Annotated in this window: 52 protein-coding genes and 1 riboswitch (1 of these 53 only partly in view); of the genes, 32 read left to right on the top strand and 20 right to left on the bottom strand. The window is 61.5% G+C overall.

Annotated elements, in window-relative coordinates:
* Positions 1-443: the start of a carnitine 3-dehydrogenase gene (locus tag FB009_RS13350; protein ID WP_102045363.1), read on the bottom strand. 1,048 nt of this gene lie to the left of the window's left edge; the window shows 443 of its 1,491 coding nt (coding positions 1-443); it begins with the start codon at positions 441-443; its stop codon lies off the left edge, out of view.
* 191 nt (positions 444-634) lie between these two features.
* Entirely contained in the window at positions 635-1,537 is a 903-nt protein-coding gene (locus tag FB009_RS13355) for a BKACE family enzyme (RefSeq protein ID WP_011976303.1), read from the bottom strand.
* A gap of 109 nt (positions 1,538-1,646) precedes the next feature.
* Between FB009_RS13355 and FB009_RS13360 the strand changes: the two genes are divergently transcribed.
* Positions 1,647-2,618, top strand: coding sequence for a GlxA family transcriptional regulator (locus FB009_RS13360; protein ID WP_024310825.1), 972 nt, complete (start codon positions 1,647-1,649; stop codon positions 2,616-2,618).
* Positions 2,619-2,731: 113 nt separating this feature from the next.
* Here FB009_RS13360 and FB009_RS13365 read toward each other — a convergent pair whose 3' ends face one another.
* From FB009_RS13365 to FB009_RS13385, 5 genes are all read right to left on the bottom strand, one after another.
* Positions 2,732-3,493 (bottom strand): SDR family NAD(P)-dependent oxidoreductase, encoded by a 762-nt coding sequence (locus FB009_RS13365; RefSeq protein ID WP_011976301.1) that lies wholly within the window; start codon positions 3,491-3,493, stop codon positions 2,732-2,734.
* Between the two features lie 4 nt (positions 3,494-3,497).
* Positions 3,498-4,316 (bottom strand): ABC transporter permease, encoded by an 819-nt coding sequence (locus tag FB009_RS13370; protein WP_011976300.1) that lies wholly within the window; start codon positions 4,314-4,316, stop codon positions 3,498-3,500.
* Positions 4,316-5,182: an ABC transporter permease gene (locus FB009_RS13375; RefSeq protein WP_024310826.1), complete on the bottom strand. Its 867-nt coding sequence runs from the start codon at positions 5,180-5,182 to the stop codon at positions 4,316-4,318. The genes FB009_RS13370 and FB009_RS13375 overlap by 1 nt, the downstream gene beginning before the upstream one ends.
* A gap of 110 nt (positions 5,183-5,292) precedes the next feature.
* Complete coding sequence (locus tag FB009_RS13380; RefSeq protein WP_011976298.1) at positions 5,293-6,453, bottom strand: polyamine ABC transporter substrate-binding protein; 1,161 nt, start codon at positions 6,451-6,453, stop codon at positions 5,293-5,295.
* Between the two features lie 49 nt (positions 6,454-6,502).
* A complete protein-coding gene (locus FB009_RS13385) occupies positions 6,503-7,582 on the bottom strand; it encodes an ABC transporter ATP-binding protein (protein WP_011976297.1) in 1,080 nt (359 codons plus the stop codon).
* A gap of 183 nt (positions 7,583-7,765) precedes the next feature.
* Here FB009_RS13385 and FB009_RS13390 point away from each other — a divergent pair, with 183 nt between their 5' ends.
* The 18 genes from FB009_RS13390 to derI all read left to right on the top strand — a co-directional run bounded on the left by FB009_RS13390 (position 7,766) and on the right by derI (position 26,598).
* Positions 7,766-8,569, top strand: a complete 804-nt coding sequence (locus FB009_RS13390) for a helix-turn-helix transcriptional regulator (protein ID WP_024310827.1) — start codon at positions 7,766-7,768, stop codon at positions 8,567-8,569.
* Between the two features lie 177 nt (positions 8,570-8,746).
* The gene (locus FB009_RS13395) at positions 8,747-9,706 is read left to right on the top strand and encodes a sugar-binding transcriptional regulator (RefSeq protein WP_024310828.1); all 960 of its coding nucleotides are present in this window, start codon (positions 8,747-8,749) and stop codon (positions 9,704-9,706) included.
* A 114-nt stretch (positions 9,707-9,820) separates the two neighbouring features.
* Complete coding sequence (locus tag FB009_RS13400) at positions 9,821-11,266, top strand: ABC transporter substrate-binding protein (RefSeq protein WP_011976294.1); 1,446 nt, start codon at positions 9,821-9,823, stop codon at positions 11,264-11,266.
* 182 nt (positions 11,267-11,448) lie between these two features.
* Positions 11,449-12,372 (top strand): carbohydrate ABC transporter permease, encoded by a 924-nt coding sequence (locus FB009_RS13405; RefSeq protein WP_011976293.1) that lies wholly within the window; start codon positions 11,449-11,451, stop codon positions 12,370-12,372.
* Between the two features lie 11 nt (positions 12,373-12,383).
* Positions 12,384-13,241, top strand: coding sequence for a carbohydrate ABC transporter permease (locus tag FB009_RS13410; RefSeq protein WP_011976292.1), 858 nt, complete (start codon positions 12,384-12,386; stop codon positions 13,239-13,241).
* 4 nt (positions 13,242-13,245) lie between these two features.
* Positions 13,246-14,364, top strand: coding sequence for an ABC transporter ATP-binding protein (locus tag FB009_RS13415; RefSeq protein WP_011976291.1), 1,119 nt, complete (start codon positions 13,246-13,248; stop codon positions 14,362-14,364).
* The gene (locus tag FB009_RS13420) at positions 14,361-15,485 is read left to right on the top strand and encodes an ABC transporter ATP-binding protein (protein ID WP_011976290.1); all 1,125 of its coding nucleotides are present in this window, start codon (positions 14,361-14,363) and stop codon (positions 15,483-15,485) included. Before FB009_RS13415 ends, FB009_RS13420 begins: the two co-directional genes overlap by 4 nt.
* Positions 15,485-17,062, top strand: coding sequence for an FGGY-family carbohydrate kinase (locus FB009_RS13425; protein ID WP_011976289.1), 1,578 nt, complete (start codon positions 15,485-15,487; stop codon positions 17,060-17,062). Before FB009_RS13420 ends, FB009_RS13425 begins: the two co-directional genes overlap by 1 nt.
* The gene (locus FB009_RS13430; protein WP_011976288.1) at positions 17,059-18,096 is read left to right on the top strand and encodes a 2-hydroxyacid dehydrogenase; all 1,038 of its coding nucleotides are present in this window, start codon (positions 17,059-17,061) and stop codon (positions 18,094-18,096) included. The genes FB009_RS13425 and FB009_RS13430 overlap by 4 nt, the downstream gene beginning before the upstream one ends.
* Before the next feature lie 9 nt (positions 18,097-18,105).
* The gene (locus FB009_RS13435; RefSeq protein ID WP_011976287.1) at positions 18,106-18,774 is read left to right on the top strand and encodes a class II aldolase/adducin family protein; all 669 of its coding nucleotides are present in this window, start codon (positions 18,106-18,108) and stop codon (positions 18,772-18,774) included.
* 4 nt (positions 18,775-18,778) lie between these two features.
* Positions 18,779-20,332: a glycerol-3-phosphate dehydrogenase gene (locus FB009_RS13440; RefSeq protein WP_011976286.1), complete on the top strand. Its 1,554-nt coding sequence runs from the start codon at positions 18,779-18,781 to the stop codon at positions 20,330-20,332.
* 13 nt (positions 20,333-20,345) lie between these two features.
* Positions 20,346-21,401 carry a class II aldolase/adducin family protein gene (locus FB009_RS13445; RefSeq protein ID WP_011976285.1) on the top strand — a complete coding sequence of 352 codons (1,056 nt, stop codon included), beginning with the start codon at positions 20,346-20,348 and terminating at the stop codon, positions 21,399-21,401.
* A complete protein-coding gene (locus FB009_RS13450; RefSeq protein ID WP_011976284.1) occupies positions 21,398-22,681 on the top strand; it encodes an FGGY-family carbohydrate kinase in 1,284 nt (427 codons plus the stop codon). Before FB009_RS13445 ends, FB009_RS13450 begins: the two co-directional genes overlap by 4 nt.
* A complete protein-coding gene (locus FB009_RS13455) occupies positions 22,678-23,523 on the top strand; it encodes a TIGR01459 family HAD-type hydrolase (protein WP_102045362.1) in 846 nt (281 codons plus the stop codon). Before FB009_RS13450 ends, FB009_RS13455 begins: the two co-directional genes overlap by 4 nt.
* 13 nt (positions 23,524-23,536) lie before the next feature.
* A complete protein-coding gene (locus FB009_RS13460; protein ID WP_011976282.1) occupies positions 23,537-24,466 on the top strand; it encodes a sugar phosphate isomerase/epimerase family protein in 930 nt (309 codons plus the stop codon).
* Positions 24,467-24,570: 104 nt separating this feature from the next.
* A complete protein-coding gene (locus tag FB009_RS13465) occupies positions 24,571-25,356 on the top strand; it encodes a DeoR/GlpR family DNA-binding transcription regulator (RefSeq protein WP_011976281.1) in 786 nt (261 codons plus the stop codon).
* Positions 25,353-26,120 carry a triose-phosphate isomerase gene (locus FB009_RS13470; RefSeq protein ID WP_011976280.1) on the top strand — a complete coding sequence of 256 codons (768 nt, stop codon included), beginning with the start codon at positions 25,353-25,355 and terminating at the stop codon, positions 26,118-26,120. Before FB009_RS13465 ends, FB009_RS13470 begins: the two co-directional genes overlap by 4 nt.
* 40 nt (positions 26,121-26,160) lie before the next feature.
* Entirely contained in the window at positions 26,161-26,598 is a 438-nt protein-coding gene (derI, locus tag FB009_RS13475) for a D-erythrulose-4-phosphate isomerase (protein ID WP_011976279.1), read from the top strand.
* 136 nt (positions 26,599-26,734) lie between these two features.
* Here the strand turns inward: derI and FB009_RS13480 are convergent, their stop codons facing one another.
* Positions 26,735-27,247 carry a DUF6438 domain-containing protein gene (locus tag FB009_RS13480; protein WP_234705055.1) on the bottom strand — a complete coding sequence of 171 codons (513 nt, stop codon included), beginning with the start codon at positions 27,245-27,247 and terminating at the stop codon, positions 26,735-26,737.
* 165 nt (positions 27,248-27,412) lie between these two features.
* Positions 27,413-28,435, bottom strand: coding sequence for a LacI family DNA-binding transcriptional regulator (locus FB009_RS13485; protein WP_011976277.1), 1,023 nt, complete (start codon positions 28,433-28,435; stop codon positions 27,413-27,415).
* A 170-nt stretch (positions 28,436-28,605) separates the two neighbouring features.
* Between FB009_RS13485 and FB009_RS13490 the strand changes: the two genes are divergently transcribed.
* The 5 genes from FB009_RS13490 to FB009_RS13510 are packed head-to-tail and all read left to right on the top strand — an operon-like array spanning position 28,606 to position 34,845.
* Positions 28,606-29,850, top strand: a complete 1,245-nt coding sequence (locus FB009_RS13490; protein ID WP_011976276.1) for an ABC transporter substrate-binding protein — start codon at positions 28,606-28,608, stop codon at positions 29,848-29,850.
* Positions 29,813-30,901, top strand: a complete 1,089-nt coding sequence (locus FB009_RS13495; protein WP_018012632.1) for a carbohydrate ABC transporter permease — start codon at positions 29,813-29,815, stop codon at positions 30,899-30,901. The genes FB009_RS13490 and FB009_RS13495 overlap by 38 nt, the downstream gene beginning before the upstream one ends.
* Entirely contained in the window at positions 30,898-31,764 is an 867-nt protein-coding gene (locus tag FB009_RS13500) for a carbohydrate ABC transporter permease (RefSeq protein WP_011976274.1), read from the top strand. Before FB009_RS13495 ends, FB009_RS13500 begins: the two co-directional genes overlap by 4 nt.
* A 27-nt stretch (positions 31,765-31,791) precedes the next feature.
* The gene (locus tag FB009_RS13505) at positions 31,792-33,738 is read left to right on the top strand and encodes a glycoside hydrolase family 127 protein (RefSeq protein WP_127581259.1); all 1,947 of its coding nucleotides are present in this window, start codon (positions 31,792-31,794) and stop codon (positions 33,736-33,738) included.
* Between the two features lie 9 nt (positions 33,739-33,747).
* The gene (locus FB009_RS13510; RefSeq protein ID WP_011976272.1) at positions 33,748-34,845 is read left to right on the top strand and encodes an ABC transporter ATP-binding protein; all 1,098 of its coding nucleotides are present in this window, start codon (positions 33,748-33,750) and stop codon (positions 34,843-34,845) included.
* Positions 34,846-34,870: 25 nt separating this feature from the next.
* On the opposite strand, the gene FB009_RS13515 is transcribed toward FB009_RS13510, so the two are convergent.
* From FB009_RS13515 to FB009_RS13555, 9 genes are all read right to left on the bottom strand, one after another.
* Positions 34,871-36,004: a M24 family metallopeptidase gene (locus FB009_RS13515; protein WP_011976271.1), complete on the bottom strand. Its 1,134-nt coding sequence runs from the start codon at positions 36,002-36,004 to the stop codon at positions 34,871-34,873.
* Positions 36,005-36,125: 121 nt separating this feature from the next.
* Positions 36,126-38,348, bottom strand: coding sequence for a TonB-dependent siderophore receptor (locus FB009_RS13520; RefSeq protein WP_028054203.1), 2,223 nt, complete (start codon positions 38,346-38,348; stop codon positions 36,126-36,128).
* Between the two features lie 161 nt (positions 38,349-38,509).
* Positions 38,510-39,394, bottom strand: a complete 885-nt coding sequence (locus tag FB009_RS13525) for an AraC family transcriptional regulator (protein ID WP_011976269.1) — start codon at positions 39,392-39,394, stop codon at positions 38,510-38,512.
* Between the two features lie 164 nt (positions 39,395-39,558).
* Positions 39,559-40,032, bottom strand: coding sequence for a 6,7-dimethyl-8-ribityllumazine synthase (locus FB009_RS13530; RefSeq protein ID WP_024310837.1), 474 nt, complete (start codon positions 40,030-40,032; stop codon positions 39,559-39,561).
* Between the two features lie 90 nt (positions 40,033-40,122).
* A riboswitch (FMN riboswitch) is annotated at positions 40,123-40,288 on the bottom strand.
* A gap of 113 nt (positions 40,289-40,401) precedes the next feature.
* Entirely contained in the window at positions 40,402-41,463 is a 1,062-nt protein-coding gene (locus tag FB009_RS13535; protein WP_011976267.1) for an ABC transporter ATP-binding protein, read from the bottom strand.
* A gap of 4 nt (positions 41,464-41,467) precedes the next feature.
* Complete coding sequence (locus tag FB009_RS13540; protein WP_011976266.1) at positions 41,468-42,256, bottom strand: ABC transporter permease; 789 nt, start codon at positions 42,254-42,256, stop codon at positions 41,468-41,470.
* The gene (locus FB009_RS13545) at positions 42,253-43,134 is read right to left on the bottom strand and encodes an ABC transporter permease (protein ID WP_011976265.1); all 882 of its coding nucleotides are present in this window, start codon (positions 43,132-43,134) and stop codon (positions 42,253-42,255) included. The genes FB009_RS13540 and FB009_RS13545 overlap by 4 nt, the downstream gene beginning before the upstream one ends.
* A gap of 75 nt (positions 43,135-43,209) precedes the next feature.
* Positions 43,210-44,313 (bottom strand): ABC transporter substrate-binding protein, encoded by a 1,104-nt coding sequence (locus FB009_RS13550; RefSeq protein WP_024310838.1) that lies wholly within the window; start codon positions 44,311-44,313, stop codon positions 43,210-43,212.
* A gap of 181 nt (positions 44,314-44,494) precedes the next feature.
* Positions 44,495-45,373, bottom strand: coding sequence for a MurR/RpiR family transcriptional regulator (locus tag FB009_RS13555; protein ID WP_011976263.1), 879 nt, complete (start codon positions 45,371-45,373; stop codon positions 44,495-44,497).
* A gap of 207 nt (positions 45,374-45,580) precedes the next feature.
* Here FB009_RS13555 and FB009_RS13560 point away from each other — a divergent pair, with 207 nt between their 5' ends.
* The 6 genes from FB009_RS13560 to FB009_RS13585 all read left to right on the top strand — a co-directional run bounded on the left by FB009_RS13560 (position 45,581) and on the right by FB009_RS13585 (position 52,994).
* On the top strand, positions 45,581-46,354 hold the full coding sequence (locus tag FB009_RS13560) for an N-formylglutamate amidohydrolase (protein ID WP_011976262.1): 774 nt from the start codon (positions 45,581-45,583) through the stop codon (positions 46,352-46,354).
* A gap of 106 nt (positions 46,355-46,460) precedes the next feature.
* On the top strand, positions 46,461-48,008 hold the full coding sequence (locus FB009_RS13565; protein ID WP_011976261.1) for an amino acid permease: 1,548 nt from the start codon (positions 46,461-46,463) through the stop codon (positions 48,006-48,008).
* A gap of 88 nt (positions 48,009-48,096) precedes the next feature.
* Positions 48,097-49,461, top strand: coding sequence for a glutamine synthetase family protein (locus FB009_RS13570; RefSeq protein ID WP_018012621.1), 1,365 nt, complete (start codon positions 48,097-48,099; stop codon positions 49,459-49,461).
* Between the two features lie 80 nt (positions 49,462-49,541).
* Complete coding sequence (locus tag FB009_RS13575; protein ID WP_011976259.1) at positions 49,542-50,927, top strand: aldehyde dehydrogenase family protein; 1,386 nt, start codon at positions 49,542-49,544, stop codon at positions 50,925-50,927.
* Positions 50,924-52,069 carry an iron-containing alcohol dehydrogenase gene (locus FB009_RS13580; protein WP_011976258.1) on the top strand — a complete coding sequence of 382 codons (1,146 nt, stop codon included), beginning with the start codon at positions 50,924-50,926 and terminating at the stop codon, positions 52,067-52,069. Before FB009_RS13575 ends, FB009_RS13580 begins: the two co-directional genes overlap by 4 nt.
* A gap of 208 nt (positions 52,070-52,277) precedes the next feature.
* The gene (locus FB009_RS13585) at positions 52,278-52,994 is read left to right on the top strand and encodes a ParA family protein (protein ID WP_011976257.1); all 717 of its coding nucleotides are present in this window, start codon (positions 52,278-52,280) and stop codon (positions 52,992-52,994) included.
* 24 nt (positions 52,995-53,018) lie between these two features.
* On the opposite strand, the gene FB009_RS13590 is transcribed toward FB009_RS13585, so the two are convergent.
* Together FB009_RS13590 and FB009_RS13595 are read right to left on the bottom strand one after the other, a co-directional pair.
* On the bottom strand, positions 53,019-54,308 hold the full coding sequence (locus tag FB009_RS13590) for an NAD(P)/FAD-dependent oxidoreductase (protein WP_024324053.1): 1,290 nt from the start codon (positions 54,306-54,308) through the stop codon (positions 53,019-53,021).
* Positions 54,309-54,461: 153 nt separating this feature from the next.
* The gene (locus FB009_RS13595) at positions 54,462-55,853 is read right to left on the bottom strand and encodes a L,D-transpeptidase family protein (RefSeq protein ID WP_011976255.1); all 1,392 of its coding nucleotides are present in this window, start codon (positions 55,851-55,853) and stop codon (positions 54,462-54,464) included.
* A gap of 165 nt (positions 55,854-56,018) precedes the next feature.
* Here FB009_RS13595 and FB009_RS13600 point away from each other — a divergent pair, with 165 nt between their 5' ends.
* Positions 56,019-56,852, top strand: a complete 834-nt coding sequence (locus tag FB009_RS13600) for a DUF4432 family protein (protein ID WP_024324052.1) — start codon at positions 56,019-56,021, stop codon at positions 56,850-56,852.
* Between the two features lie 71 nt (positions 56,853-56,923).
* Complete coding sequence (locus tag FB009_RS13605; protein ID WP_011976253.1) at positions 56,924-57,262, top strand: TIGR01244 family sulfur transferase; 339 nt, start codon at positions 56,924-56,926, stop codon at positions 57,260-57,262.
* The last annotated feature ends 251 nt before the right edge of the window (positions 57,263-57,513 follow it).

The raw sequence follows: 57,513 nt of genomic DNA on the forward strand, positions 1-57,513 counted from the left end.
AGGGGCAGCAGATAGACCGGGTTGTAGGGATGGGCCACGAACATGCGTTCGGGGTGCTTCATCTCGGCCTGCAGGTCGGACGGGAGCAGTCCCGAAGTGGAGGAGCCGATCAGTGCGTCGGGCCGGGCGGCCGCGTCGATTTCGGTGATGACGCCGCGCTTCAGCGGCAGCCGTTCGGGCACGCTTTCCTGAATCCAGTCAACGTCTTCGACTGCTTCCTGAATGCTCTTGCAGAAAGTTAATTTTCCGAGCGGCGGCAGCGGCGCCATGGTCAGCATGCCATAAGCGCGTTCAGCATTGGCCATGACCTCGCCGATAATGCGCTCGGCCTCCGGATGCGGGTCGAAGATGTTGACGTCTATCCCTGCAAGCGCAAAACGCGCAGCCCAGGCCCCGCCGATGACGCCGCCGCCGACACAGGCGGCCTTGGTAATGGTGGTCATTCCGCTCTCCTCGATTCCTTGTAATCCCGGTCTGCCCCTGAAATCGCAGTCTGCTCCTCTCCTCGGGTTCGACCCGAGGACTGGCCCCTCCGGCCCAGGCGGGGAGAGGGGACTGGGTGCCTATGGCTTGCGTCTTTTTCCCCGTTTTGACAGGGAGACGGTGCCGGCAGGCGGATGAGGGGCCCCGGCTCTTACCGCTTGGTCAGCTTCAGCTTCCTGCGGACCTCTTCCGGTCCGATGATCTTTGCGCCCATGCTCTCCACGACGGAAACCGCCTTCTCCACGAGCTGGGCATTGGTCGCGAGCTGGCCCTTTCCGACATAAAGATTATCCTCGAGGCCGACGCGGACGTTGCCGCCGGCGAGGATTGCGGCGGCGGGATAGGCCATCGCGTTGCGGCCGATCGAGAAGGCCGAGAAGGTCCAGCTCGAGGGCACGTTGTTGACCATTGCCATGAAAGTGTTGAGATCGTCCGGTGCGCCCCACGGAATACCCATGCAGAGCTGGATCAGCACCGGATCCTCGATCAGGCCTTCCTCGACGAGCTGCTTGGCGAACCAAAGGTGCCCGGTATCGAAGGCTTCGATCTCGGGGCGCACGCCGAGTGCGGTCATCTGGCGCGCCATTTCGCGCAGCATCGACGGCGTGTTTGTCATGACGTAATCGCCGAGCGAGAAATTCATCGTGCCGCAATCGAGCGTGCAGATTTCAGGCAGGCACTCGGCGACATGGGCGACGCGTTCGGTGGCGCCGGCCATGTCCGTACCCTTTTCATTGACCGGAAAGGGGTTTTCGACATTCCCGAAGACGAGGTCTCCGCCCATGCCGGCGGTCAGGTTGAGCACCACGTCGATATCGGCGGAGCGGATGCGATCGGTCACTTCCTTGTAGAGATCGAGCCTGCGCGCCGGCGCACCGGTCTCGGGGTCGCGCACGTGACAGTGCACCACGGCGGCGCCCGCTCTGGCGGCGTCGATCGCCGATTCGGCGATCTGTTTCGGCGTGACCGGGACGTTGCTGGATTTCGAGACGGTGTCTCCGGCGCCGGTGACGGCGCATGTGATGAACACCTCGCGGTTCATGCTGAGCGGCATTGATGTCCTCCCTTTCGTTGCCTGCATTACGAGCCAGAAAGCGCCGGACTGCTTTTCAGAAACAGAAGCAATCTATACAGTATCGGAAAGGATGGGAGGAAGTTTCGGCGTGGACAGCAGCACTTCGCAAGCGCAGCATCTCGATCTGCTGATATTGCCGGAGACCAATCTCATTCTTGTCGCTTCGGTGGTCGAGCCCTTACGCGCCGCCAATCGGATAGCCGGGCGCCCGCTTTACAGCTGGGCCCTGTTCAGCCCTGACGGAAATGCGATCGAGACGAAAAGCGGCATTCCCATTCCGGTGGCCGGGGCCTTCCGTCCGCAGCGCGAGACTGCGCCGCTCTTCGTGCTTTCCAGCTACCACTGGCAGCGCAGCGCCACCGTGCAGCTCAAGATGTTCCTGTCGCAGACGGCGCGGCACAGGGAGACGATGGCGGGAATCGAATCCGGCTCCTGGCTCCTTGCGGAGGCGAGCCTCCTCGACAATTTCTCGGCCACCACCCATTGGGAGGACTTCGAGGACTTCTCGGCCGCCTATCCGCAGGTCACGATGGTGCGCGACCGGTTCGTCATCGACCGCAAGCGCATTACCACCGGCGGCTCGCTGCCGACGCTGGATCTGATGCTGGAACTGATCCGCCGCGCGCACGGCTACTCGCTGGCACTCGAAGTATCCCGCCTCTTCATTTACGAGCAGGAGCGCACGCGCGGGGACCTCCTGCAGGTGCCGGCCATCGGCAATATGCGCATTCTGGATGCGCGGGTCGGTGCAGCGGTAAAGCTTATGGAGGAGACGGTAGAGGCACCGCTGACACTCGCCCGGCTGGCGCGCCGGGCAGGCATCAGTGCCCGGCATCTGCAGGATCTCTTCAAGGAGACGATGGGTGTCGCTCCGCACGAGCACTATCTGGCGCTCCGGCTCAACGCGGCGCGTCGCAAGGTGATCGAGACGCGGATGGCGTTCGCCGATATCGCGGCGATTTCCGGCTTCAATTCCTCGTCTTCATTTTCCCGCAGCTATAGGGCTCATTATCGAGAAAGCCCAAGTGAGACACGCCGGCGGCTCAAGTTGAAGAACTGATTCAAGAGCTTCAGGCTGCAGTTCAGAAAGAATGGTTTCACGAATCGAATCAAAGACCTGCCGCCGTTCCGTCGAGAAGTGATTCAGTGCGCGGGCGCGAGGCAGGGCTCGTGTCAAACGATCGTCTCGCCACCGTCCACCACGAGGATCTGCCCGGTCATGTAGGAAGAACGGTCGGAAACAAGGAAGAGGATCGATTCGGCGATCTCATCGACGCTGGCCCAGCGGCCGAGCGGCACCTTCTGGCGGATATAGGCCTCGATTGCGCCGCGCCCGCCCATCTGGGCGATGAAAGGCTCGTTGAAAGGCGTGTCGACCCAACCCGGGCAGAGTGCGTTCACCCGGACGCCGTACTTCGCGTAATCGCCGGCCATCTGCCGGGTCATGGCGATGACCGCGTGCTTCGTCGTCGTATAGGCGATCATCTCACGATCATAGAGCACCCCGGATGATGACGACGTGTTGACGATCACGCCACGGCCGGCTGCCCTCATCGACGGCATGACGAACCGGGCGGCCATAAAATGTGCGCGGACGTTGAGGTTCCAGGAGCGGTCAAAGCCCGCCACCTCGACCCCTTCCAGATCGCCTGCGACCTGTGCGCCGGCGTGGTTGTGCAGGATGTCGATGCGGCCGTGCCGGTAAAGGACAGCGGCGATGCCGTCCGCGAGCGCGTCGTCATCGGTGACGTCGATGGCGAGTGCTTCGGCGCTGCCGCCGCTGACTGCGATTGCCGCTACGGTGTCTTCGCAGGCATTCACGCTTCGGTCCACGACCACCACATGCGCGCCTTCGCGCGCCATGATGGCGGCACCCGCCTGGCCGATCCCGGAGCCCGCTCCGGTCACGATCGCGATCCGGTCTTTCAGAATCATTGTTTTACTCCCCGGATTTGCTTTTCTTTTCGCGCATGAGCACGCGGGCGGTCAGGATCAGAAGCAGCGACGCGACCAGAACCAGAGTCGCGATCGCATTGATTTCCGGCGTCACGCCCCGGCGGATCGAGGCGAAGACATAGATCGGCAGGGTTGTCTTCGAACCGGCGACGAAGAAGGCGATGATGAAGTCGTCGAAGGAGAAGGTGAAAGCGAGGAGGAAGCCTGCGAGGATCGAAGGCAGGATCTGCGGCAGGACGATGAGCCGGAAGGTGGTGAGCGGCGTCGCATAGAGATCGCCTGACGCTTCGACGATGTCGCGGCCGAGGCTCGCGATCCGCGCCTTGACGATCATGGTGACGAGCGCCATCGAAAAAAGGCCATGGGCGGCGATGATCGATCCGTAACCGAGCCCTAGCTGCGGCGGTCGATCGCCCGACCAAAAGGCTGCAATTGCCGGGTTGACGAAGGAGAACACCGCAACCAGTGCAACAAGCGTGGCAATGCCGATGACGACGCCGGGCACGACGATCGCGGCTGCGAAGAGTGCGTCGAAGAGCGCGCGCATGCGGGGGCCGAGCCGCTCCATGCCGAGCGCCGCCATGGTCCCGAAGACGGCGGCGAGTGCGGCGCTGGTGAAGGCAATGAGCAGGCTGTTCTGCAGCGCGGAGATGAGGAAGGTGTTGCCGAGCGCCTTGCCGTACCATGCAGTCGAGAAGCCCGCGAACTCGCTCGCATTGCGGCCGGCATTGAACGAGAACAGCACGACGAGGGCGATCGGCGCATAGAGGAAGAGATAGACCGACGAGATGAAGGCGCGCATCAGACGAGATCCACCTGTCTTGTGCCCGCGACCTTCCAGGCGACCCGCATCGCGACCATGAGGACGACGACGACCACGGCGACGAGGGTCACGGCGATCGCCGAGCCGAAGGGCCAGTTACGCGACTGCAGGAAGAGATCTACCAGTGCATTGCCGAGAAAGAAGACCTTGCCGCCGCCGAGCAGCTGCGGGATCAGATACTCGCCGAGAAGCAGGATGGTGACGAGTGCGACGCCCGTCATGACTCCGGGCAACGACAGCGGCAGCGTGACGCCGAAAAACGTGGAGACTGGCTTGCCGCCGAGATCGGCAGAGGCCTCCAGCAGCCGTCGATCGAGTTTTTCGAGGCTCACATAAATCGGCATGATCATCAGCGGCAGGTAGCCGTAAACGATGCCGAGCAGCACGGCGCCGGGCGTGTTCAGCATTCGGACGTCCTCTATACCGATCATCGACAGGAGATTGGGAATGCCGCGCGAGCCGAGAATGTACATCCAGGCATAGGTACGCACGAGCAGGCTCGTCCAGAACGGAACGACGACGAGCGAAACGAGGATGAGGCGGTAGCGCGGGTCTGCCTTGACGGCGAGGTAGTAGGCGACCGGATAGGCGATGAGCAGGCAGAGCAGGGCACCAGCAGGTGCCAGGAGCAGGGTGTTCCAGAAGGCTGCCGCCCGGGTCGGCAGATTGGCGAACTGCGTGAAGGTGAAGGCCGCCTGGTATCCGCCTTCAGGCGCCCGCTCGCCAAAGGCGAAGACGAGCATGGCCATGAAAGGGAGCACCAGGAAGACCGCGAGCCACGCGGCTGCCGGCGCGACTAGCGCCGCCGTCACCAGGTTCCTTTTCGTGTTCGTTGCAGAGCGCATGGAATTTCCGTCTGATCGTTGAAGTGGCCCCTCATCACCTGCCGGCACCTTCTCCCCGTCACTACGGGGAGAAGGTGCCGGCAGGCGGATGAGGGGCGGTCACTCCCAACTCAAGCCGATTTGAAGCGCGCCATCAGCTCGGCCCGGCCCGGGTCGGTGAGCGTCACCGCAGCGCCGAATTCGAGTGGGCTGAGAGCCGCTTCGTCCGGATAGACGATCTTGTTCGAGGTGACGTCTGCAGGCAGCAGCTTGAGAACCCGGCTGTCGGTCGTCGGTGCGCCGTTGGCGATGTGTTCCTTGACCGCGCTATTCGGGGCCATCAGATAATCGAGCAGCGCGTAACCGGCGGCCTTGTTCGCCGCACTCTTCGGGATCGCGTAGAAATCCGACCAGATTTCGCCGCCATCCTTTCCGAGGACGAACTTGATCTCCGGCATGTCGCGGTTCAATTGCGCTCCGTCATTGGTCCAGCACATGGTCATCCATGCATCGGTGGCGCGCATCGCCGGCTGATAGTCGCTGTTGATCGCGTAGAGATGCGGCTTGACCTTGATCAGGAGCTCTTCGGCCTTGGCGAGCTCCTCCGGCTTGATCGAATTGAAGGAGAAACCGAGGGAAACGAGCGCATTGCCGATGGTGGTGAGCTGATAGTCGTGCACCATGGCGCGGCCGTCGCCTTCCGTCATCGCGATCTCGAAGAAGTCCTTCCAGCTCGCAACCGGAGCCTTGATCTTGTCGGAATTCACCGCAATTCCGGTCGTTCCCCAATTCTTCGGCACGGCATAGGTCTTGCCCTCGACGACGCCTTCGCTGGTGAATCGCGCGTTCTCCGTCGAGGCATCGTAGTTCGGCAGCTTGGAGAGATCGAGCTCGTCGATCAGGCCAAGCTTCACATAGGTGGAGATCGTGTAGTTCGTGGGCACGAAGAGGTCCCAGCCGGTTCCGCCGGCCTGGAGCTTTGCAAGCATTTCCTCGTTGGAGCCGAAGACATTGACTTCGACGGCGACGCCCGTCGCAGCGGTGAAGGCTTCGAAGGTGGCGGGATCGTGATAGTTGGGCCAGGTCGCGATCGACATCTGCGTGCCAAGGTCTTCGGCGTAAGCGGTGGAGTTGAACAGGCCCGGCTGACGCGCCAGGACGGCGGTCGCGAGGCCGAGGCCGGTGACACCAAGGAAATGACGGCGCGAAACGGAGCCGCGCTTCAGGCGCATCAGCTCGTCGGCAAGCTTGTCCGCAGTGATCGGGGCATTCTCTCTGTACCATTTGGTCATGATGCTGTTCCCTTATCTTGATGTCATTGATTGCGGCAGATCGGGCCCTTCAGGCCGGAAAGACATGGAGTGCATTCGGGTCGAAGCTGAGCCCGATCCTTTCGCCGGGCTCGGCGAGGTCGCGTTCGTCCAGGCTGCGGCGATCGGCGGTAACGAGAAAATCACCGAGACCCTCGACATCGACCGAATACTCGACGGACGAGCCGAGAAATATGCGGTGGGTCACGGTTCCGCTCAGCGTGGCGCTGCCGTTGCGCACGAGACTGATCGCCTCCGGGCGCAGCGCCACCGTGACCGACCCCGTCGTGCCGTTGGCGCGGGCCGGTTTGGCGAGGCCGACGCCGTTTGCAAGCCGGACAGCGCCCGCGCCGGGTTCGATCGTGGCGGCGATGCGGTTGGTCTTGCCGACGAAGTCGGCGACGAAGAGGCTTGCAGGTCGGTCATAGATCTCCTGCGGCGGCCCCATCTGCACGATACGGCCGGTGCTCATGACGCAGACGAAGTCGCTCATCGAGAGCGCCTCCTCCTGATCATGCGTGACGAGCACGAAGGTGATGCCAAGTTCGCGCTGCAGGCTTTGAAGCTCGATCTGCATGGCGGTGCGAAGCTTCTTGTCCAGTGCTGCGAGCGGCTCATCGAGGAGCAGCACCTTCGGTTTGTTGACGATCGCGCGGGCAAGCGCGACGCGCTGCTGCTGCCCGCCGGACATCTCGTGGATACGGCGCTTGCCGAAGCCGCCGAGGCGAACCATGTCCAGAGCCTCGCGTGCCCGCCGGGTGATCTCGGCCGACGGAATGCGCGGACGCATCTGCCTCAAGCCGTAGGCGACGTTCTGTTCGACATCGAGATGCGGGAAGAGCGCGTATTGCTGGAAGACCATGTTGACGGGACGGCGATAGGCAGGCACGCCGTTCATCGGCTGGCCGCCGATATGGACCGTGCCTTCGCTCGGCTGTTCGAAGCCGCCGATCATGCGCAGGCATGTGGTCTTGCCGCAGCCGGAGGGACCGAGCAGTGCGACGAAGGCGCCCTTAGGCACTGCCAGGTTGATGTCCGACACGGCCGTTACGCTGCCATAGCGTTTGGCGACCGAACGGAATTCGATGTCGTTCGTCGAAGCGGATGTCACGTCTGTTCCCTGCGGTCGTTCTTGGAATGGCTCGCGGTTCTTGGCCGTCGCTTCCACCGTCATTGTCGATCAGCCTAGTCAGAAGCGCCCGGGCCGGTATATACCCCAAGAGAGGTATTTCAACTCGAAATGCCCTGTGGGAGGAGTATACCCCAGGACGACGGAACGAGCCGGGAGAACCGTTTGCGCATCGACCTCGACAGCTTCTTTCAAGCCGTGGCGCCCCTGGTGAGCGGCGCCCGGATGGATGACGAGGCTGTCGGGGATACGTTCCGAACTCTGATGTCCACCCTGATGACGTTCGATTATGTCGTCGTCTTCGCGTATCGCGGCAAGGAACGGCCGCTCGATCTGTACAGCACCTTCGACGCCGAGGATCATGTGCTCTTCGTGACCCTCTACCAGGCCGGGCCTTACCTGCTCGACCCGTTCTATCATGCCGCGCGTGCGCCCAAACCCGGCGTGTGGCGCATGCGGGAACTGGCTCCCGACCGCTTCTTTTCAAGCGAATATTACCGGACCTATTATGTCCAGACGGGGCTTGCCGAGGAAGTCGGCTTCTTCGTTCCCGTCAGTGAACAGGTCACCGTCGTCCTTTCTTTGATGCGGCGCGAGGCGACGGGGGTATTCGGCGCCGCGGAGTTCGCGCTGCTCAGGAAGGCGGAGCCGCTGGTGGCGGCCCTCGTGCGGCATCATTGGGCGGAACTCGACCGCCGCTTCGATACCGCGCTTGCAAGAACGGAGAGGGGCCGCCGCAAATCGGTGCATCCGCCGGCAGACGGCGTCTGGCGGCATCTCAATCTCACAGAGCGCGAGGCGGCGATCATCGAACTCGTGCTGCAGGGGCATTCCTCCGAATCGATCGGACTGAAGCTCGGGATCTCGACGGGGACCGTGAAAGTCCACCGCCGCAACGTCTACCGGAAGCTCGGCATTTCCTCGCAGACACAGCTCCTGTCTCTCTACATCAAGAATCTCGGTCACTGATCATCCCCGCCTTGCCGGGATCTTCCGCGAACGTATCCGTCGATGCGTCCGCGTTTTTTCGACATGCGGTCGATCGAGGCTTGACAATTTTTTCAACCCATGAAAATTATTTCATATCGAGATAAAAATATCATGCGCTGCAAAAATTATCATGCGGCGCAGCATCGGGCGGGAGACATGGCGATCATCGGGGGAACAAGTGTCCGCGACGACGAGGCGAGCATGGCGACCCGTGCCGCCTGGCTGCACTACGCCGGCGGGCTGACCCAGGCCGAGGTCGCCAAACGCCTGGGGCTCACATCGCTCAAGGCGCACCGGCTGATCATGAAAGCCAACCAGGAAGGATTGGTGAAGGTCTATATCGACGGGGACGTCTCAGAATGCGTCGAGCTGGAGCAGAAGCTTTCCAGCCGTTACGGTCTGGACTATTGCGAGGTGGTTCCCGATTTCGACAGCGAAGACCTGCCGCTGAAGGCGCTCGGCATCTCAGGCGCGCAGTTTCTAAGGCGGGAGATCGAACGCGGAGAGACGGCGCTGATCGGGGTCGGCCACGGCAGAACGCTCGCAGCCAGCATTGAGTACATGCCGCGCACGGCGAGCAACAACACGCGCTTCGTCTCCCTGCTCGGCGGCCTCACGCGCAAATTCTCCGCCAATCCCCATGACGTGATCCACCGCCTGGCTGAGCGCACCGGCGCCGAGGCCTATGTCATGCCGGTGCCGTTCTTCGCCAACACGGTTGAGGATCGGGACGTCCTCTTCAGCCAGCGGGGCGTGCGCGAAGTCTTCGATCTTGCGAAATCGGCCGACCTCCTGATGGTCGGCATAGGCACCGCCGAACGCGAGGCCTCGCTGGTGGCGACCGGTATGATCGAGATGAGCGAGATAGAGCAGATCCAGAAATGCGGCGGCACGGGTGAGCTGCTCGGGCACTTCTTCGACGAGAAGGGCAGGCCGATCGAAACGGCGCTTTCCAACCGCACCTTCACGCTTGGTCGGGAGGACCTGAAGAACCGCCGCACCGTTGCGGTTGCCGGGGGCAGGATCAAGACCCGTGCCATTCGCGCGGTTCTCGGCAGCGGGTTCCTGAGCGGGCTCGTCACGGACGAGCGCACCGCACAGGCGCTCGCCGCGTAGAATTTCATGCGGGCCGCGATGCGACGAAAGTCGGCGTGCGGTCCGGTAGGCAATACCGGTTGGGTAGCCGGCAGCTCAGTCGAGCAGTTTTACCCGTAGTGGAGGAGAGAACAGATGTACGAGAAGGAGAAAGACCTCATTGGCGCATTCCTGCGCGGAGAGGTGGACCGTCGCGGCCTGTTGAAGGGCCTTGGCGCGGCAGGCCTGACGGCGGGCACCGCCGGCACCCTGTTCAACATGATGTCGACCCAGGCCCTTGCTGCCGACTTCGACTGGAAGGCACATTCCGGCAAGTCGCTGAAACTGTTGCTGAACAAGCATCCTTACGCGGATGCGATGATTGCCAATCTGCAGGCGTTCAAGGACCTTACCGGTATCGAAGTCACCTATGACGTCTTCCCGGAGGACGTCTATTTCGACAAGGTGACGGCGGCGCTTTCTTCCGGCTCGTCGGAATACGACGCCTTCATGACCGGCGCTTACATGACCTGGACCTACGGGCCGGCCGGCTGGATCACCGACCTCAATGAATGGATCAAAGATCCGTCGAAGACCAATCCGCAATATGGCTGGGACGACTTCCTGCCGGGCGTCAAGGCATCCTGCGCCTGGAACGGTCAGCCGGGCGGCGCGCTCGGTTCGGAAGATGCCAAGCAGTGGTGCATTCCGTGGGGCTACGAGCAGAACAATCTCTCCTATAACCAGGAAATGTTCGAAAAGGCCGGCGCCAGCGTTCCGAAGAACCTCGATGAACTCGTCGCTACGGCGGCAAAGCTCAACAAGGATGTCGGCGGCGGTGTCTACGGCATCGGCGTGCGTGGTTCCCGTTCCTGGGCAACCATTCATCCGGGTTTCCTCTCCGGCTACGCCAATTTCGGCCAGAAGGATCTGAACGTCTCGGAGGACGGCAAGCTTTCGGCCGCGATGAACACGGCGGAGTCCAAGTCCTTCCACGCCAAATGGGTGCAGATGATCCAGGAAAGCGGCCCCAAGGACTGGTCGACCTATACCTGGTATCAGGTCGGCACCGACCTCGGCGCCGGCGCTTCCGCCATGATCTACGACGCCGACATCCTCGGCTATTTCATGAATGGCGGCGACAACAAGATGGCCGGCAAGCTCGCTTACGCGCCCTTTGCCGCCAACCCTGAGGCGAAGGCTCCTACGCCGAACATCTGGATCTGGTCGCTGGCCATGTCCAATTTCGCGAAGGATAAGGATGCGACCTGGTATTTCCTGCAATGGGCATCGGGTCTCGAGCACGCGATCTTCGGCGCGACCAAGATGGACTTCGTCAACCCGGTCCGGGCATCCGTCTGGAAGGACGAGATCTTCCGGGAGCGGCTGAACAAGAGCTATCCCGGTTATGTGGAGATGCACGACGTTTCGGCGCCGGGCGCGAAGATCCACTTCACCGCCCAGCCTCTCTTCTTCGATCTCACCACCGAATGGGCGGCGACGCTGCAGAAGATGGTGGCGAAGGAAGTGCCGGTCGACGAAGGTCTCGACAGGCTTGCCGAGAGCATCAACCGGCAACTTGCGGAAGCCGGGCTCGGCTGATCGCACTTCCGGCTTGGAGCGGAAGCGGGCGAACATCGGACGTCCGCATCCGGCTCCAGGCCAGCCCGTCACCGGCGGGCCGCCGTTTCGGCACGAAAAACAAACGGAAAAGGGGGTCTGGCTGCGCCGGCCGCGGCCGACCCCTTATTGTCATAGACACAGGCATTTAGACGGAGCTGGCCATGGCTTCAGTAACGCACTCCAGCGCAAGGCGCAGCAGGTTCAGGATCAGCAAAAGGGTTTTACCCTATGTGCTCTCCCTGCCGGCGCTTCTCGTGTGTATCGGCATCCTGATCCCGTTCTTCACGGCGGTGATCTATTCCTTCCAGCGCTACAGGCTGAGCCAGCCCTGGGCACGTCAGTTCAACTGGGGTGACAACTACCTGAATTTCTTCACGGATCCGGGCTTCTGGAACACGCTGAAGATCTCGCTGCTCTATGCCGGCGTCACGGTGACCCTGGAGCTGCTGCTCGGTCTCGGCATTGCGCTGCTCCTGCAGCGCCGCTCCACGGTCAACAACTTCATCTCGATCATGCTGCTCCTGCCGCTGATGACGGCGCCGGCGCTCGCGGCGCTGATGTGGAAGCTGATGACCAATCCCGGCTTCGGCATCCTGAGCTACCTCGCAAGTCTCATCGGGCTGGAGAATTTCCGCTGGGCTTCGTCGCCGGATACGGCGCTCCTGACGGTCGTGCTCGTCGATATCTGGGTCTATACGCCCTTTATTATGATCCTGCTCCTGGCAGGCCTACGCTCGCTGCCGACGCAGCCTTTCGAGGCGGCGGCGCTCGATGGCGTGCCGCGCAGCTTCGTCTTCTTCCGCATCACCCTGCCCATGCTGACGCCCTATATCCTGACGGCGACGCTGTTCCGCCTGCTCGATTCGATCCAGCAGTTCGACATCATCTACGCGATGACGCAAGGAGGGCCGGGCGACACCCTTACCGTCTTCCAGGTCGAGGCTTACCTCAACTTCTTCCAGTCGACCAATGTGGGCCGGTCCGCGGCGCTGCTGATCATCCTCTGGGCGATCACCTACATATTGTCGAACATCTTCATCAAGAACTGGCTCCGGCTGCGCGAACGCGCCCGTGGCGAAGCGTAAGGAGGTCGAAAATGGAAACCACGTCTCCGGTCGAAAGGCTCCTGCGCGGCGTAGCGCTTACCCTGGTGGTCGTCTTCTTCATGTTCCCGATCGTCTGGATCTTCCTCATGTCGTTCCAGACGAACGAGACGATCCTCAGAATACCCCCATCGGTGGTCTTCTCGCCGACGCTCGAGAATTATGCGGCGCTGATCACCGGCAAGCTGCAGACCGCATCCGGCACGCTCGATATTGCCTTCATGCGCAATCTCGGCAACTCGGTCCTGCTGTCGGTCGCGTCCGTGGCCGTCGCCCTCCTGCTCGGCGTGCCGGCGGCCTATGCTTTCGCGCGGCACAAGTTCAAAGGGTCGGAGGACATCGCCTTCACCTTGCTCTCCTTCCGCTTTGCGCCGCCTCTGCTCGTGCTGCTGCCGCTGACCCAGTATTTTCAGTGGCTCGGCCTTTCGAACACCTATTTCGGCCTCATCTGGATCTACCAGCTGATCTGCCTGCCGCTCATCCTTTGGATCGTGCGCGGCTACTTCGAGGACATCTCGGCCGATGTCGAATATGCCTATCGCATCGCGGGCCACTCCTGGTTCTCGACCTTCCGCAAGATCGCCCTGCCGCTGGCGGGTCCCGGTATTGCCGCGGCGGGTCTGCTCGCCTTCATCTTCGCCTGGAACAATTTCGTGTTCGCGTTGGTGCTGGCCTCGGCGGACAAGCAGCCGGTAACCGTCGGCGCGCTCGCCTTCGTCACGGCTTCAGGCATCCAGTACGGCCAGATCGCCGCGGCGATCGTGCTCTCGATCACGCCGACGCTTGCTCTCGCACTCTACGCTCAGCGCTACCTCGTAGAAGGCCTGTCGCTCGGTGCGGTGAAGGGATAATCGTATGACAACCTTGCAATTGAAAAACATCGTCAAGCGCTACAAGAGCCAGACGGTTCTTGACGATCTCTCGCTCGACGTTGCCGGTGGCGAGCGGCTGGTGCTGTTCGGCCCGTCAGGTTCCGGCAAGACCGTACTGCTCCGGCTGATCGCCGGAGTCATCGAGCCGGACGCCGGACGGGTGCTGATTGGCGGCGAGGACATGACGGATGTCGACGCCGAGCACCGGGGCATCGGCATGGCGTTCCAGAACTTCGCGCTGTTCCCGCACATGAGCGCTTTCGACAACATCGCCAGTGCCTTGACGTCGCGGAAATCGTCAAAGGACACGATCGCCGCCGGCGTGCACAAGGTGTCGAAGCTTCTCAAGATCGACCATGTGCTGAGCCATCATCCGAAGGCGCTCTCCAATGGCCAGAAGCAACGCACGGCACTGGCCCGCGCCCTTGTGGGCTCGCCGCCGCTGCTGCTCCTGGACGATCCGCTTCGCAACGTAGACGCGAAGCTGCGCTTCGAGATGAGGCTGGAACTGCCGCGCCTGCTCGCCGCGCAAGGGGCAACCGTCATCTACGTCACGCAGGATTACAAGGAAGCGATGGCGCTCGGCGACCGCATTGCCGTCATGGCGCACGGGCGTATCCGCCAGATCGGCACGCCGGCCGAAATCTACAACGCGCCTGCCGATATCGAGATCGCCCGGCTCTTCGGCGATCCGACCATCAACCTGCTCGAGGTCGTGCCGCAGCGCGGGCCGGATGGCGCTTTCGTGGAACTTTCCGACATGCGCCTGCGCCTGCCGGGATTCGGCGCCGAGATCGTTGGCAAGCAATGTGTCCTGGGTCTTCGCCCCGAGACGATTGCCTTTGCCGAAGCCGCCTCGCAGGGCGCGATCCCCGTGACGGTCGAGGCGGAAACGCCGCTCAACGAGAAGACGGTAACGCTGGGTCTGACTGCCCGCGGCCGCGAGATCCTGGTGTCTCGTCCTGCCGGCACGCCCGGTCCGGTCGCCGGACCGGCTCATATCGCAGTCGACGGCCGGACGGCCTTTCTGTTCGACAAGGCGACGGGCCGGCGCATCCTTCCTTCCGAATTGGCATCAAAGCGCAATGGAGAAGCGGCATGAACGCCACCGCTCTTTCGATCGAAAACGTCGACAAGTTCTATGGCCCGGTCGACCACGGCGTTCACGCCGTCAAGCAGCTGAACATGGACGTGATGAAGGGCGAGATCATCGCACTTCTGGGCTCCTCCGGCTGCGGCAAAACCTCGACGCTGCGAATGATTGCCGGCTTCGAGCCGGTTTCCAGGGGCACGATCTCGGTCGCCGGCCGGCAGGTACAGACGCTTGCACCGGTGCGTCGCAACGTCGCGATGGCTTTCGAAGGCTATTCGCTCTATCCGCCGCTGACGGTGCGCGAAAACATCGCCTTCGCCCTCAAGGCCGCCAAGCTTTCGCAGAATGTGGTCGAAGAGAAGGTCGCCAGCATCGCCAAGCTGCTCGAGATCGAGGATATCCTCGGGCGCTATCCGAGTTCGATTTCCGGCGGCCAGCAGCAAAGGGCGTCCCTCGGGCGCGCGCTTATCCGCGAAGCCGACCTGCATCTCCTCGACGAACCGATGGGTCAGCTCGAGCCGCAATTGCGCGCCGTGCTGCGCGGCCGCATCAAGCACTACATCAAGGAGCGCGGGCTGACCGCCATTCTCGTCACCCATGACCAGACCGAGGCGAATGCGCTTGCCGACCGGATCGCTGTCATGGAGGGGGGCGTATTGCAGCAGTTCGACACCCCTCAGATGATAAAGGAAAGGCCTGCTAATCTCTTTACCGGAACCTTCGTCGGCGAGCCGCCGATGAATGTCTTCGAGGCAAGCGTCAGCGGTACCGAGGGGCGCGTGGCCTTCGGCCTTGAGGATGGGATCCGCCTCGAATACCCGGCTGCCGACTTCTCCCATGCCGTCCGCGATGCGCTGATGAAGCGCAAGAATGTGGTTCTTGGCATCCGGCCTTATTCGGTACGGCGCAGTGCCGACGGCGTGACCGGTCGCGTCGCGGTCAATCAATGGCTTGGCGATCAGACCCATATCGCGGCCGATTTCGCCGGCGGCACCATGGTTCTCGTCGAACATGATCGCACCAACCTGGAGATCGGTCAGCCGATCGGCATCCGGCTCGATCCGGGAAGCCTGCATGTTTTCGACAGCGAAAGCGGTATGGCGATCTCGCATGGCGAGGAGCTCGCCTGATGCGCGACATCCTCATCGGCATCGATGCCGGAACGTCGGTCATCAAATCGGTCGCCTTCGATCTCAGCGGCAGGCAGCTCGCGATGACGGCGGTTCCGAACAGCTATGAGGCGGTGGGCCGCACCGGCAGCGTGCAGGAGTTACGGCGTACCTGGACGGACACCGTCAAAACCCTGGCCGAGCTCTCGGCCAGGATCGAGAACCTCCCTGGCCGCGTTGCCGCTATCGCGGTGACCGGTCAGGGGGACGGCACCTGGATGATCGACGGCGATGGAGAGCCGGTCGGCAAAGGCTGGCTCTGGCTCGATGCGCGCGCAAGCGCCGTCGTCGAGCGGCTGCGGGCTGAAAGCGGTGACGCGGAACGTTTCGCGCGCACCGGCTCCGGTCTTGCCGCCTGCCAGCAGGGCCCGCAGCTTCGCTGGATGAAGGATCACGCACCGGAGATGCTGGAAGGGGCGGCGACCGCATTTCATTGCAAGGACTGGCTCTATTTCAATCTCACCGACAAGCGCGCGACCGATCCCTCGGAGGCGAATTTCACCTTCGGCGATTTCCGCACACGGCAATATTGCGATGATGTGATCGACTTTCTCGGTCTCAAGGACCTCAAGCACCTGCTGCCGGAGATCGTCGACGGTGCTACCACGCATCACCCACTCTCGGCCGCCGCGGCGGCCGCTGCGGGCTTGCCGGCGGGAACGCCGGTCGTGCTCGGCTATGTCGACGTCGTCTGCACGGCACTCGGCGCCGGGCTCTATGAACCCGGAACCGACGCGGGCTGCTCGATCATCGGCTCGACGGGCATGCATATGCGGCTGGCGGCCGGTGCCGATGATGTCCGGCTAAACCAGAACCATACCGGCTACACCATGTGCATGCCGATCCCCAACACCTACGCGCAGATGCAGTCGAATATGGCGGCGACGCTCAATATCGACTGGATTCTGCAATTTGCGGGAGATCTCCTCAAAGGGATGGGGATCGAGAAGTCGAAGAGCGATCTGCTCGCCCATGTGGATCACTGGCTCGCCGAGGCGAAGGAGACTCCGCTTCTCTTCCATCCCTATATTTCGGAGGCCGGGGAGCGCGGTCCCTTCGTCGATGCCGCTGCCCGCGCGTCCTTCGTCGGCCTTTCGATCAATCACGGCTTCGGCGACATGGTGCATGCCGTGTTCGACGGTCTCGCCTTTGCTGCGCGGGATTGTTACGCCGAAATGGGGCCGCTGCCGGCACGCGTGCGTTTGTCGGGCGGGGCGGCTCGCAGCGCCTCGTTGCGGCGCATTCTCGGTGGCGCTCTGGGCGCCAGCATCCAGACGAGCGAACGCGAGGAGGCAGGTGCCGCCGGTGCGGCTATGATCGCAGCCGTTTCGCTGGGAATTCATCCCACCATGGCCGATTGCGTTCGCGAATGGGTTCGGCCGCATCACCGGCCGGCAGAGCCGGCGGATAAGGATCTCGCTCGTCGCTACGACGCAATTTTCCCCGCCTACAAGCAGTCGCGCCTCGCGCTCGAACCCGTCTGGCATGCGCTCTCCCACGCAACCGGAACGGGAAACCAACAGGAAAGACCGCAATGAAGAAGATAGCCATTATCGGCGACCGGTTCATGCTGCCGGATGTTTTTCGCGACAAGATCGTCGAGGCATGCGGCGACGGGCACGAGATAAGCATGCTCGAACTGCCCTGGCCGGACGTGCCGATGGAGCACGGCTACGCAGTCGAAGGCATGGACGGGCTCAAGGAATATCTAGGCAAGCCCGGCGAAATCGTCGATTTCATCGGCGATGCCGAAATTCTGGTGACGCAGCTTGCTCCTTTATCGCGAACGATGCTTCAGGACCTGCCGGGTTTGAAACTCGTCGCCGTGTCACGCGGCGGCCCGGTCAATATCGATATCAAGGCGGCCCGCGATGCAGGGGTCCGCGTCGTCAATGCGCCCGGCCGGAATGCGAGCGCCGTCGCCGAGTTCACGATCGGCGCCATCCTCGCGGAGACGCGCCTCATTCGCGTGGGGCACGAGGCGCTGAGGCGGAGCGAATGGCGCGGCGATCTCTATCGCGCCGACCGCACCGGGCGGGAGCTGTCCGAAATGACCGTGGGCGTCATCGGCTACGGCAATATCGGCACCAGGGTGGTTCGGCTGCTTCGCGCCTTCGGCACCAAAGTGCTCGTCCATGACCCCTATGTTCAGCTCAGCGCCGAGGACCGGAATGCCGGCGTCGAGCATGTTTCCCTCGATGATCTGCTCGCCCGTGCGGACCTCGTGACGCTGCATCCGCGCGTGAGCGAAGAGACGAGGAATATGATGAATGCGGAGACCTTCGCGAAGATGAAGCCGGGTGCGATCTTCGTGAACACGGCGCGCGGCCCGCTCTGCGATTATGACGCGCTCTACGAAAACCTCGTCAGCGGTCATCTTGCAAGCGCCATGCTGGAGACTTTTGCCGTCGAGCCCGTGCCGGAAGGCTGGCCGCTCCTGAAACTCCCCAACGTGACGCTGACGCCGCACATAGCGGGAGCGTCGGTGCGTACCGTGACCTATGCGGCTGAAATGGCCGCAGAGGAAGTGCGCCGCTATATCGCCGGTCTGCCGCCGGTCAATCCGTGCTGAGGTGGGACGATGAACGAACTTCAACTGCGCCAGTCGATCATCGATCATTGCCGCCACATGAATGCGATCGGTCTGAACCAGGGCACGTCGGGTAATATCAGCCTTCGGCATGGTGACACGATGCTGATCACGCCCTCCGCAGTCCCCTATGCCGAGATGACGCCGGAGATGATCGTCGCGATGCCGGTCGAGGGCGAGTATGGCGTCTGGTCAGGGCCGAAAAGGCCGTCTGTCGAATGGCCCTTCCATCTGGATATTCTGCGCGCCCGGCCGGATGTCGGCGCGGTGGTCCACACCCATGCGACCTTCTCGACGATCCTTTCGATCGCTCGCAAGCCCATTCCGGCCTGCCACTACATGATCGCCGCCTTTGGCGGCTCGGATGTGCGCGTCGCCGACTATGCGCGCTACGGCACGAAGGCGCTTTCCGAAAAGGTGCTGAAGGCGATGGAGGGACGTTCCGCCTGCCTCATGGCCAATCACGGCATGATCGCGACGGGGTCGAGCCTGGAAAAGGCGATGTGGGCGGCGGTCGAACTCGAGACGATCGCCAAGCAATATTACCACGCGCTCCTGATCGGCGGCCCGGTGATCCTGCCGCAGCAGGAAATCGACGGCGTGCTCGAGGGATTTGCCACCTACGGCCACCAGGACAAGCCGAAGGGCGAGGCCGCCTGACCGCATGACGTCGACAGGAGACAAACACGTGAGTTCCGAAACCGGCACATACGACCTTTTCGTCATTGGCGGCGGCATCAACGGGGCAGGCATTGCCCGAGACGCGGCGGGGCGCGGGCTTTCCGTCCTGCTTTGCGAAAAGGAAGATCTGGCACAGGGCACGAGTTCCCGCTCCGGCAAGCTCGTCCACGGCGGCTTACGCTATCTCGAATATTACGAGTTCCGCCTGGTGCGCGAGGCGCTGATCGAGCGGGAGGTGCTGCTGGAGTCGGCACCTCATATCATCTGGCCGATGCGTTTCGTGCTGCCGCACAATCCGACCGACCGGCCCGCCTGGCTCGTGCGCCTCGGCCTGTTTCTCTATGATCATCTGGGTGGGCGCAAACGCCTTCCCGGTACGCGGATGCTCAACCTGCGCACGGCGCCGGAAGGTGCTCCGATCAAGCCGGCCTATCGCAAAGCCTTCGAATATTCGGACTGTTGGGTAGACGACGCCCGTCTGGTCGTGTTGAACGCGCTCGACGCGAAAAACAAAGGCGCGCGGGTCCTGACCCGTACCGCCTGCACCAGCGTTCGCCGGCGCGGCGAACTCTGGCATGTCGAGATGACCGATGCGGAGACCGGGGCCAGGACCGAAGCCAAAGCGCGTTGCGTGGTCAACACTGCCGGGCCCTGGGTCAACGACGTGATCGGCCGGGTCGCAGGACTGAATTCGAGCCGCAGCGTTCGCCTCGTCAAGGGCAGCCATATCGTCGTGCCGAAGTTCTGGGAGGGGCGTCAGGCCTATCTGGTCCAGAATCCCGACAAGCGCGTGATCTTCATCAATCCGTACCAGAACGACCTGGCGCTGATCGGCACCACCGATATTCCCTATGAGGGGCGGCCGGAGGACGTGTCCGCCGACGATAGCGAGATTGATTATCTCCTGACGTCCGTGAACCGCTATTTCAAGCAGCAAATGACGCCGCGCGACATCCTTCACAGCTTCTCCGGTGTTCGGCCGCTTTACGACGACAATGCCGAAAATCCGTCGGCAGTGACGCGCGACTACATTTTCGAGCTCGATGCCCCGCAAAAGGGCGCCGCCGGGAGGGAAGCGCCGCTGCTCTCGGTATTTGGCGGCAAGATCACGACCTTCCGCAAGCTGTCCGAACACGCCTTGGAGCGACTGAAGCCCTTCTTTCCCGAGATGGGGCCGGCTTGGACGGCGCGCTCGCACCTGCCGGGAGGCGATATGGCGGAAGCGGATTTCGACCAGTTCCTCGGCGAGCTGCGCACACGCCACCAGTGGTTGCCGGCGGATCTCGCCAAGCATTATGCAAGGCTGTACGGCACGCGCGCCGATGAGCTGATCGGCAGCGCTGCCTCGCTCGAGGAGCTCGGCACTGCGTTCACCCCCCTCTTCAGGGAACGGGAAGCCCGCTTCCTCATCGAAAATGAATGGGTGCGCACGGCGGAAGACCTGATCGAACGCCGTACGAAGCACGGCCTGCATATGAGCGAAACGGAGAAGCGGGCGTTCAGCGGCTGGTTCCAGGGTCAGCAGGCGGCGGCGTGAAAAGGAAGAATTGATGTTGCAAAGCCCCGAATTCGAAGCGCTTCTCGATCTCTCCGCCCGCGTCGGCGCGGATACGGACCTCGTTCAGGGGGCAGGCGGCAATACGTCCATCAAGGAGGGCGGAACCCTCTGGATCAAGGCGTCCGGCCTTTGGCTTGCCCATGCCCGTCAGCGCGATGTGATGGTGCCGGTCGCCCTCGGCCCTTTACTCGACGCGCTGGAGCGAGACGACCCGGCGGCGGAGAAGGCTCAGGACTTCGTCGTCAAGGATCTGAACCCCTCGGGTCTACGGCCTTCGATCGAAACCACGGTTCACGCTTTGATGCCGCAGAAGGTGGTGGTGCACGTCCACTGCGTAGAGACGATCGCCACCGCCGTGCAGTCCGACGCGGCGTCGATCGCAGCAGAGAAGCTTGATGGCATTCCCTTCGCTTTCGTTCCTTATGCCAGGCCCGGCCTGCCGCTCGCCAAGGCGATCGCCGAACGGATCGAGGAAGATACCTCGGTCCTCGTGCTCGGTAACCACGGGCTCGCCGTTGCGGCCGAAACGGTCTCAGATTCTGCGCGGCTTCTTGGAGAGGTATCGCAGCGCTTTGCCGCACCGGTGCGCCGGGCGCCGTCCGCCGACATCGAGGCGCTGTCGCGCCTTGCCGTCAACAGCAGCTATCAGCTGCCCGATGACGCGCGGCTGCACGACGCGGCGACCGACCTCGAAAGCTGCAGGATAGCCGCGGGAGGAAGCCTCTACCCTGACCATGTGATCTTTCTCGGAAAGGGATCGGTCATCGCTGCACCGGGCGACAACGCATCCTCGCTCGAAGAAGGTTTCCTTCGCGGAGGGGAAAGTCTGCCGCCGGTTCTTCTTTTTCCGGGGAAGGGCGCCCTGGTGCTCAAGGATGTCTCTGCCGGGGCGCTCGCCATGGCGCGCTGCCTTTCGGACGTAACCGCGCGCATCCCTGACAGCGCCCGTCTGCGCTATCTCACCGATGCGGAGAACGCCGAACTCCTCGGCTGGGACGCGGAAAAATACCGCCAGCAGTTGAATCGCGCAGGCCAGGTGCTGCAATGAGCGGGGCAAGCGGGTTTGTCCTCGGCATAGACATGGGCACATCCGGTGCGCGAGCCGTGGCGATGACGGCTGCGGGCGAGGTGGTGGCATCGGGGTCGGCCAAACTTGCCGCTTTTTCCGATGATCATCGCGATCCGGTCGGCTGGTGGAAGGCGGTACGGGCCGCGCTCGCGGAGACGCTGGCGGAAATTGAGGTGGCGCATGCGCGCGCCATCTGTATAGACGGTACATCGGGTACGATGCTCCCGGTCGCAGCCGATGGCGCACCTCTTGCGACGCCGCTGATGTACAACGACCCGGTTCCCGATTCGGCCATTATCGAGCGTATAGCCGCCCATGCGCCTGAGGAGAGTGCGGCCCACGGCGCGACTTCGGGTCTGGGTAAGCTTTTGACCTTCCAGCCGCTGCCCGGCGTCTTTCGCGTCATCCATCAGGCGGACTGGCTCGCCGGTCATTTCACCGGGCTCTACGACGTCAGCGACGAGAACAATGCGCTGAAGACCGGCTACGATCCGGTAGCCCGCAAATGGCCGGACTGGCTCGCGCGGACCGGCGCGCGCGCCGATCTGCTGCCGGATGTGCTGCCGGCAGGGTCGCCGATCGCGACGGTCTCGCCCGCGGCGGCCGAAGCTTTCGGGCTGCCGAGCGAAGTGCTCGTCGTCGCAGGCACGACAGACGGCTGCGCCTCCTTCCTTGCGACCGGCGCTGACCGGCCGGGTGACGCCGTCAGCGCGCTGGGCACGACGCTGACCGTGAAGATGCTGTCCGATAAGCCGCTCTTTGCGCCGCAATACGGGCTCTACAGCCACCGGATCGGCGACATGTGGCTCGCCGGCGGTGCCTCCAACACGGGCGGCGCGGTGCTTGCTGCGCATTTCGAAACCGGGCGGATCGCCGCCCTCTCGGAGAGCATCGATCCGGCGACGGACACGGGGCTCGACTTCTATCCCCTGCTGAAACCGGGCGAACGGTTTCCCGTTGCCGATCCCGCCTTCCTTCCGCGCATGGAGCCCCGGCCGGCGGAGGACGCGGAATTCCTGAAGGCTATATTCGAGGGGATAGCGGGCGTCGAACGCCTTGCTTACGAACGTCTGGTCTCGCTCGGCAGTCCCGCCTTGCGGTCGATCCGCACCGTTGGCGGCGGCGCGAAGAACGCGACGTGGACTGCGATCCGCAAGCGCAAGCTCGCCGTTCCCTTCCTCCCTGTGCTTTCGGAAGAGGCTGCCGCCGGCGCGGCGCGCCTGGCTCTTTCCGGGGCGAGAGAGGCGGGCCTGTTATGAGTTCAATCCGTGAAATTCCAGGTCTGTCTGCGATCGCCGGCGCCTTCGATGCCTTTCTCGTCGATCAGTATGGCGTGCTGAGAGATGGTCGCGGACCTTATCCCGGCGCGGCGGAAACGCTTGTACGACTGAAGCAGGCCGGAAAGCGGGTCATCGTCCTCTCCAATTCCGGCAAACGCTCGACGGAGAACGACCGCCGGCTCGCGGAACTCGGTTTCGAGCGGGGAAGCTGGGACTGGTTTCTGACCTCGGGAGAGGTTGCCTGGCGGCTTTTGAAACGGGAGTCCGAAGGTGAGAATGGCGCAGCGCGCAAATGTCTTCTGATCAGTCGCGATGGTGATCTATCGCCGCTCAACGGCCTGAATTTCGTCCGCACCGAGAGCGGCGATGAGGCCGACACCGTGCTTCTGGCGGGGAGCGAGGGCGATGTCCACCCGCTTTCCTATTACGAAGACCTGCTCGGGCCGGCCGCCCGCCGGGGCGTGCCGTGCCTCTGCACCAATCCGGACAAGGTGATGCTGACGCGGAGCGGCCCCGCCTTCGGCGCGGGGCGCATCGCCGAGCTTTACGAGGAGATGGGGGGGCATGTGCGCTGGATCGGCAAGCCCTTTGCCGACATCTACGACTTCGCTCTCGATTTTCTCGGTTGCCCGGAACCCGGGCGGGTCTGCGCAATAGGCGACAGCGTCGAGCACGACATCGGCGGAGCCGCGTCGGCGGGCTTGGCCTCGGTGCTCGTCGCCACGGGCATTCTGGAACACCGGTCGGACGAGGAACGCCGGCAGCTCTTCAGGGAGCACGGTGCTTCGCCCGATTTCATCCTTTCCAAATTTGCTTGGTAGCAAGGAGCGCGCAATGGCCTTCACGCTGTCGCTCAACACCAATCCGCTGGTCAACCGCTTTGCCGAGGCGGACGATCTGATCGACACCATCGCCGACAAGATCCGCATCGGCCATGTCCAGCTCACCCATGAATTCGTCAATCCCGGCTGGCCTGCGTCGACCATCAACAAGGCGCTCCGGCAATTTCGAACCGCGCTCGCCCGAACCGGCGTGAAGATCACGTCCGGGATGACGGGCCCCTACGGCCGTCTCAACCATTTCGGCCACCCGGACTCGGATGTCCGGCGCTACTATGTCGACTGGTTCAAGACCTTTGCCGATATCTCCGCCGAGCTCGGCGCTTCCGGCATGGGGACGCAGTTCGCGATCTTCACGCTCAGAGACTATGACGATCCGGCGCGACGCGAGGAACTGATCGCGATCGCCATTGACTGCTGGCGCGAAGTTGCTCAGCATGCGAAGGCGGCAGGCCTCTCCTATCTGTTCTGGGAGCCGATGTCGGTCGGCCGCGAGTTTGGTCACACGATCGCAGAGTGCAGGGCGCTCGATCAACGCCTGGCCACGGCCGGGTTCTCGATCCCGATGAAGATGATGGTCGATATCGACCATGGCGACGTGACATCGCCCAACGCTGCCGACGTCGATCCTTATGCCTGGGCACAGGCCTTTCCTAAACAGTCACCCATCATTCATATCAAGCAGTCGTCCATGAACAAGGGCGGGCACTGGCCCTTCACAGCCGCCTACAACAAAGATGGCCGCATCACGCCGGAACGCCTGTTAGATGCAGTAAGGAGGGGAGGCGGTACGGACAATGAGATCTGTCTCGAGCTCTCCTTCCGCGAGCGCGAGCCGACCGACCGCAACGTGGTGGAAATGATCCAGGAGTCGGTCGAATTCTGGGAACCTCATATCGATACCGGCTTTAACAATCCCAAATGATCACTATAAATCGTAACAAAATCGCATGTTTGAGTTGAAATATCACATATAGATGTTATCTTTTCCGAGGGTGGCGAAACGGCCAGACCGACGGAAATGTTACGATGAAACCGGACGACAGGCGGCAGGCGATCATGGATGTCCTCATGGAAGCGGGAACGGCTTCCGTCGAGGAGCTCAGCTTCCGCTTTGGCGTCAGCAAGATGACCGTGCATCGGGATCTCGACGATCTCGAGCAGGCAGGGCTCCTGCGAAAGGTTCATGGCGGTGCTTCCATCCAGTCGAGCCCGCAGTTCGAAAGCGATTTCCGCTATCGCGAGAAGATCGCGACGAGTGAAAAGCGCCGCCTTGGCGAGTACGCCGCGACCCTGGTCGAGCCGGGCCAGAGCGTCATAATCGACGACAGCTCGACGGCTGGCGCGATTGCCGGTTTTCTCAAGGATATTCGCCCGCTCACGGTCATTACCAATAACCTTGGCGTCATCACCGATCTGTCCGGTGTCCCGGGTATGAACCTGATCGCGCTGGGCGGCCATTACAGCAAGAGGTTCAACGGGTTTTTCGGCGTCGTCACCGAGGAGGCGCTGCGATCTCTGCGCGCGGACGTGGCGTTCCTGTCAAGTTCGGCGGTCGAGGGAACGGCCGCCTTCCACCAGGACCAGGAAGTGGTTCAGATCAAGCGTCAGATGGTGAAATCGGCCAACCGCAAATATCTCCTGGTGGACCACGGCAAGTTCGGCCGTTCGGCCTTGCATTTCCTGATGGGGCTCGAGGCCTTCGACGCGGTTCTGACCGGGAGCGAAGTGTCCGACGGGCACGCAAGGGAACTGGGAGACGCCGGCGTCGGGCTCCTCAGGATCGACAACCAGAAAATAATGGAGAAGGCATGAGCAAGTCGGGGCTCTGGGTCGGCACGAGCTGGAAGATGAACAAGACGTTGGCGGAGGCCATGGTCTTCGCCGATGGTCTTGCGGCCGCAGACGCGACGCGCGACGCGCGCATTCAACGCTTCGTCGTCCCTCCGTTCACGGCCGTACGACAAGTCAAGGAAAGGCTGAACGGAACCAGCGTCAAAGTCGGTGCGCAGAACATGCATTGGGACGATGCGGGAGCCTGGACCGGCGAAATTTCACCGATGATGCTCAAGGACTGCGGTCTCGATATCGTCGAGCTTGGTCACAGCGAACGGCGCGAGCATTTCGGCGAAACCGACCGAACCGTGGGCCTGAAAACCGCGGCCGCCGTGAAGCACGGTCTGGTGCCGTTGATCTGCATCGGTGAGACGCTCGCCGAACGCGAGGCAGGTGAAGCGGACACGGTGTTGAGGCGCCAGGTGGAAGGCGCCCTTGCATTCCTCGGGGGCGCGGCAAGGACGGCCCCTGTTCTCCTGGCTTACGAGCCGGTCTGGGCGATCGGCGTCAACGGCATACCGGCGACAGCCGGCTACGCCGACGCCCGCCACAAGATCATTGCCGACGTCGCTCAGCGTGCGCTCGGGGTGAAGGTTCCGGTGCTCTATGGCGGCAGTGTCAATCCCGGAAATTGCGAGGAACTGATCGCTGAGCCGCACATCGACGGGCTCTTCATCGGCCGCTCCGCCTGGGAGGTTGGCGGCTATCTCGACATCTTGCAACGCGTAGCCCGGGCGATCTGAGCATCGACGGGTCAGGCATCAACATCTGAAAGGAAACGACATGAAAATCGCGATTGGAGCCGACAGCGCCGGTAAGCCCCTGCTCGACGTCATCGCCGCGCATCTCGCCACGAAAAGCGGCCTCGAAGTGAAGGACCTGAGCCAGTCCGGCTATTATGCCGATCTCTCCCGAGATCTGGCGCAGACGATCACGGCAGGCGAAAACGAGCGTGGCATCCTGATCTGCGGTACCGGCATTGGCGTATGCATCTCCGCCAACAAGGTGCCCGGCATCCGCGCCGCGCTTACCCACGACACCTATTCGGCCGAGCGGGCAGCCAAGTCCAATAATGCCCAGATCATCACCATGGGCGCACGCGTTATCGGCCCGGAATTGGCGAAATCGATCGTCGACACCTGGCTTGCCTCCGAATTCGACCCGAACGGGCCGTCTGCGGCGAATGTCGACGCGATCGATCGTCTGGATGCGGTGAAGTAACAGTCCCGAGTTCTGCGGCGCATGCTGATCCTCCCTCATGCGCGCAGCGAGACGCCCGGCAGCAATGCCGGGTGTTTTCGTTGTGGTGCGCCCGGCATGGGCGCACTCCTGTGGAAAGTCCCGCCACGTTCTGCCGCTATCGGCCGGTAGGCTGATGCCTGTCCCACGCGCCGTCCTCAAGGCGGCGATCTTCGATGAGCTTCCCCACTGCAAGGAGGTCGGGCGCGGCACTCAGTACCCGCGCTATGGCGGCATTCTCCGGGCCCTTGCAGCCGAAGTTGAACACGAGGCGGTCGGTGCGGTCCTGGTCCGTCCAGGTCACCGCCACGGATGCGTGATCGGTCGCCATTCGGCGGCATCGAGGATGGCCCGTTGTGATGTCTTCCATTCCTCTTGGGCGGTAGGGTGCCAAGGCGCCCTGGAAGGCGGACCATTCTCCCGGCGTAATGGAGAACCGGTGTTTGCCGAGAACCGTCGTGAAGCGGCGACCCTCGAATATCCCGCTCTCGGCGGCGGTTGCCTCGAATCTATATACAGGGCACTCACCCAGGCAAGGGCCGTGCTCGAAGGTGATGCTTTGACCAAGCGCTGAAACGCCAGGCGCCATGGCCAGAGTGATTGCGATTGCTGCTCTCGTGATGATCGGCATGAAATTGGTCCCGCTGTCGAGAGCGAATGCTACTCCACAGGCCTCAAAGCGCCAATTGCGTGGCAGAATAGAAGATCTAAGCACAGCCGCCCAGTCATCCTGGGATTGTTTGCTTTGCCGGTCTCTCGTGCCCATCGGCGTCCCGCCCGGATTCCGCTCGGTGCTTCATACCTGGGGATGGGAACCCTCTGCTCCGCATGACTCTCTTACCACCAGAGAACAGGAAAGCCTCTGGATGCCAGTGTCGATGGCTTCATCGCGCGTAAGGGCAAGGATAGCCAATCCGGCCTGGCGGCCGAGTTCTTTCAGTTCCATGTCGACCGTCGTGAGCGGCGGCCGCGTCTGGCGTGAAATAACCTCCCAGTTGTCAAAGCCCACGACAGCAACGTCGTTGGGGACCGATAGATCCAGGTCACGCAGAGCGTCGATCACGCCGCGGGCGATCTCGTCGCTCCCGCAAAAAATGGCGTCGGGCTGTTTGCCTCCTTGTGAAAACACTTTCTCCGTCGCCACATATCCCCAATCCTCGCTCCAGTCGCCAAAAAATACTTCCGGGCTCCGGTCACAGCTCTCACGATAAGTCTCCGCCCTGATCCGTGCTGCCAGATAGTCCTGCGGGCCGGTGATATGAACGATGCGGGAGTAGCCGAGACGCTTCAGGTGAGTCACCGCCAGACGGGCGCCTTGGGCATCGTCCGGGACGAAACTGACATTCTGATTTGGCCCCTGCGCGAAAACATAGACGACAGGGATAGGCAGATTGAGCAATTCGACAGGCGGCTCCAGATCCAGTCGCGTCGCGGTGAAGATGATACCGTCGACCTGCTTCTCCAGAAGAGCCTGCAGATGAGACGTCGCCAGCCTTTGATCGTTGTTTGTCGCACACAGGAAAACGGAAATGCCGTGATCGACGAGGGCTTCGGAAACACCCGCTGCCATAGGCAATGTAAGCCTGCCATAGGTGTCGTTTGTGATCATGCCAATGGTGAAGCTTCGCTTGCTGAGCAGGCTTCGGGCGAGCGCATTGGGAAGGAAACCGATCTCCTGGGCGATCCGCTTGACCTTGTCCCTGGTTTCGATGTTGACGCGGCCAGTCTCGTTAAGGGCGTTTGAAGCGGTCGAGATGCTCACTCCCGCCGCCAGCGCGACGTCCCGCAGAGTGCGTCGGCGATGGAAGATCTTTCGCATCCCTGGATTCCCGTTTCATGTGCAAGAACCTTTTACCAGTTGAAATCGCTCATGCAAAAAGGTTTTTGCACGTTGGGAAACGCAAATTATCGACAATCGCGTAAAACTCACCTAGCGTTCACTTCGCGTCAGCACGGCAATGCGACAGACCACCAAAAAAGGGGAACGCCATGCGCAAAAGAAGTATCATGCTAGCTGCACTTATCCTGGCAGCTACATCGTCACTCGCCAAAGCCGAGGAGGTTACCCTTTGGGTGCGAACTTCGTCGGGCGCGGTGCTTCAGGGGCTTGCGGACAAGTATAACGCCTCACACGACGACAAAGTTGTCGTCACGCAGATTACGGCCGAGCAGATGGTTCCGAAACTCGGTGCAGCGATCGCCGGTGGTTCGCCACCGGACGGTGCAGTGCTGGACCTGATTTATCTTCCTACCTTTGCAGCCAGCGACAGCCTGGAGGACGTCACCGATTTCGTCAAAGGACTGCCTTATGCGGAGGCACTCAGTCCGTCTCACATCCGTTTGGCGACCTATGAAGACAGAATCTACGGCCTGCCTGCTCTGCCTGACGCATCCATCATCGCTTATAACACGGAACTCTTCGAAAAGGCTGGCCTCGATCCCAAGAAAGCCCCGGCCTCCCTTGCCGAGATCGTCGACTACGCGAAGAAGATACGCGGCATCGGCGAGGATACCTACGGTTTCTATTTCGTCGCGAACTCGGGCAGCTGGCTGATCTACGATTTTCTGCCTCACATCTGGGCGGCGAACGCGGACGTCCTGACGGATGATGGACGAGAGGCGACCATCGATACGCCAGCCATGCGCGAAACGATAGCTGCCTACCGGGACATGTGGAGTGCCGGCGCCGTGCATCCGACGTCCAGATCGGGCAATGGCAACAATGCAGTCGAGGCCTTCGCCTCCGGCAAGGTCGGAATCCTGATGACGGGTTCGTACATCGTGAACCTGCTCACCAACAAATATCCTGACGTCAAATTTGATGTTGCACCGATCCCAGGCCCGAGCGGTGGCGTCTCCAGTTTCGCTGGTGGCGACACTCTTTCTCTGATGAAGGGCATCAGCGAGGAGAAGAAGAAGGTCCTGCTCGACTTCGTCGAGTTCTATATGCAGCCCGAGCAGCAGGTCTATATCACGAAGGAGTCGGGCATGCCCTCGCGAACCGACCTCGCCGGCGAGGCATATGCGCAGTTCGACAAGCGCAATCTGGTCGCCTACGACATACTGGCCAACGCCCGCACGCCTTACACCTTCTCGTCCGACGAACTGTTCGTCAGCCGCACGGGTCCTTTCCTTAACCTCATCCAGGGTTCGATCTTTGGCGATGACGTCGACGGCGCGATCGCCAAGGCTCAGGATGGGTTCAGCAAGATCCTCGAACGGACCAACCCCTGAATCAAGTCGAGGGCGCGCTTCCGGCGCGCCCCGCGCCCCGCGCCCAGCAACAGCTTGGCTGCCGATACGAACTGCCGCAAGGCGGCCGACATCTCAACTGGCAGAAGGACCTCGCACCTTGGTGTCAACGCCCAAGAGAGAACAGGCGCGCGCCGCTCGAGCGGAAGCCGCCGATCGCGAGCCGCATGGCTGGCTCGGGCTCGTCTTCATCGCGCCCAGCATGGTTTTCATAGGCGGTCTTTTCGTCATCCCGCTGGTGATGACGGCTTGGATGAGTTTCTATCACTGGCCACTGCTCGGACGTAGGAAGTTCATCGGCCTGGACAACTACGCCGAACTGCTTGGTGACACGCAGCTCTGGCAGTCGCTTGGCTTCACGCTGCTCTATACGGTCCTGGTGACAGCGGCGATCCTGGTCGTCGCCTTTCCGCTGGCGCTGCTCGTAGATCGACCGCTGCGTAACACGGGAATCTTCCGGACGATCTATTTCATGCCGGTCGTTATCGGTTTCGGGGCCGCCTCCACATTATGGATGTGGCTCCTCAATCCGGACAGCGGCGTCTTCTCCCGCCTGCTTTTGGGCCTGGGCATAGTAGATGCCGCTCCGCGCCCGCTCGAGAGCTTCTGGCCGGCGCTGGCCGTGGTCATCCTGATGGTCGTCTGGAAAACCGCGGGCTTCACCATGGTCATCCTGCTCACCGGACTTCAGAGCATTCCACAGGAAATCGCTGAAGCTGCGAAGATCGATGGTGCCAACGCGTTCAGCCGTTTCCGCAGGATTACGCTGCCCCTGATGCGCAACGCGCTGTTGCTCGCCCTTGTTCTGAACATCACCTCTTCGATGCTTGCATTCGACCAGTTCTTTATCATCACACAGGGTGGCCCCGAAAACAGCACGATCTCGGCCGTGTTCTCGATCTACCTGGCGTCGTTCTCGTCCTATCGCCTCGGCTACGGCTCGGCTCTCTCCTTTGCCCTGCTCGTCGTCCTCGTCGCGATCAGCTCCATTCAGCTCAGCTTCATGCGCCAGCGTCCGGAGGAGGGTCGATGAGAAAACTAACCACGCTGCACGGCCGCCCGGCGTCGGAACGTCTCGGCGACGCAGCCCTCCTTTTGATTTCGCTGCTGCTTGCGATCTTTTTCCTGATGCCTATCGTCTGGTCGGTAGCCAACTCCTTCAAACCGGCGGCCGAAGCGCTCGCCAATCCCGTCGCGCTGTTTTCAAAGGCGTTTTCGCTGGAGAACTACCGAAGGCTGGAAGATGTCGGTGCTGGCTGGTACGTGTATGCGGCCAACTCGGTGCTTATCGCATTGGGCACGATCGTCCTCACGGTGCTGATCGCGGTCCCGGCCGGATACGGGTTCGCCAAGTTCCGGTTCCCCGGTCAGTCGCTCATTTTCGTCGTCGTGATGGCGACGATGATGATCCCCTTCCAGTCAATCCTGACACCTCTCTTCCTGATCCTGAAGTTCCTCGGTTTGCAGAACAACCTGTTCGGCCTGGTCCTCGTCTACACGACATTTCAGCTGCCATTCTCCATCTTCATGATGCGCAATTCATTCGATGCGATCCCGAGCGCATTGATCGAAGCGGCACGGATCGATGGCGCGTCGCAATGGGCGCTTCTTCGACGGATTATGATGCCTTTGGCGCTCCCAGGCGTAGCGACCGTGGCAATGTTCGCCTTCCTTAATTCCTGGAACGAATTTCTGGCGGCGCTGATCTTTCTGTCGGACCAGAACAAGTTCACCCTGCCGATCATGCTCGTCAATGTTTCCTCCGGCATTTACGGGATCATTGACTGGGGCGCACTCCAGGCCGGAATCACCGTCACGATGTTTCCCTGCATCGTGCTGTTTCTCGCCTTGCAACGCTACTACGTGCGCGGTCTGACGGCCGGCGCAGTGAAATAATCCGCGGCATCTGCAGAAGGAGTTTGCATGTCCTTGCCCCAAAACAAGGCCGCCGAAGTCAAGCCACGCGCCTTCGAGCGTTTTGTGCCTGTCGACCACACTCGCGTAGCCTTTGATGGCGGGTTCTGGCAGAGTTGGTCGGAAACCGTCCGAAGCGTCACTATACCCACTCAGCACAGGCGCCTCGAAGAGGAGGGCTTCCTCGAAGTCCTGGATTTCGAAAAGCCGCCGTCACCACTCGTCCGCCCTATCCAGCCCAGCGGACTGTCGATGCAACATTTCTTCGACTCTGACTTCGGCAAATGGATTGAGGCTGCGAGCTATACGCTCAAGAACCATCCTGATCCGGACATTGAAGCCAAGATCGATGCGATCGTGGAAAGGCTGGAGCACGGACAGATGCCAGATGGCTATCTGAACAGCTGGTTCATCCGGCGCGAACCGGACAAGCGCTGGACCAACCTGCGCGACCTGCATGAAATGTATTCGATGGGCCATCTGATCGAGGGAGCCGTGGCCTATTTCGAGGCTACCGGAAAACGGCGGTTCCTGGACGTGATGATCCGTGCCGTCGATCACATCATCGACACTTTCGGGACGGAGCCGGGCAAACTGCGCGGCTACGATGCCCATGAGGAAGTCGAACTGGCGCTTGTGAAGCTTTATCGCTTAACCGGCGACCCCAGGCACCTGAAACTCGCTACCTATTTCGTCGACGAGCGCGGCCGAATGCCGTCCTACTTCGACGAGGAAACGCGCCGGCGGGGGGAGAATCCGGCCGATTATGTCTACGGGACCTATGCCTACAGTCAGGCGCACATGCCCGTCCGCAATCAGACGCAAGTCGTTGGCCATGCCGTGCGAGCTATGTATCTCTTCTCAGCGATGGCGGACCTAGCCTATGAAAATGACGATCCTAGCCTAAAGCACGCCTGCGACCGCCTGTTCGACAATCTGATAGGCCGTCAGCTTTACATAACCGGAGGTCTCGGGCCATCCGCATCCAACGAAGGCTTCACGCGCGAATATGATCTGCCGAACACGACGGCCTATGCGGAGACATGTGCCGCGGTCGCGCTTGGTCTGTGGAGCCATCGCATGGCGCAGCTTGACCTGGACAGCAGGTTCACCGACGCCCTGGAAACAATTCTATTCAACGGCGCGCTTTCTGGAATTTCGCGAGACGGTGAGCACTATTTCTACGAGAACGTGCTCGAAAGCCACGGCCAGCATCGCCGCTGGAAATGGCATTACTGCCCATGCTGCCCGACGAACATCGCCCGCTTCATAACGTCGCTGGGCCAGTACTTCTATTCTGCAAAGCGGGACGAAATCGCTGTCCACCTCTACGGTGCCAACACAGCCGAGCTGGAAATCCAGGGCCAATTCGTGCGACTTCGGCAAGAAACCAGCTATCCGTGGGATAAGGATGTTCTTCTCGCCCTTGGTCTGGTTGCGCCGACCCGGCTCACCTTCAGGCTGCGAATCCCTGGCTGGTGCCGTAACGCCCGGTTGTGGGTAAACGGAGAGCAAATGGACCTCGGCGCATCGCTTGAAAAGGGCTATGCGGTCGTGAACCGCGAATGGGTCGACGGGGATGAAATCCGTCTGACTTTCGAGATGCCAGTGGAGCGCCTCTACGCCCATCCAGCAGTAGGGGAGGACGCGCAGCGTGTCGCTCTTAAGCGCGGTCCGGTCGTCTATTGCGTCGAGGAGACGGACATTGGCACGGAACCCCAGCGCCTGAGAATCTCAGCGGACACCAACCTCACCCCGCGCTTCGACGAAACCCTGCTTGGCGGTGCCGTCGTGCTTGAGGGAGAAGCATTGGAAGCCGATGCCGAGGATTGGGGGCCAACGCTCTATTGCAACAGGCCACCTTCCTTGAAGGGAAGAACGTTCAAGGCGATACCCTATCACCTCTGGGCCAATCGTGACGAGGGCGCAATGCAGGTCTGGCTGACGGAGAAGTAGGAGGAAAGAATGGCACGGCTCCAACTCAGAAACGTAGTCAAATCATACGGAATCCACGAGGCCGTGCGGGGCGTCAGCCTCGACATCGACGATAAGGAGTTCGTCGTCTTCGTCGGACCGTCGGGTTGCGGAAAATCAACCACGCTGCGGATGATCGCAGGCCTCGAACACATATCCCGCGGCGAGATAGCCATCGGCGATGAGGTGGTGAACCGCCTCGGCCCCGGGAAACGCGACATCGCAATGGTGTTCCAGAATTATGCCCTCTATCCGCACATGTCTGTCCGCGAAAACATCGCTTTCTGCCTGGAGCAACAGAAGCTGCCGAAGGCGGAGATACAGCAAAGGATTGCCACTGCCGCCGAAACTCTGCACATCACGGAATTGCTCGACCGTCGCCCTGGGCAGCTTTCAGGTGGCCAACGTCAGCGCGTGGCAATGGGCCGGGCGATCGTGCGAAATCCGAAGGTCTTCCTGTTCGACGAGCCGCTCTCCAACCTGGATGCAAAACTGCGAGTGAAGATGCGAACGGAGATCAAGCGGCTTCATCAGTTGATCCCGACGACCACCGTCTACGTCACGCATGACCAGGTGGAGGCCATGACTATGGCAGACCGCGTGGTGGTCATGAACAAGGGGATGGTCGAACAGATGGACGAACCGCAGAAGCTCTATCTCAAGCCTGCGAGCAAGTTCGTCGCTGGTTTCATCGGCTCCCCCTCCATGAACTTCCTGCCCGCGCGTTTGGCCGGAGAAGCCACGGATCTTCATCTGGTGCTGGAAGACGGCACGCGGCTTGCCGTTCCGGCCAGCAGGGCCGATGACTTCAAGCATCACCTCAACCGAAGCGTCATCTTCGGAATCCGGCCGGAATCCATCTCCAGCCACTGCGACCGTCCTGGCTGGGTGCCGATCGATGCCGCCGTCGATCTCGTCGAGCCGCTCGGCGCGACTTCGATGGTGTATTTCAATGTGGGAAAGACCGGGCTTTGCGCCAGTATCGATTCCGAGTTCGCCCCCAAAGCTCGGACAAGACTTCCGTTCTCAATCAACATGAACCAGATGCATCTCTTCGATCCGGAAACCGAGCGCTCTCTGGCCTGTTGAGCGCGCTGGAAGGGCATTGTTGCGATCAAGCGAACGGCTCGGTGGGGCCTTCGGCGGGCGCCGTAAACCAGACGGGGCCGTCTTTGCTCATGTAGATGTGGTCCTCGAGGCGAACGCCGAACGCTTCCGGAACGACGATCATAGGCTCGACCGAGAAGCACATACCTTCGGAGAGGGCGAAGTGATTACTGCGGACAATATATGGCTCCTCGTGAATTTCGAGGCCGATCCCGTGCCCGGCGCGGTGAGGAAGACCCGGGAGTTTGTAGTCCGGCCCGAGCCCGTTGCGAACGAGAACGTCTCGGGCAGCCGAATCAAGGCTGCCGCATGTGGCTCCGATGTGAGCAGCTTCGAACACGGCCAGCTGAGCTTCCCTCTCGATAGCCCAAATACGAGCGAATTCGGGCGTCGGGTCATCGATCATATAGGTCCGGGTCAGGTCCGAGTGGTAGCCGCCAATGCGGCAGCCGGTGTCGACCAGCACCACGTCGCCGGGCTTGTAGACCTGTTCCCCCTCCGCCCCATGGGGCAGCGCAGTCGCATCTCCGAAGGAGACGATACAGAAACTGGAGCCGCCTGGAGCGCCGAGCAGCCGATGCTGATCGTCGATGTAGCGCCTGACCTCCGACGCTGAAATCCCAGGTTTGATGAACTTATGCGCGCGCCGATGCACCTCCAGGGTCAGGTTCATCGCGAACTGGATGATCTCGATCTCGGCCGCAGATTTCAACCTTCGTTGGGCACGGATAAGCGGACCTCCGTCAATCAGCCTGCGGGCCGCAATTTCCCCCACCAGAGCGTTATACGCAAACAACGGCAGTGAATCATCGACAGCGAGTGTCGCCTCAGGAGGCAGAAGCGATGCGACGAGGGCGGCACTGCTTTCCTCCTCCTGCCATGCGCGGATTTCACCTGGTTCGCGTGACAGGGTCTCGACCCGGCTCAGCTCGAACGCGGGGGCGATATAGATCAGGTCGGAACCCGTGATGAGAGCGCCGAGGAACCGTTCGCTGGCGTGCCACTCCAGCCCTGTATAGTAGCGGAGACTTTCCGTAGAACCCAGCAGGAGCCCGCCGACGTTCCGCTCCGAAAGAGTGGCCCGCAAACGGGATATGCGCGTTTGGCGCTCCGTACTGGTGATCGCCGGATAATTCGCCATCCTGGACTCCGCTCAACAAGGGTGGAGGGACATTACTAAGCGATTTGGATTCAGGTTGTCGACAAGATATTGGGGCGTTGACGAAGTGCCGAACCTCGCGGACAGCCGGAGCTTCAGACCCTTACCACTTCTTGCTGAGCTTGAGCGTGAACGTTCTGCTTTCGCCATAACCGCAGGTCAGAAGCCCCTGGCATCCGCTGACATATTCCTTGTCGAAAAGGTTGGCGACATTGAGCGATGCCGTCCAGTCGTTCTTCTCGTAGCGGATGGCGGCATCCACGAGCGTCGCCGCGGGGACTTTCTTCGTGTTTGCAGCATCGGCCCAGGACTCGCCCTGGCGGCGTACACCTGCGCCGAGGCTCATGCCCTCGAAAGCGCCGCTGGTCACGGTGTAATCGAGCCACAGGGCAGCTTGTGTCTCAGGTATCAGGTAGGGCGACTTGCCGAGCAGCGACGGATTGGTGTCCTCCGTGATCTCGAGGTCGGTATAGGTGAACGCCGAAATGATCTTCCAGTTATCGTCGATGTTCACCTTGCCCTCGAGTTCGAAGCCGCGGGAGCGCACCTCGCCGAGTTGCGTGGAAATTCCGAGCGTATCGGTCACCTGCACGTTTTGTTTGGTGATCTGGAACAGCGAGGCGGTGATCAAGCCGTCGATAAATGTCGGCTCGTATTTGATTCCCGCTTCGTACTGGTATCCCTCCTCGGGTCTCAAGGGCACCAGGGTCGTGATGGCAGGATCGGGGTTCGAGTCGCGCGAACCTACAAGCGGGTTGAAGAAGGTGGCGACGCTCACATAGGGGGTGAGACCGTTGTCGAACTCGTAACCGAGGCCGGCTCGGCCACTGAGTGCGCCGTCGTCATATCCGAAGTTGGATGGACCGGCCCAGGCGGTAGCCCCGTTCTTGAGGTCGGTGTCGACATAGTCGTAGCGCCCATTGAGCGTAACGAGCCAACCGTCGCCGAAGCGCACCTGGTCCTGAGCATAGATGCCTATCTGCTGCTGCGTGAAAATCTGATTGATATAAACGGCCGTCGGGCCCTGTGGTACCCCATAGACCGGATCGGTGGGGCTGATCGGCGTCGCGCCTCCCGAAGCCCCGATATGGTCGAGGCGGTAATATTTGTAATCGAGGCCGGCCACGAACGTGTGATTCGTCGTGCCCAGATCGAAATCCGTCTCGGCGCGATTATCGATCGAGAAGCTGTCCACCTTCGACGTCGCCTCAAAGCCTATGCGGTTCAGAAGGTAGTCTGGAGCGATGGGCTCTATATTGCCGAAGCCGGGGCCGACATAGCCGTAGGGATAAGGGTATTTCTCATGCTTGTGAAGATGGGCGTAGCGTGCATTCTGGGTGAAGGTCCAGCCGCTGTCAAAATCGTGCTTGAACTCGTAGCCGAGCATCTGCTGGGCATAGGTTCCCTCGTCGAGGTCAGGTTCGCCGAAATAGGCATCCCGATCGATCTTGCCGAAGGGCGCGTCGACCACGGTTCCGACATAGGGCAGAAAGCCGTTGCCGACATGCACCTGGTCAAGGCCCTGGAGCAGCCCAAACACCGTCAGGCTGGTCGCATCATCCGGCGCATAGGTCACCTGCGGCAGGATGAAGCCGCGGAGGTCCTCGGAATAATCTGAATAATTGTCGCCGCCGGCGATCTTGCCGGTCAGGCGATAGCGTACGGTTCCGTCATCAGTCAGCATGTCATTCACGTCGAAGCCGGTGAAGGCGTTGCCGTCGCTGTTGATGCCCGCCTCGGTATAGTAGAGCGGCTCGTCAAGCGGTCTCTTGCTGATCAGATTTATGATACCGCCGGGATTGGACCCGCCATAGAGGACGGAGGCCGGCCCCTTCAGCACTTCGATCCGTTCCAGCATGAAGGGGTCGATCTGAAAATTGCCGAAGCCGAAACTGAAGAGCGGCAGACCGTCGAGGAAGAGACCCGTCTGGGCCGCATCGAAACCGCGAATAAAGAACCAGTCCGTGTCCGGATCGGTGCCGAAAGGCGCCGACAGGACCCCTGGCGTATAGCGCAAGGCTTCATCGACCTTGTTGACCACGGCGCGGTCGTCCAGTTCCTCGCGGCCGACGACGGAGACCGACTGAGGGATTTCGGTAATCTGGGTCGCGGTCTTGGAACCGGTCGCGCTCGCCTTGGCAACATAACCCTCGACAGGTCCCGTAGCGCCCGCGCCCGCCGTATTGCCCCCTTCTACAATTATCCGCTCAAGCTGTGTGGCATCGCCATCCTGCGCAAAAGCCAATCCGCTTGTCACCAGCGGCGCAAGCGCCACCCCGCTCGCCAGAAGGTTTCTAAGATGCGCTCCGCGAACTCTGCATTTCATGTCAAATCTGCCCCGAAATCGGCCGGCCACGCCGTTGCCCCCCGCGAGACCGGCACGGTCAATGATAAGCTGAGTGTCTAGATCAACTATTTTGACCGGGATTGTCCGGATGCGCGGAAATTGAACGATTCTGGGTAAAATTGAGCGCAGCCGGCCAAGTGTCAGGCGGTGTGACTTTTCTTCCATAGTGCCGGCGTCGTGCCGACCGTCTTGCGAAAGACGCGGGTGAAATGCGCCTGATCGGCAAAGCCCGTTTCCGCGGCTATCGAGGTCAGCGGGCCCTCGCTCTCGACCAGCATCTGTTTTGCCCGTTCGACACGGGCGTTCATGTGCCATTGATGCGGGGCGACACCCGTCGAAGCCTTGAAGGCATGGCTGAAATGCGATTGCGACAGGCCGGTGAGGTCGGCGAGTTCCTCGAGCCGCACATTGCGGGCGAAGTTCTCCTCGATGAAATCGACCGCCCGGCGCAACTGCCAGGCCGCAAGCTGGCTGCGCTTGCGGCCGCTGCGCTTTGCGATCTTCATGAGGTCGATGAACAGAGCCACCGTCAGTCCGTCGCCATAAAGATCATGGAGAGGCTGGGGGTTGAGGCATTCGGCTGCGATCAGCCCGGCAAGCCTCAGGAAGCGCTCATCCTGGAACATGAGCCGCGGCGTGTCGACGGCAGCGGGATCCAGATCTTCCCTGAGACGCCGCCCGAGCGCATCGATATCGAAATGCAGATCGAGATGCCGGATGTAGTTGATGTCGACGAGGTCGGTCCATAGTTCCATCCCCGCGGGGATATAGGACAGGGCATGCCGATGATAATTCTGGACCGCGCCCTCGCCGTTGGCGGCGAGCTTCACCCGGCAATTGCCGCCGCCTTTCGCGTCGAGCACGATGAACATGCGGGGATCCTCGGCTATGTAGTAGCCGCCCGCATGCGGAACGCATTCCACGTCCCAGACATCCGCAACCACACCGTTCCATTCCCGGCGGTTGAGGCCGCCGATGATCGAAAATCCGCTGATCCGGTTCTGCATGCGCGGCTGAAACGTCATCGTCGTCTTCACCGATCGCGCCAACTCACGGGGCTCGACCGCAGTAATCCTTCGGTTGAAGGTGAAGTTTATCTATCGCCGATCGCGCGGCGTTTCAATCGCCGTTCAGCGACCTCGAGTTGGCCCTCTCCTCGGGTTAAATCCGAGGAGAGGGGCAGTTTCCGTCAGGCGTTCACCAGCGCCAGCTTCGCCCGTGCATCGAGAATCTGCGCGCAGGCATTTGCGGCTTCCTCTCCCTTGACGACGAAGTGGTCGCGGAAGAAGGCGATCAGCGGCTCGCTTTCCTGGAAATTGTGAGGTGTAAGCACCGCCGAGAGCACCGGCACGTCCGTATCGAGCTGCACGCGCATCATGCCGTCGAGCACCGTGCCGGCGACGAAGTCGTGGCGATAGATGCCGCCATTGACGACAAACGCGGTGCCGAGGATCGCTGCATAGCGGCCAGTCTTCGCAAGCTTTTGCGCATGCAGCGGGATTTCGAGCGCGCCGGGCACGTCAAAGACCTCGACATCGATAGCGTTGCCGCCAAGCTTCGTCCATTGCGCGACGAAAGCATCGACGCAACGGTCGACGATATCGGCGTGCCAGCGGGCGCGAACGATCGCAATCTTAGCGGAGGGGTGGGAAACTACTGTCATTGTCTCAAGCCTTTCAGGGTTGGCATTTTTCCAAGGATCCCGTCGGGCGAACATGCATGTGCGAAAACCCCGGGGAGGGGCGACGCTTCTGCTTGCTCTCTTCCATCCGGACTATAAACCGTCGGCTCCGGAGTTTGACCGGATCTGCTGACCTTCGCACCAATATGCGAAGCGCTCGCGGGCTTCGACCACGGATCATTTCGATCCTGTGTCCGCTACCGCCGGTGGGGATTTCCACCCCGCCCTGAGAACGTTGCGACTATAGCGCCTGTTTCGATGCCGTCAAATCTGTGCTGCGACGTGAAAGCGAAAAATCACGACAGATTTTTCCAAGGATATCGTGGTCCGGGATATTTCTTTTCGGCCGATCTATTCGCGGATGACGAGCAGGTCCTTTGCCGCGAAGCGAAGCGTGACGCTTTCCCCGGCAACGGGCGGTATCATGCCCGGGTCATTGAACATATCGAAGGAGATGATGTCCTCGCCGACCCGCAGCTTGGTGCGGATGACGGAGCCGAGAAAGCTCCTCGATACGACCTTGCCCGGAAGTGCGGTATCGCCCCGCGCGCCCTCGGCGATCGAGCCCGCTTCCGGCCTGAGTGCCAGCGAAATGCTGTCGCCGCCCTTTGCCCCTGTTATCGGCTCGCTCAGCGAAATCTGCTGGCCGCCGATGGTGACCGCGCCGATTGCGGGATCGGCCACCTTACCCTCGATGATGTTGAGCGTGCCGACGAAGGAGGCGACGAAGCGCGTCGCCGGGGTGTTGTAGATCTCGAACGGAGTGCCGATCTGGTCGGCGCGGCCGGCATTCATGACGACGATCCGGTCGGAAATCGACAGGGCTTCCTCCTGGTCGTGCGTCACGAATACGGTGGTGATGCCGAGCTGTTGCTGAATCTGACGAATTTCCTCGCGCAGAGAAACGCGAATCTTCGCGTCAAGTGCGGAAAGCGGCTCGTCGAGCAGAAGCACCTGCGGCTTGACGGCCAGTGCTCGGGCAAGTGCCACGCGCTGCTGCTGGCCGCCGGAGAGTTGATAGGGGAAGCGGTCCGCCAGATGCTCGAGCTTGATCAGCCCGAGCATCTGCTTCACCCGTTTATCGATCTCCGGTTTCGAATCGCCCGCAACCTTGAGACCGAAAGCGACATTGTCGTGCACGTTCATGTTCGGGAAGAGGGCATATGCCTGAAACACCATGCCGATATTGCGCTGGTTAGGCTTCAGCGCGCCCTGGTCCTTGCCGTCGATGAAAATCGTCCCGCCCGAAGGCGTCTCGAAGCCGGCTATCATGCGCAGAATGGTTGTCTTGCCGCAGCCGGATGGGCCGAGGAAGGAAACGAACTCGCCCTTGTCGATCCCCATGTCGAAATTATGCACGACCTGAACCGGGCCGAAAGATTTCTGAATATTGGTCAGTTGCAGGAATGCCATGTGATCAAGCCTTGGCCGGAGCGGATTTCTGGAAGCGCGATACGAGCTGGAGCAATCCCATGCTGAGCCAGGTGATCGCGAAGGCGATGACGGCGAGCGCCGAAGGTTCATAGGCCTTGTTGGCGCCGACGAGCTGCAGATAGGGGCCGAAGGCGGGCCGGTTTAGCAGCGCTGCCATGGTAAATTCGCCCATGACGATCGCAAACGTGATGAAGGCTCCTGAGAGAACGCCGCTCATCACGTTCGGAAAGATGCAGCGGAAGAGGATGGTCGGCCATCTGGCGCCGAGGCTCTCGGCAGCCTCCGTCAAGGTTCTGACATCGATCGCCCGCATCGCCGTATCGACGGCGCGATACATGTAGGGAAGCGACAGCGTCATGTAGGAAAACATCAGCAGCATATTGGTGCCGGAGGTCGACCCGGTCAGCGGCAGGATCGATGAGGAATTATAGAGCCTCAGATAGCCGAAGACGATGACGATTGCGGGAATGACGAGCGGTAGCAGCGTGATGAACTCGATGATCGGGCGGACCTGCGGCAGGCGCAGCCGTACCCAATAGGCCGTCGGCACCACCAGCAGCATGCCGAAGATGATCGTGAGAACGGCCATCATCATCGAATAGCCGAAAGTTTCGCGGAACTGGAAATCGGAGAAGACCGATCGATAGGCGTCGAAGGAATAGGCGTCGCGGCGCATGCGCAGCGAGAATTCCAGCGTGCCAAGCAGCGGAACGATGAAATAGCTTGCCCCGATTGCGATGGCGATCCAGGCGCCGAGACGTCGTGCTTTCATTTCTGCCACCGTTCGGCGCGCATTCGCAGCCAGATGTAGAGAATATTGGAAATGCCGGTAATGACGATCATGCCGAGGGCCAACGCATAGCCGAGGTTCGGATTGTGAAGCACGTCGCCGCGGATCTGCGCGTAGAGCAGGATGGGCACGATGTTGAGCGAACTGCCGGTCAGCGCATAGGCGGTGGCGATCGCGCCGAAGGCGTTGGCGAAAAGCAGGAGCGTCGTGCCGAGCAGGCTCGGCCAGAGAATCGGCAGCGCCACCATGCGCCAGTACTGCCAGGTGGAAGCGCCCAGGATTTCGGCGGCCTCGCGCCATTCCTTCTTTATGCCGTCGAGCGCCGGCGTCAGGATCAGCACCATCAGCGGAATCTGGAAATACATGTAGGTGATGGTGAGACCGAAGAAGCTCAGGAGATTGAAGCCGGTCGAGTAGAGATTGAAGCCGAACCAGTCTCGCAAAAACACCGTGACGAGCCCGGTCCGGCCGAGGGTTGCGAGAAAGGCGAAAGCGAGCGGAACGCCTGCGAAATTGGAGGCGACGCCGGAAAAGGTGAGAAGGCCGGAGCGAATCCAGGTCGGCAGCCCGCCAAGCACGATAGCCCAGGCAAGAAAAAAGCCGATGAGGGCGCCGCCGAGCGACGAGGCAACAGATACGCGGATCGAGATCCAGTAAGCCGACAGGATCGAGGGCGTGAAGAGGTCGGCGATGTTCCTGAAGGTAAACTCGCCGGCAGGCGTCAGGAAGGCGCCGGTAACCAGATAGAGCGTCGGAATGATCAGGAACATCAGCGCGAATATCATGAAGGGCGCGATGCCAAGCCAGTCGATGATCGCTCGTTTGCTGATCAGAGGTGCTGATGCTGTTGTCGTGGTCATACAGGTTACGGCCGTCCCGGCGTCGGAGGAAGATGACCTCCCCACCCATTCATGGGCGGGGAGGCCTCGTAGCGACTACTGTACGCTCGCGCCGACGACGCTATCCCACTTCGTGGTGATCGCTGCCTTGCCGGCTTCCTGCTCTTCGAGCGTCGGGAAGACGGCCTTCTCGTAGGATGCCGCCGGCGGCAGCTTGTCGAGCATTTCCTGCGGAACCTTGCCGTTCTTGACGAGGTCGTTGAAGCGGATCGGGTGGCAATAGCCCTTCAGCCAGCCGAGCTGACCTTCGTCCGAATACAGATATTCCATCCAGAGCTTGGCCGCGTTCGGATGCGGCGCGAAGGCCGAGATCGCCTGGACGTAGACGCCGGCGACGACACCGGAGGCTGGAACGACGACCTCGACCGGCGGGTTGCCGTTCAGGCTGTCGCGCCAGGAGAGGCCGTTATAGTCCCAGGCGATGATGATCGGGGTCGATCCTTGCGCAAGGGAGGCGGACTTGCCGATCACAGGGACGAAGTTGCCGGCCTTGTTGACCTCGGCGAAGAAGGCAAGACCGGCTTCGCCCGCTTTGGCCGCATCCGTCTCACCGGCCGCGAGGCCGGCTGCGTAGACCGCCTGTACCGCCTGGTTGGATGCCCGCGGATCGCCGGCGAGCGCAACCGAATTCGCATAGTCGGACTTTTTGAGGTCCGCCCAGTCCTTCGGCACATCCTTGACGATATCGGTGTTCACCACGAAGGAGAGAACGCCGTAGTAATCGCCGTACCAATAGCCCTCCGGGTCCTTCGCCGTGTCCGGAATCGTATCCCAGGTCGAAACCTTGTAGGGCTGGATCAGGCCTTCGGCCTTGGCCGAGGGGCCGAAGGACAGGCCGACGTCGATGACATCGGGTGCTTGCGGGCCGGTGTTGCCCTTGTTGGCCTTGATCGCCTCGATCTCGTCGCCGGAGCCCGCATCCGGGTTCAGTTCGTTGACTTCGATACCGTATTTGGCCTTGAAGCCGGCGATCACGTCTCCATACCCGCACCAATTGTGCGGGAGCGCGATTGTCGTCAGCGTGCCTTCCTTCTTGGCGGCTGCGATGAGCTCCTCGCTCGGCTCGGCAACGGCAACTGCCGTCGTAGCGAGCAGCATGGCGGTCGAAAGCGAGAGCAGGCGTTGAGTCATTGAAATCACTGGAGTTCTCCTTATTTGGTTTTCAGTCAATTTCGCCGAAGCAGTTAAAGATATGCGATGAAGCTTATGTGACAGGCTTTGTCCCGTCTGCGGCAGATATGTCGGCTTCAGGTCGATCTGCCGGTTGTATCCGAGTGTCGCCTGAATGTTCTCGACTTGGAATTCAGGCCGCCGAGCCCTCCTAGACCGGCTTGCGGAAAATACGTGTGGAATCGAACAGCCCTTCGAGGGTTTTCATCCGGTCTCGAGTTTGGTCCCAATTCGAGCTCTGTACGGCCTCGATCAGCGCCTCCACAAGGAAGAGCAACATGACCGAGCTGTCCCAGGCGGAGGGAACTTCGATCCGCGCGCGGAACACCTTGGAGGAAGACTTGGCGACCGGAGAGCCCCACTGGTCGGTGAAGAGGACGATCTCGACGCCGCGGTCTCGGGCGAAGCGGGCGAGTGTTTCCATCTCCTGCTCGTAGCGGCGAATGTCGAACAGGATCAGGACGTCGCCTTGCCGCATATCCAGCACGTAATGCGGCCACGAACTCGGATTGGCCGCGATCTGCGTCACGCCGGTGCGGATGACCTGAAGATGGGTGAAGAGATAGTCCGCAAGTGAACGGGTGATGCGCCCGCCGACAAGATAGACCTTGCGTTTCAGATCGGCGACGAGTGCCGCGGCCGTGTCGAACTCGGCCGGCTCGATCTGTGAAAGCGTCTGGCGCATGTTGCCCATGACCGCGTCGGCGAAACGATTGAGCGTATGGGTTCCCGGTGCGCTTGCAGCCCAGCGGTCGTGTTTGGCAATCGGATTGGAGATCGTCGCCTCGAGTTCCTGGTGAAGCCGCGCCTGGAAGTCCGGGAAGCCGCGGAAGCCGAGTTTCTGAACCATCCGAGCGACCGTCGGCGTCGAAACGCCGGCATTCTCGGCAACCGTGGTGATCGAACCGAGACCGGACACCGGGTAATTGTCGAGAAGCGTCTCCGCCAACTGCCTTTCGGCGCGCGTCAGCGCGGCGAAATGTGCGTTGATCACATCCGACACCGTCATGGAAACCGTGTTGCCGTTCAATGTTCGCCCCCCAGCCGGTCTTTGCCAGCTTGCCGGTCTTTGCCAGCTTGCCGGTCTTTGCCGGCTTCTGCGAAATTAAACATCGCTGTCACAATCAGAGTCAATCGCAATTTTGAAAAGATCGTTTCAGTTTTCCATTGACAGCTGATGCGTCCTGAAGAATTCTCTTCACAATCATCGTCTGACGAGGCATTGGGGAGCCGGTTTTTGACGGGACTTTTGACGCAGACAGATGGCAGCCCGGTTGCAATCGAGAATGCCGAAGCGGGGGGAGAATTTCTCTTCGTCTGTGAGCATGCCTCGAACCGGATGCCGGAGCGTTTGGGTACGCTGGGCCTCTCTGAGGATGCGCTTGAAAGCCATATCGCCTGGGATCCCGGAGCGCTGGCGGTCTCGCAATTGCTGTCCGAAAAGCTGCACGCGACGCTGATCTTCCAACGTTTTTCGCGGCTCGCCTATGACTGCAACCGGCCCCCGGACTCCGATGCGGCGATGCCCGTCGTCAGTGAAATCTATGAGGTGCCCGGCAACAGGGCGATGACGGCGGAAGAGCGGCAATCGCGGGTGAACGAGATCTATCTGCCGTTTCACGAGGCGGTCACGCGCGCGGTCGCAGGCCGCAAGGCCGCGGGCAGACAGCCGATTCTCGTGACCATGCACAGTTTCACGCCGGTCTATTTCGGTGCGCCACGAGCCGTCGAACTAGGTATTCTGCATGACGCCGACAGCCGCCTCCCGGACCGCCTGCTGGCCGCCGCATCGAATGAGGACGTGGGATATGACGTCCGCCGCAACGAGCCTTACGGACCAGCTGACGGTGTGACGCACAGCCTGATCGAATACGGCATTCGCTTCGGCGTTCCAAATGTAATGATAGAGATCCGTAACGATCTCATCCGCGATAAAATCGGCCAGAGGGTCATGGCCGATTGTCTGGTGGGGCTGCTCACGAAGAGCGTCGCTGCCCTTCCGGCAAGATAAAAGACCCGGGGAGCGGCAATGCCGCGGTGTCGCTCCGGTGTTCCGGAGCAGGGGTGACGCGATCTCCGCAATAGCGCGGAAGGTCTTGGAGAAACAGGGGAACGGCATGTCAGACTACTCGGAAATCGACAAGAAGCAGGACCTGCAGGTCCTGCATTCAATGGGCTACGCCCAGGAACTCGAACGGCGAATGAGTCAATTCTCGAATTTCGCCGTATCCTTCTCGATCATTTGCATCCTGTCGGGCGGCATCAACTCGCTCGCACAGGCAACGTCCGGCGCCGGTGGCGCCGCGATCGGCATCGGGTGGCCGCTCGGATGCTTTATCTCGTTCGTCTTCGCGGTCGCCATGGCCCAAATCAGTTCCGCCTATCCGACCGCGGGCGGCCTCTATCACTGGGGTTCGATTCTGGGCAACCGCTTCACCGGCTGGCTGACCGCATGGTTTAACCTGCTCGGTCTGGTCACCGTGCTCGGCGCGATCAACGTCGGCACCTACTACTTCTTCATGGGCTCGTTCGGAACGCCCTATTTCGGTCTGGAAGACACGACGGGGACCCGGATCGTCTTCCTGGCGATCATCACAGGCGCGCAGGCGCTCGTGAATCATATGGGCATCGCGCTTACGGCGAAGCTCACCGATTTTTCGGGCTATCTGATCTTCGTCACCGCGATCCTGCTGGCGATCGTCTGCCTCGCCGTTGCGGACACTTACGAGATCGGCCGGCTATTCACCTTCTCGAATTACTCGGGAGAAGCCGGCGGCAATGTCTGGCCCCAGACCTCGGCTACCTGGGTGTTCCTGCTCGGTTTGCTGCTGCCGATCTACACGATCACGGGCTACGACGCCTCGGCCCATACTTCGGAAGAAACGGTAAAGGCCGCTCACTCCGTTCCGCGCGGAATGATCTCGTCGGTGCTCTGGGCCGCGCTCTTCGGCTACATCATGCTTTGCGCCTTCGTGTTGATGATCCCTGATATGGACGAGGCAGCGAAACAGGGCTGGAACGTGTTCTTCTGGGCGATGGACGCGCAGGTGAATCCCATCGTCAGAGACATCCTCTACCTGGCGATCCTGGTCAGCCAGTGGCTTTGCGGTCTGGCGACGGTAACCTCGGTCTCCCGTATGATCTTCGCCTTCTCGCGTGACGGTGGTCTGCCGGCATCGAAGGCACTCTCGAAGGTGAGCCCGACCTATCGCACGCCGGTCGCGGCCATCTGGACCGGCTCCATTCTCGCGGTGCTTTTCGTCTGGGGATCGTCGCTGGTCTCGATCGGCGACACGCCCGTTTATACGATTGTCGTTTCCTGCACCGTCATCTTCCTCTTCTTCTCCTTTGCGATTCCGATCACGCTAGGTCTGATCGCCTGGGGAACCTCGAAGTGGGACAAGATGGGGCCGTGGGACCTGGGCGAGGGCATGTTCAAGCTCTTCGCGGTGCTTTCGATCGTTGCCATGGTGCTGATCTTCGTTCTCGGCATTCAGCCGCCGAACGACTGGGCGCTCTACATCACGGTCGGCTTCCTGATCGTGACGGGCATCATCTGGTTCGCCTTTGAAAAGCGACGGTTCCGTGGACCGCCAATCGGCGACGAGGTCGCGCGCCGTCAGGCGGAGATCGCCGCTGCCGAAAGGGCGGTCGGCGAAGCGTAAGCAGTAGAGGAGAGTGGGATCGCGCGCGGTCCCACTCCGCTTCGCGGTACGAGGGAACGACCGCACCTAAACATGGGACGACACTTTCATGAGCTATTCGTTCGACGAACTGAAAGAGGATGTGGCCGAGGGCCGCATCGACACGGTGCTCGCCTGCCAGGTGGATATGCAGGGCCGTTTGATGGGAAAGCGTTTTCACGCGGAATACTTCGTGGAAAGTGCGTGGAAGGAAACGCATAGCTGCAATTACCTGCTCGCTACAGATATGGAAATGGAGACGGTGCCCGGTTACAAGGCGACGAGCTGGGACAAAGGTTACGGCGACTACACCATGAAGCCGGACCTTTCGACGCTTCGGCGCATTCCGTGGCTCGACGGCACGGCGCTGGTTCTCTGCGACATGCTGGACCATCACACGCATGCGGAGGTGCCGCATTCGCCGCGCGCCATCTTGAAGGCGCAGGTATCGCGCCTCGAAGCCATGGGCTTCAAAGCCTTCATGGCAAGCGAACTCGAATTCTTCCTCTTCGATCAGTCCTACGACGATGCGAGGCTCTCCGGATACCGCGATCTGCAGCTCGCAAGCGGCTACAACGAGGATTACCACATCTTCCAGACGACCAAGGAAGAGGACGTGATGCGTGCGATCCGCAACGGTCTTCAGGGCGCCGGCATCCCGGTCGAGAATTCCAAGGGCGAGGCGTCCGCGGGCCAGGAAGAGATCAATGTCCGCTACGCCGAGGCCGTGACCATGGCCGACCGGCACGCGATCATCAAAAACGGCTGCAAGGAAATTGCGTGGCAGCGCGGCAAGGCGATCACCTTCCTTGCCAAGTGGAACTACTCGGCCGCCGGCTCCTCGTCCCATATCCACCAGTCGCTCTGGAGCAAGGACGGCGAAAAGCCGCTGTTCTTCGACAAGGACGGGCAGTACGGCATGTCCGACCTCATGCGCCATTATGTGGCCGGTCAACTCGCCCATGCGAGCGAGGTCACCTATTTCCTGGCGCCTTACATCAATTCCTACAAGCGCTTCATGGCGGGTACTTTCGCTCCGACCAAGGCCATCTGGAGCAAGGACAACCGCACCGCCGGCTATCGTCTCTGCGGCGAAGGCAGCAAGGCGATCCGGATCGAATGCCGCGTCGGCGGCTCCGACCTCAATCCCTATCTCGCCTTCGCCGCTTTGATCGCGGCCGGCATATCGGGCATCGAGAACAAGATGGAGCTGGAGGCTCCCTTCGTCGGCGATGCCTATCACGGCAAGGACGTGCGCGAGGTTCCGCATACGCTGAGGGCCGCGACCGAGGCACTGAGCGGATCGAAAATGCTGCGCGCCGCCTTCGGCGAGGAGGTGATCGACCATTATGTGCATGCGGCAGAATGGGAGCAGCAGGAATATGATCGGCGGGTCACCGATTGGGAGGTCGCGCGCGGGTTCGAGCGGGCATAGAAGTTTGCGGCTTTATCTCTCCGCAATCCCTCCTCACAGGGGGGAGGGATTCATTGTGAAATGAAAACAGGAAGACGATCATGACGATGATCAGATGCATTTCGCCGGTCAATGGCGAAGTTTACGCCGAGCGCCCGGCAATGACGTTGGAGATGGCGAGGCAGGCGGTGGCGCATGCGCGCCAGGCGCAGAAAGGCTGGGCGCGGCGACCGCTCGAAGAGCGTGTGAAACTGGTACTTGCCGGCGTGGCGCGGCTCAATGAGATGGTTGACGAGGTGGTGCCGGAACTCGCCTGGCAGATGGGCCGGCCGGTGCGCTATGGTGGCGAGTTCAAGGGCTTCAACGAGCGCTCCAATTATGTCGCCTCGATTGCCGCCGACGCGCTGACATCTATTGTCGTGGAGGAGAGCGACCGTTTCGAGCGCCGCATCGAACGCGAGCCACATGGGGTCGTCTTCGTCATCGCGCCGTGGAACTATCCCTATATGACGGCGATCAACACGATCGCGCCGGCGCTGATGGCGGGCAATGCAGTGATCCTCAAACACGCCAGCCAGACGATCCTCGTCGGGGAGCGCATGGTGCGCGCCTTCATCGAGGCAGGCGTTCCGGCAGATGTGTTCCAGAACCTGTTCCTGGATCACGACACGACGGCGGCGCTGATCGCCGCCAAGAGCTTCGATTTCATCAACTTCACCGGCTCGGTCGAGGGCGGCCGCTCGATCGAACGGGCGGCGGCAGGCACCTTCACCGGTCTCGGACTTGAACTCGGCGGCAAGGACCCGGGTTATGTGATGGAGGATGCCGATCTCGATGCTGCCGTCGACACGCTGATGGACGGAGCGACCTACAATTCCGGCCAGTGCTGCTGCGGCATCGAGCGCATCTATGTGCACGAGTCGCTCTATGACGCTTTCGTCGAGAAGTCGGTCGCCTGGGTCTCCAACTACAAGCTCGGCGACCCGCTCGATCCCGAAACGACACTCGGCCCCATGGCCAACAAGCGGTTTGCCGCGAACGTGCGCCACCAGATCGCCGACGCCGTGTCGAAGGGCGCCAAGGCGCTGATCGATCCCAAGCTTTTCCCTGAGGACGATGGCGGCGCCTACCTCGCGCCACAGATTCTTGTCGACGTCGATCACTCCATGGAATTCATGCGGGAGGAGACATTCGGGCCTGCTGTCGGCATCATGAGGGTGAAGAGCGACGCTCAGGCAATCGAACTTATGAACGACAGCCGATACGGCTTGACTGCGTCGCTCTGGACGAAGGATGCGGAGCGTGCGGGGCGCATCGGGCGGGAGCTCGAGACAGGCACGGTCTTCATGAACCGCGCCGACTATCTGGATCCGGCGCTTTGCTGGACCGGCGTCAAGGAGACGGGGCGCGGCGGCTCGCTCTCGGTCCTCGGCTTCCACAATCTGACCCGCCCGAAATCCTATCATCTGAAGAAAGCGACCGCATGACCATCACCGCCAACTGGAGCTATCCGACCGCCGTCAAATTCGGCGCGGGCCGCATCAAGGAGCTCGCCGACCACTGCAAGGCGCTCGGCATGAAGAAGCCGCTCCTGATCACAGATCGCGGTCTGGCGCCGATGCCGATCACGCAGAAGGCGCTTGACATTCTCGAGGCCGGCGGGCTCGGACGGGCGATCTTTGCCGACGTCGATCCCAACCCCAACGACAAGAACCTGGAAGCCGGCGTGAAGGCATTCCGAAATGGCGGCCATGACGGCGTCGTCGCCTTCGGCGGCGGCTCGGGCCTCGATCTCGGCAAATGCGTCGCCTTCATGGCCGGACAAACGCGGCCGGTCTGGGATTTCGAGGATATCGGCGACTGGTGGACGCGCGCGAGCGTCGAAGGCATCGCTCCGATCGTCGCCGTTCCGACGACCGCCGGCACCGGTTCCGAGGTGGGCCGCGCCAGCGTCATCACCAATTCGGCAAGCCACGTCAAGAAGGTGATCTTCCACCCGAAATTCCTGCCGGGCGTGACCATCTGCGATCCGGAGCTCACCGTCGGTATGCCCGAGGTGATCACCGCCGGCACAGGCATGGACGCCTTTGCCCATTGCCTGGAGGCCTATTCGTCGCCCTTCTATCATCCGATGTCGGCGGGTATAGCGCTGGAGGGGATGCGGCTCGTCAAGGAATACCTGCCGCGGGCCTACAAGGACGGTACGGATCTTGAAGCCCGGGCGAACATGATGAGCGCGGCGGCGATGGGAGCGGTCGCGTTCCAGAAGGGGCTCGGCGCGATCCACTCGCTGTCGCATCCCATCGGGGCGATCTATAACACCCATCACGGCATGACCAACGCTGTGGTGATGCCCCCGGTCCTGCGGTTCAACCGTTTCGCAATCGATGAGAAGATCGGTCGCGCCGCCGCCTATCTCGGCATTGCCGGCGGCTTCGACGGTTTCTACGACTATGTACTGCGGCTGCGGGAGGAACTCGGCGTTCCGGACAAGCTGTCGGCGCTTGGTGTCGGCACGGACCGTATCGACGAGATGGCCGAGATGGCGATCGTCGATCCGACGGCCGGCGGCAATCCCGTCGAGCTGACGCTCGATGCCGCGAAGAAGCTCTTCGCCGAATGCATTTGACCGGAGCCGTCGTTAATTTTTTCGAGCCCGGAAAACGCATGTTTTCCGGGCTTTTTCGTTAGTCTTCAATCGAAAATGCGCCCTCCGGTTAACTTTTGGGGGCCAAAAGTTTCCGTTTCGTTAACCATGTTCTGCAAGGTTCTATTAAGAAATCGCCTGACCGATATAACCGGGCGGACCGGAAACGAGCAAGGACGAGGTGAGAGAAATGGCGGTCATCACATTCGCCAATGCAAAGGGCGGTGCGGGAAAGACGACCGCGGCGCTGATCCTGTCGACGGAACTGGCGAGGCAGGGGAACCGCGTCGTGGTACTGGACGCCGATCCGCAGCGCTGGATCACGAGCTGGTCCGAAGTATCCGGTCGGGTCGCCAATCTCGAGGTGATCTCGCACGTCACTCCGGCTTCGCTTCCCTGTCATATCCGCGAGCTTAAGGGGGAGACAGATTTCATCGTCATCGACCTCGCCGGTGCCAAGGACGCGATCGTTGCCCTGGCGCTGGGGCTGTCCGATCATGTGCTGATACCCGTTCAGGGCTGCGCCATGGATGCGCGGGGCGCCGTGCAGATTCTTGAACTTATCCGCCATATCGGAGAGAAGGCGAGGGTACGCATCAACCACTCGGTCGTGTTGACGCGCGTCAATTCGCTGGTGACGACCCGGGCGCTGCAGACGATCAAGGCGCTGCTCGCCTCCCGCGGCGTTTCGGTCCTCGATACGCCCATCGTCGAGCGTGTCGCATACCGCGAAATTTTCGAGTGCGGCGGCACCTTGCAGATGATGGATCCGAACAGGGTCAGCAATCTCGACAAGGCGCGCGAAAACGCTTACGCGCTTGCCGCCGAGGTGCAAAACCTGCTCCCCGTGACCGCGCGCCGCGCCCTGATGTCCCGGCTGCGCTCGGCTCTGCCGCGGGCGGCGTAACGATCGGTTGCGGACGGTTTCCGTTCAGAACCGTTTATCGATGAAATGCTTAGCCTGGGCGCCGGCGTGGTAGAAGACGGATTTCAGCATCCGCCACGGATCTGGCGTAATCGGTGTTTCCGCGAGCGGGATCGCGGACGTGTCGCCGGTCACGTGGCGGGCGAGCGCCCGGCCGAAGACGGTGCCCGGGGCGATCCCGCGGCCGTTATAGCCGCTGACCGAAACGACATTGTCGGCAAGCACATGCATCACCGGCAGATTGTTCGTCGTCATGCCGATGCGGCCGTCCCACCAGTGTTCGAAGCGGACGTCGCCGATATAGGGGAAGAGCTTGCGCACCGACCGGCCGGCGAAGGCGCGGTGCGTGCCTGCCGCCATGGCGTCCAGCCTTCCGATCGAGCCGAAGATCAGCCGGTTCTGCTTGTCCATTCGGAAGGAGGTCATCACAAGGCCCGTATCCCAGGCGCCCTGGCGTTCGGGCAATATCCGCGCTGCCACCTTGTCGGGCAGCGGATTGGTTGCGAACTGGAAGTAGGGAAGGATCGTCAGTTCCTGCCGGTACTCCTTCCACGGGACATCGGCGACAAGGCCGCCATAGGCATTGGTCGCGAGAATGACGTGACGGGCGGTGACTGTCCCCCGCCCGGTCTGCAGTCTCCAGTGATTGCCCTGCCGGTTCGCCGAAAGGAGGGGGGTGTCGGTAAAGATCTTAGCGCCGGCAGCGAGCGCTGCACGCGCCAAACCTCGCGCATAGGCGAGCGGCTGTATGGTTCCGGCGCGGCGGTCGAGCAGCGCGCCGGTGAAGCCCTCGGCCCCCGATAGCGCTTGCGCCTTTTCGGCGGGGAGCACTTCAACCGGAGCGCCGCGCTTCTTCCATTGAGCCTCGCGCTCACGAATTTCCTTCAAGCCCTCCGTACCGAGGGACATGTGTAGCGTGCCGTTGCGCACGGCCTCGCATTCGATTCCATATTTCGCGACGAGATCGTAGACGAGCGATGGACCGTCGCCGAGTTCGACCAGAAGCCGGTTGCCCGCCGCTGCTCCAAGCGTCGCAACAAGGTCGTCCGGCTTCACCCACATGCCGGCATTGACGAGGCCGACATTGCGGCCCGAGCCGCCGAAGCCGATCATGCGTGCTTCGATGACCGCTGCCCGTACACCCGCCTCCGCCAGATGCAGCGCCGCCGAAAGACCCGTGAAACCACCGCCGACGATCGCCACTTCTACCGTCAGGTCATCCGCAAGCGGAGCAGTGTGCGGAGCGGCCGGCGCCGTCGCATGCCAGAGATTGGGGAGAGCACGCTCCGTTGCCATCGCGGACAGTTCCTTCGGTGAGGTCAGGGATCTCCGCCTTGATAAGGCCATCGCCGCAGAGTCTTTCATGACAATGTTTCATGATGTCATGACGGCGCCGGGCCAGCTGCGCTCGGGCGCGATCGCAGCTGGACGGTGAGTGCCATTGCGCGATTATTCTACGAATTCGACCGTCACGCCCGTGCTGACCATTTTGCCGAGTTCCGTCGCATCCCAGTTGGTCAGGCGGATGCAGCCATGGCTCTGGGTCTTGCCGATCTTCGACGGCTCCGGGGTGCCGTGGATGCCGTATGTCGGCTTCGACAGCGCGATCCAGACGGTGCCAACCGGTCCGTTCGGGCCCGGTTGCAACTGCAGGATTCTGTCGTTGGCGCCCTGCTGGAAGTTGATCTTCGGATTGTATGTGTAGCCGGGATCGAAGGCGATTCGCTCCACATTCACCGTGCCCGATGGCGACGGCGTGTCGGCCGATCCGATGGTGGCCGGATAAGCGGCGAGCAGCTGTCCCGCCTCGTCATAGGCGAGCACCTGCTTGCGGCCCTTATCCGCGACGATGCGCGCTACCTTGCCCTTCTTATACGCACCGGGATTGACGACCTTGATGGTGGTACCGGGAATGGAGAAGTCTGCACCGGGGTTGAGCTCGCGCAGATAGGCCTCGTCCATATGGAACTTTTCGCCGAGCATCTCCGTCACGGACGTGAAGGACAGATGCGGAAGCTGCGCCTTGTGGGCGTAATCTTCCGGAATGGAGGCAACAAAAGGACCGGCAGCGTCGGCGGCGGTGATCGTATAAGTGGTTATAGGCAAGCCGCCGTTGAAGCGCAGCCGCTCGAGAATGTCCTCGGTATTGTTCGGATCGAGCGTCTCGCCTGTTGCCTGCTGCCAGGCTTCGATGGCCTTGGTGACGTTGGACCCCATCTTTCCGTCGATAACGCCAGGCGAGAAGCCTTCGCGGTCGAGGAATACCTGCAGTGCGGCGATCTCCGCGCTCGACTTGCCTTTCACGGTCATGGCCGGAGGCATGGGCTGCGCCAGGGGATTGTCGTATTGCGGATCGTAGGCTGCCTCCTCTGACAGCGAGGGTAGGCTGTTCGGCAGTTCCTCACGCTCCACCGGAGCCTCGGGATATCCGGGGACGGCGCCGGTAAATTCGCCAGGCTCGGAATAGCCGTAACCGCGATCGCGCGGATCGGGATAGGCATCGCGGCCATATTCGCGGCGCCGGTTCCGACGCCCATTACCGTCATTCGGCACGACGGTTGCGACGATATTGCCCCACGGATCCACAAGTACCGTGCGCCCGCGGCGGTCGCGCATGGCCTGAACTTCGGCCTCTCCCGGGATATAGTCGAGAATGTCGCCTTCGGGCGTGACGAGCAGTGCGTCGCCGCTGCCCCAATAGCCCCCATAGGCGTCCTGGGCGTAAGCGGGCGCAAGCTCCACGGCGATGAAGGCGAGTGCTGCGAAGAGCGAGAGGCCGGTGCGGGTTGCGGGCGTCACGAGGGAACCTGTCATCATGGCGGTTGCTTTGCGGCGGTACATACCGATTTGGACGTTAATGTGAAAAACGTGAACTCATCATTAACGGCGGGTTAAATTAGTTAGGCCAACATGCTGTCCATTGCAACGTTCGCCTACTGGCTCGGTTCCGAGGCTACGACGATCATGGCTCTGCCGCCTGATTCAGGTTCCGTTTCCGGAGGAGAGATGCGGACGATCTTGAACGTAGCCGATGCGGCGAGCCACCTTGTACTCGATCCGTCCTCGGCGCTCGACATCGCGGCCTTCCTCGTCGACGGCGTCGACCTGTCGCCGCGAGCCGCGATCCCCTCCGACGGTGATCCGCGCATCGAACGCGCGCTCGCAGGGTTCCTGTTCACCTGCGGTCCGGACCATATTCGTCATCCCGAGCCCGTGGAGGCGCGCCCCGGCGCCTCCTATCCTCTGCATGGATCACTCGCGGGAACGCCTGTCAGTCGGGCCGAAATGGGTGGTGCAGGCGATTTTTGTACGGCTGTCACCGAAGTCGACCTCGCCTGCGGCGGTCGCGCTGCCATCGAGCGGCTCTGGCAAACCGACGCGGCTCAGCGCGGCGTGACGCTCGCCGACCGGGTGGTCAACACCGGCACGTCAGCCTTCGCGCCGATGATGATGTATCACATGAACATCGCCGGCCGGCTGCTCGGCGACGAAACGCGGATCGAAAGCCCGTCGCTTGATAGCGGATCGCTTCCCTGGCGCTTCGGGGAGGGCGAAAGCGCGCATTTCTGCCGTCCGGCCGTTGCCCGCGAGGGGTGGTCGGAGGTGACCCTTGCTGCGATGCCGGGTCTCGCCGGAGGCGCATTGTGCGTGCGCTTTCGCACCGATACGCTGCCGTTCCTCCAGATGTGGCGCTGTCAACGCGGCGGCGCCGACGTCGTCAGCATCGAACCGGCCTCGCATCGCCTTGCGAGGCGGCCGGAACTTACAGCAAATGGGGAATTCGACCTGCTCCAGCCCGGCCAATCGCGCGGCTTCAGCCTGTCTTTCGCGGTTTCATGACCATGCCTTGACGATTGACGCCGCCCGGCGGCGGGCCTAAATCAAGGCAACGCTTTTCTTGAGGGACGCACATGGACATTCGCCAGATCAACGATGAGTACTCGGTCTCCGGCCAGATCACCGTCGACGAACTCGACGAAATCAAGGCACTCGGCTTCAAGTCCATCGTCTGCCATCGCCCGGATTTCGAGGCGCCCGATCAGCCGACCTTCGACGCGATCTCCGCGCGTGCCCGGGAGCTGGGGCTCGAGATCACCCATATTCCGGTCGGCCCGATGGGCGTTACCGCGGACGCGGTGAAGAGCATGGTGGACGCCCTCGACGAGTTTCCCCGCCCGATGCTGGGTTACTGCCGCTCCGGCGCCCGCTCCACCGCCGTTTACCAGCAGACATTGCACATTCGCGGTTGAGGCGCCCGAAAGGCGACGCGGGCGTTCCGGCACCTGCCGTATCCGCGGCATAAGCGATCTTGTCGGGCCGCAGGGCCCAGGCGTATCGAAGGCGGTAATCACTCTTCTTTGTCTGTGGTGCGAGAAGAGAGTTTTCTTCCCAATGACTTGGTCTGGCTGGCAACTGTGTTTGTCAGGTGGTTCGTCGGAAGGTTGTTTTGTCCCTGATGATGGCGTTTGCGATGGCGAGCAATTTGCGGGCAAGCGCAATG

Source organism: Sinorhizobium medicae, from assembly GCF_007827695.1.
GTDB classification, from domain to species: Bacteria; Pseudomonadota; Alphaproteobacteria; order Rhizobiales; family Rhizobiaceae; genus Sinorhizobium; species Sinorhizobium medicae.

Bases quoted from the DNA above. Each gene is read 5' to 3' on its own strand.
- FB009_RS13355 (WP_011976303.1), bottom strand. From the start codon at position 1,537: ATGCCGCTCAGCATGAACCGCGAGGTGTTCATCACATGCGCCGTCACC.
- FB009_RS13365 (WP_011976301.1), bottom strand. From the start codon at position 3,493: ATGATTCTGAAAGACCGGATCGCGATCGTGACCGGAGCGGGCTCCGGG.
- FB009_RS13370 (WP_011976300.1), bottom strand. From the start codon at position 4,316: ATGCGCGCCTTCATCTCGTCGGTCTATCTCTTCCTCTATGCGCCGATC.
- FB009_RS13375 (WP_024310826.1), bottom strand. From the start codon at position 5,182: ATGCGCTCTGCAACGAACACGAAAAGGAACCTGGTGACGGCGGCGCTA.
- FB009_RS13380 (WP_011976298.1), bottom strand. From the start codon at position 6,453: ATGACCAAATGGTACAGAGAGAATGCCCCGATCACTGCGGACAAGCTT.
- FB009_RS13395 (WP_024310828.1), top strand. From the start codon at position 8,747: ATGGCGATCATCGGGGGAACAAGTGTCCGCGACGACGAGGCGAGCATG.
- FB009_RS13400 (WP_011976294.1), top strand. From the start codon at position 9,821: ATGTACGAGAAGGAGAAAGACCTCATTGGCGCATTCCTGCGCGGAGAG.
- FB009_RS13405 (WP_011976293.1), top strand. From the start codon at position 11,449: ATGGCTTCAGTAACGCACTCCAGCGCAAGGCGCAGCAGGTTCAGGATC.
- FB009_RS13410 (WP_011976292.1), top strand. From the start codon at position 12,384: ATGGAAACCACGTCTCCGGTCGAAAGGCTCCTGCGCGGCGTAGCGCTT.
- FB009_RS13415 (WP_011976291.1), top strand. From the start codon at position 13,246: ATGACAACCTTGCAATTGAAAAACATCGTCAAGCGCTACAAGAGCCAG.
- FB009_RS13420 (WP_011976290.1), top strand. From the start codon at position 14,361: ATGAACGCCACCGCTCTTTCGATCGAAAACGTCGACAAGTTCTATGGC.
- FB009_RS13425 (WP_011976289.1), top strand. From the start codon at position 15,485: ATGCGCGACATCCTCATCGGCATCGATGCCGGAACGTCGGTCATCAAA.
- FB009_RS13430 (WP_011976288.1), top strand. From the start codon at position 17,059: ATGAAGAAGATAGCCATTATCGGCGACCGGTTCATGCTGCCGGATGTT.
- FB009_RS13435 (WP_011976287.1), top strand. From the start codon at position 18,106: ATGAACGAACTTCAACTGCGCCAGTCGATCATCGATCATTGCCGCCAC.
- FB009_RS13440 (WP_011976286.1), top strand. From the start codon at position 18,779: ATGACGTCGACAGGAGACAAACACGTGAGTTCCGAAACCGGCACATAC.
- FB009_RS13445 (WP_011976285.1), top strand. From the start codon at position 20,346: ATGTTGCAAAGCCCCGAATTCGAAGCGCTTCTCGATCTCTCCGCCCGC.
- FB009_RS13450 (WP_011976284.1), top strand. From the start codon at position 21,398: ATGAGCGGGGCAAGCGGGTTTGTCCTCGGCATAGACATGGGCACATCC.
- FB009_RS13455 (WP_102045362.1), top strand. From the start codon at position 22,678: ATGAGTTCAATCCGTGAAATTCCAGGTCTGTCTGCGATCGCCGGCGCC.
- FB009_RS13460 (WP_011976282.1), top strand. From the start codon at position 23,537: ATGGCCTTCACGCTGTCGCTCAACACCAATCCGCTGGTCAACCGCTTT.
- FB009_RS13465 (WP_011976281.1), top strand. From the start codon at position 24,571: ATGAAACCGGACGACAGGCGGCAGGCGATCATGGATGTCCTCATGGAA.
- FB009_RS13470 (WP_011976280.1), top strand. From the start codon at position 25,353: ATGAGCAAGTCGGGGCTCTGGGTCGGCACGAGCTGGAAGATGAACAAG.
- derI (WP_011976279.1), top strand. From the start codon at position 26,161: ATGAAAATCGCGATTGGAGCCGACAGCGCCGGTAAGCCCCTGCTCGAC.
- FB009_RS13480 (WP_234705055.1), bottom strand. From the start codon at position 27,247: ATGCCGATCATCACGAGAGCAGCAATCGCAATCACTCTGGCCATGGCG.
- FB009_RS13485 (WP_011976277.1), bottom strand. From the start codon at position 28,435: ATGCGAAAGATCTTCCATCGCCGACGCACTCTGCGGGACGTCGCGCTG.
- FB009_RS13490 (WP_011976276.1), top strand. From the start codon at position 28,606: ATGCGCAAAAGAAGTATCATGCTAGCTGCACTTATCCTGGCAGCTACA.
- FB009_RS13495 (WP_018012632.1), top strand. From the start codon at position 29,813: ATGGGTTCAGCAAGATCCTCGAACGGACCAACCCCTGAATCAAGTCGA.
- FB009_RS13500 (WP_011976274.1), top strand. From the start codon at position 30,898: ATGAGAAAACTAACCACGCTGCACGGCCGCCCGGCGTCGGAACGTCTC.
- FB009_RS13505 (WP_127581259.1), top strand. From the start codon at position 31,792: ATGTCCTTGCCCCAAAACAAGGCCGCCGAAGTCAAGCCACGCGCCTTC.
- FB009_RS13510 (WP_011976272.1), top strand. From the start codon at position 33,748: ATGGCACGGCTCCAACTCAGAAACGTAGTCAAATCATACGGAATCCAC.
- FB009_RS13515 (WP_011976271.1), bottom strand. From the start codon at position 36,004: ATGGCGAATTATCCGGCGATCACCAGTACGGAGCGCCAAACGCGCATA.
- FB009_RS13520 (WP_028054203.1), bottom strand. From the start codon at position 38,348: ATGAAATGCAGAGTTCGCGGAGCGCATCTTAGAAACCTTCTGGCGAGC.
- FB009_RS13525 (WP_011976269.1), bottom strand. From the start codon at position 39,394: ATGACGTTTCAGCCGCGCATGCAGAACCGGATCAGCGGATTTTCGATC.
- FB009_RS13530 (WP_024310837.1), bottom strand. From the start codon at position 40,032: ATGACAGTAGTTTCCCACCCCTCCGCTAAGATTGCGATCGTTCGCGCC.
- FB009_RS13535 (WP_011976267.1), bottom strand. From the start codon at position 41,463: ATGGCATTCCTGCAACTGACCAATATTCAGAAATCTTTCGGCCCGGTT.
- FB009_RS13540 (WP_011976266.1), bottom strand. From the start codon at position 42,256: ATGAAAGCACGACGTCTCGGCGCCTGGATCGCCATCGCAATCGGGGCA.
- FB009_RS13545 (WP_011976265.1), bottom strand. From the start codon at position 43,134: ATGACCACGACAACAGCATCAGCACCTCTGATCAGCAAACGAGCGATC.
- FB009_RS13565 (WP_011976261.1), top strand. From the start codon at position 46,461: ATGTCAGACTACTCGGAAATCGACAAGAAGCAGGACCTGCAGGTCCTG.
- FB009_RS13570 (WP_018012621.1), top strand. From the start codon at position 48,097: ATGAGCTATTCGTTCGACGAACTGAAAGAGGATGTGGCCGAGGGCCGC.
- FB009_RS13575 (WP_011976259.1), top strand. From the start codon at position 49,542: ATGACGATGATCAGATGCATTTCGCCGGTCAATGGCGAAGTTTACGCC.
- FB009_RS13580 (WP_011976258.1), top strand. From the start codon at position 50,924: ATGACCATCACCGCCAACTGGAGCTATCCGACCGCCGTCAAATTCGGC.
- FB009_RS13585 (WP_011976257.1), top strand. From the start codon at position 52,278: ATGGCGGTCATCACATTCGCCAATGCAAAGGGCGGTGCGGGAAAGACG.
- FB009_RS13590 (WP_024324053.1), bottom strand. From the start codon at position 54,308: ATGGCAACGGAGCGTGCTCTCCCCAATCTCTGGCATGCGACGGCGCCG.
- FB009_RS13595 (WP_011976255.1), bottom strand. From the start codon at position 55,853: ATGTACCGCCGCAAAGCAACCGCCATGATGACAGGTTCCCTCGTGACG.
- FB009_RS13600 (WP_024324052.1), top strand. From the start codon at position 56,019: ATGCGGACGATCTTGAACGTAGCCGATGCGGCGAGCCACCTTGTACTC.
- FB009_RS13605 (WP_011976253.1), top strand. From the start codon at position 56,924: ATGGACATTCGCCAGATCAACGATGAGTACTCGGTCTCCGGCCAGATC.